Origin of the sequence: Mangrovibrevibacter kandeliae, from assembly GCF_024519155.1 — a bacterium.
Lineage (GTDB): Bacteria > Pseudomonadota > Alphaproteobacteria > Rhizobiales > Rhizobiaceae > Mangrovibrevibacter > Mangrovibrevibacter kandeliae.
Window position 1 is genome coordinate 56,681 of the sequence record NZ_JANIFJ010000006.1, and the last position, 56,471, is coordinate 113,151.

At 69.0% G+C, this 56,471-nt stretch carries 49 protein-coding genes and 1 tRNA gene (2 of these 50 running past the window's edge); 22 read left to right on the forward strand and 28 right to left on the reverse strand.

All coding sequences use genetic code 11. The features are described from left to right. From NPA30_RS15565 to NPA30_RS15610, 10 genes are all read right to left on the reverse strand, one after another. Positions 1-130: the 5' portion of an amidase gene (locus NPA30_RS15565; RefSeq protein WP_256803687.1), read on the reverse strand. It extends 1,208 nt beyond the left edge of the window; only the first 130 of its 1,338 coding nucleotides appear in the window; the start codon lies at positions 128-130; its stop codon lies beyond the left edge, outside the window. 1 nt (position 131) lies between these two features. Continuing rightward, complete coding sequence (locus NPA30_RS15570) at positions 132-1,418, reverse strand: MFS transporter (RefSeq protein WP_256803688.1); 1,287 nt, start codon at positions 1,416-1,418, stop codon at positions 132-134. 222 nt (positions 1,419-1,640) lie between these two features. Next, positions 1,641-2,411 (reverse strand): isochorismatase family protein, encoded by a 771-nt coding sequence (locus tag NPA30_RS15575; RefSeq protein ID WP_256803689.1) that lies wholly within the window; start codon positions 2,409-2,411, stop codon positions 1,641-1,643. Between the two features lie 78 nt (positions 2,412-2,489). Next, positions 2,490-3,485, reverse strand: coding sequence for an ABC transporter substrate-binding protein (locus tag NPA30_RS15580; protein ID WP_256803690.1), 996 nt, complete (start codon positions 3,483-3,485; stop codon positions 2,490-2,492). 122 nt (positions 3,486-3,607) lie between these two features. Continuing rightward, positions 3,608-4,453 (reverse strand): ABC transporter permease, encoded by an 846-nt coding sequence (locus NPA30_RS15585; RefSeq protein ID WP_256803691.1) that lies wholly within the window; start codon positions 4,451-4,453, stop codon positions 3,608-3,610. A gap of 22 nt (positions 4,454-4,475) precedes the next feature. Beyond that, entirely contained in the window at positions 4,476-5,270 is a 795-nt protein-coding gene (locus NPA30_RS15590) for an ABC transporter ATP-binding protein (protein WP_256803692.1), read from the reverse strand. Positions 5,271-6,069: 799 nt separating this feature from the next. Continuing rightward, positions 6,070-6,146 (reverse strand) — tRNA-Arg (locus tag NPA30_RS15595). A gap of 273 nt (positions 6,147-6,419) precedes the next feature. Then, a complete protein-coding gene (locus NPA30_RS15600) occupies positions 6,420-7,889 on the reverse strand; it encodes a HAMP domain-containing sensor histidine kinase (protein ID WP_256803693.1) in 1,470 nt (489 codons plus the stop codon). 109 nt (positions 7,890-7,998) lie between these two features. Then, positions 7,999-9,426: a dihydrolipoyl dehydrogenase family protein gene (locus tag NPA30_RS15605; RefSeq protein WP_256803694.1), complete on the reverse strand. Its 1,428-nt coding sequence runs from the start codon at positions 9,424-9,426 to the stop codon at positions 7,999-8,001. Then, on the reverse strand, positions 9,407-10,177 hold the full coding sequence (locus NPA30_RS15610; RefSeq protein ID WP_256803695.1) for a TVP38/TMEM64 family protein: 771 nt from the start codon (positions 10,175-10,177) through the stop codon (positions 9,407-9,409). The genes NPA30_RS15605 and NPA30_RS15610 overlap by 20 nt, the downstream gene beginning before the upstream one ends. Positions 10,178-10,518: 341 nt before the next feature. Between NPA30_RS15610 and rpmH the strand changes: the two genes are divergently transcribed. Genes rpmH through yihA form a run of 4 tightly spaced genes read left to right on the forward strand, consistent with a single transcriptional unit; the run spans position 10,519 to position 13,619 of the window. Next, on the forward strand, positions 10,519-10,653 hold the full coding sequence (gene rpmH, locus NPA30_RS15615; RefSeq protein WP_256803696.1) for a 50S ribosomal protein L34: 135 nt from the start codon (positions 10,519-10,521) through the stop codon (positions 10,651-10,653). Between the two features lie 8 nt (positions 10,654-10,661). After that, positions 10,662-11,069, forward strand: coding sequence for a ribonuclease P protein component (gene rnpA / locus NPA30_RS15620; protein WP_256803697.1), 408 nt, complete (start codon positions 10,662-10,664; stop codon positions 11,067-11,069). Then, entirely contained in the window at positions 11,069-12,913 is a 1,845-nt protein-coding gene (yidC, locus tag NPA30_RS15625; protein WP_256803698.1) for a membrane protein insertase YidC, read from the forward strand. Before rnpA ends, yidC begins: the two co-directional genes overlap by 1 nt. 25 nt (positions 12,914-12,938) lie before the next feature. Continuing rightward, positions 12,939-13,619 (forward strand): ribosome biogenesis GTP-binding protein YihA/YsxC, encoded by a 681-nt coding sequence (yihA, locus tag NPA30_RS15630; RefSeq protein WP_256803699.1) that lies wholly within the window; start codon positions 12,939-12,941, stop codon positions 13,617-13,619. Positions 13,620-13,661: 42 nt separating this feature from the next. Here yihA and NPA30_RS15635 read toward each other — a convergent pair whose 3' ends face one another. Beyond that, a complete protein-coding gene (locus tag NPA30_RS15635; RefSeq protein WP_256803700.1) occupies positions 13,662-14,351 on the reverse strand; it encodes a TetR/AcrR family transcriptional regulator in 690 nt (229 codons plus the stop codon). Positions 14,352-14,499: 148 nt separating this feature from the next. Here NPA30_RS15635 and NPA30_RS15640 point away from each other — a divergent pair, with 148 nt between their 5' ends. Next, positions 14,500-15,861 carry an HlyD family secretion protein gene (locus NPA30_RS15640; RefSeq protein ID WP_256803701.1) on the forward strand — a complete coding sequence of 454 codons (1,362 nt, stop codon included), beginning with the start codon at positions 14,500-14,502 and terminating at the stop codon, positions 15,859-15,861. A 34-nt stretch (positions 15,862-15,895) separates the two neighbouring features. Next, complete coding sequence (locus NPA30_RS15645; RefSeq protein ID WP_372338834.1) at positions 15,896-17,464, forward strand: DHA2 family efflux MFS transporter permease subunit; 1,569 nt, start codon at positions 15,896-15,898, stop codon at positions 17,462-17,464. Between the two features lie 48 nt (positions 17,465-17,512). Here NPA30_RS15645 and NPA30_RS15650 read toward each other — a convergent pair whose 3' ends face one another. From NPA30_RS15650 to NPA30_RS15665, 4 genes are all read right to left on the reverse strand, one after another. Further along, positions 17,513-17,992 (reverse strand): arsenate-mycothiol transferase ArsC, encoded by a 480-nt coding sequence (locus tag NPA30_RS15650; protein ID WP_256803703.1) that lies wholly within the window; start codon positions 17,990-17,992, stop codon positions 17,513-17,515. A 4-nt stretch (positions 17,993-17,996) separates the two neighbouring features. Further along, the gene (locus NPA30_RS15655; RefSeq protein ID WP_256803704.1) at positions 17,997-18,479 is read right to left on the reverse strand and encodes a UPF0262 family protein; all 483 of its coding nucleotides are present in this window, start codon (positions 18,477-18,479) and stop codon (positions 17,997-17,999) included. 7 nt (positions 18,480-18,486) lie between these two features. After that, on the reverse strand, positions 18,487-19,779 hold the full coding sequence (hisD, locus tag NPA30_RS15660; RefSeq protein WP_256803705.1) for a histidinol dehydrogenase: 1,293 nt from the start codon (positions 19,777-19,779) through the stop codon (positions 18,487-18,489). 85 nt (positions 19,780-19,864) lie between these two features. Beyond that, positions 19,865-20,332: a DUF2948 family protein gene (locus NPA30_RS15665; RefSeq protein WP_256803706.1), complete on the reverse strand. Its 468-nt coding sequence runs from the start codon at positions 20,330-20,332 to the stop codon at positions 19,865-19,867. Between the two features lie 215 nt (positions 20,333-20,547). Between NPA30_RS15665 and NPA30_RS15670 the strand changes: the two genes are divergently transcribed. Beyond that, complete coding sequence (locus NPA30_RS15670; RefSeq protein WP_256803707.1) at positions 20,548-21,735, forward strand: acyltransferase family protein; 1,188 nt, start codon at positions 20,548-20,550, stop codon at positions 21,733-21,735. Between the two features lie 48 nt (positions 21,736-21,783). On the opposite strand, the gene NPA30_RS15675 is transcribed toward NPA30_RS15670, so the two are convergent. Then, complete coding sequence (locus NPA30_RS15675; RefSeq protein ID WP_256803708.1) at positions 21,784-23,094, reverse strand: O-antigen ligase family protein; 1,311 nt, start codon at positions 23,092-23,094, stop codon at positions 21,784-21,786. Further along, positions 23,063-24,043, reverse strand: a complete 981-nt coding sequence (locus NPA30_RS15680) for a glycosyltransferase family 2 protein (protein WP_256803709.1) — start codon at positions 24,041-24,043, stop codon at positions 23,063-23,065. Before NPA30_RS15680 ends, NPA30_RS15675 begins: the two co-directional genes overlap by 32 nt. A gap of 158 nt (positions 24,044-24,201) precedes the next feature. Here NPA30_RS15680 and NPA30_RS15685 point away from each other — a divergent pair, with 158 nt between their 5' ends. The 3 genes from NPA30_RS15685 to NPA30_RS15695 are packed head-to-tail and all read left to right on the forward strand — an operon-like array spanning position 24,202 to position 27,106. Next, the gene (locus NPA30_RS15685) at positions 24,202-25,428 is read left to right on the forward strand and encodes a glycosyltransferase family 4 protein (RefSeq protein ID WP_256803710.1); all 1,227 of its coding nucleotides are present in this window, start codon (positions 24,202-24,204) and stop codon (positions 25,426-25,428) included. Continuing rightward, on the forward strand, positions 25,428-26,219 hold the full coding sequence (locus tag NPA30_RS15690; RefSeq protein WP_256803711.1) for a WecB/TagA/CpsF family glycosyltransferase: 792 nt from the start codon (positions 25,428-25,430) through the stop codon (positions 26,217-26,219). Before NPA30_RS15685 ends, NPA30_RS15690 begins: the two co-directional genes overlap by 1 nt. Continuing rightward, positions 26,216-27,106 carry a DUF6492 family protein gene (locus tag NPA30_RS15695; protein WP_256803712.1) on the forward strand — a complete coding sequence of 297 codons (891 nt, stop codon included), beginning with the start codon at positions 26,216-26,218 and terminating at the stop codon, positions 27,104-27,106. The genes NPA30_RS15690 and NPA30_RS15695 overlap by 4 nt, the downstream gene beginning before the upstream one ends. Here the strand turns inward: NPA30_RS15695 and NPA30_RS15700 are convergent. After that, positions 27,078-28,364: a lipopolysaccharide biosynthesis protein gene (locus NPA30_RS15700; protein ID WP_256803713.1), complete on the reverse strand. Its 1,287-nt coding sequence runs from the start codon at positions 28,362-28,364 to the stop codon at positions 27,078-27,080. The two genes, NPA30_RS15695 and NPA30_RS15700, sit on opposite strands and share 29 nt — an antisense overlap. A gap of 43 nt (positions 28,365-28,407) precedes the next feature. Between NPA30_RS15700 and NPA30_RS15705 the strand changes: the two genes are divergently transcribed. The 6 genes from NPA30_RS15705 (at position 28,408) to NPA30_RS15730 (ending at position 36,076) form a co-directional block, all read left to right on the forward strand. Beyond that, positions 28,408-29,547 (forward strand): endo-1,4-beta-xylanase, encoded by a 1,140-nt coding sequence (locus NPA30_RS15705; protein WP_372338836.1) that lies wholly within the window; start codon positions 28,408-28,410, stop codon positions 29,545-29,547. Positions 29,548-29,650: 103 nt separating this feature from the next. Further along, complete coding sequence (locus NPA30_RS15710) at positions 29,651-31,549, forward strand: GumC family protein (protein ID WP_256803714.1); 1,899 nt, start codon at positions 29,651-29,653, stop codon at positions 31,547-31,549. Between the two features lie 183 nt (positions 31,550-31,732). Further along, positions 31,733-32,998, forward strand: coding sequence for an ABC transporter substrate-binding protein (locus NPA30_RS15715; RefSeq protein WP_256803715.1), 1,266 nt, complete (start codon positions 31,733-31,735; stop codon positions 32,996-32,998). A 215-nt stretch (positions 32,999-33,213) separates the two neighbouring features. Further along, positions 33,214-34,086: a carbohydrate ABC transporter permease gene (locus NPA30_RS15720; RefSeq protein WP_256803854.1), complete on the forward strand. Its 873-nt coding sequence runs from the start codon at positions 33,214-33,216 to the stop codon at positions 34,084-34,086. A 1-nt stretch (position 34,087) separates the two neighbouring features. After that, positions 34,088-34,915 (forward strand): carbohydrate ABC transporter permease, encoded by an 828-nt coding sequence (locus NPA30_RS15725; RefSeq protein WP_256803716.1) that lies wholly within the window; start codon positions 34,088-34,090, stop codon positions 34,913-34,915. 54 nt (positions 34,916-34,969) lie between these two features. Further along, positions 34,970-36,076, forward strand: coding sequence for an ABC transporter ATP-binding protein (locus NPA30_RS15730; protein WP_256803717.1), 1,107 nt, complete (start codon positions 34,970-34,972; stop codon positions 36,074-36,076). Between the two features lie 50 nt (positions 36,077-36,126). Here the strand turns inward: NPA30_RS15730 and NPA30_RS15735 are convergent, their stop codons facing one another. From NPA30_RS15735 to NPA30_RS15765, 7 genes are all read right to left on the reverse strand, one after another. Continuing rightward, positions 36,127-36,573, reverse strand: a complete 447-nt coding sequence (locus NPA30_RS15735; protein ID WP_256803718.1) for a hypothetical protein — start codon at positions 36,571-36,573, stop codon at positions 36,127-36,129. 206 nt (positions 36,574-36,779) lie between these two features. Continuing rightward, complete coding sequence (locus NPA30_RS15740; protein ID WP_256803719.1) at positions 36,780-37,268, reverse strand: hypothetical protein; 489 nt, start codon at positions 37,266-37,268, stop codon at positions 36,780-36,782. Positions 37,269-37,628: 360 nt separating this feature from the next. Further along, the gene (gene edd, locus NPA30_RS15745; protein WP_256803721.1) at positions 37,629-39,449 is read right to left on the reverse strand and encodes a phosphogluconate dehydratase; all 1,821 of its coding nucleotides are present in this window, start codon (positions 39,447-39,449) and stop codon (positions 37,629-37,631) included. Between the two features lie 79 nt (positions 39,450-39,528). Beyond that, positions 39,529-40,230: a 6-phosphogluconolactonase gene (gene pgl / locus NPA30_RS15750; RefSeq protein ID WP_256803722.1), complete on the reverse strand. Its 702-nt coding sequence runs from the start codon at positions 40,228-40,230 to the stop codon at positions 39,529-39,531. After that, on the reverse strand, positions 40,230-41,708 hold the full coding sequence (gene zwf, locus NPA30_RS15755; protein WP_256803723.1) for a glucose-6-phosphate dehydrogenase: 1,479 nt from the start codon (positions 41,706-41,708) through the stop codon (positions 40,230-40,232). The genes pgl and zwf overlap by 1 nt, the downstream gene beginning before the upstream one ends. Positions 41,709-41,816: 108 nt before the next feature. Beyond that, the gene (locus NPA30_RS15760) at positions 41,817-44,423 is read right to left on the reverse strand and encodes an HWE histidine kinase domain-containing protein (protein ID WP_256803724.1); all 2,607 of its coding nucleotides are present in this window, start codon (positions 44,421-44,423) and stop codon (positions 41,817-41,819) included. Then, positions 44,420-45,304 (reverse strand): biliverdin-producing heme oxygenase, encoded by an 885-nt coding sequence (locus tag NPA30_RS15765; RefSeq protein ID WP_256803725.1) that lies wholly within the window; start codon positions 45,302-45,304, stop codon positions 44,420-44,422. Before NPA30_RS15765 ends, NPA30_RS15760 begins: the two co-directional genes overlap by 4 nt. A gap of 23 nt (positions 45,305-45,327) precedes the next feature. Here NPA30_RS15765 and NPA30_RS15770 point away from each other — a divergent pair, with 23 nt between their 5' ends. Next, entirely contained in the window at positions 45,328-47,916 is a 2,589-nt protein-coding gene (locus NPA30_RS15770) for a valine--tRNA ligase (protein ID WP_256803726.1), read from the forward strand. A gap of 293 nt (positions 47,917-48,209) precedes the next feature. On the opposite strand, the gene NPA30_RS15775 is transcribed toward NPA30_RS15770, so the two are convergent. Beyond that, positions 48,210-49,145, reverse strand: a complete 936-nt coding sequence (locus NPA30_RS15775; protein WP_256803727.1) for a LysR family transcriptional regulator — start codon at positions 49,143-49,145, stop codon at positions 48,210-48,212. A 143-nt stretch (positions 49,146-49,288) separates the two neighbouring features. Here NPA30_RS15775 and NPA30_RS15780 point away from each other — a divergent pair, with 143 nt between their 5' ends. Then, positions 49,289-50,140: an NmrA family NAD(P)-binding protein gene (locus tag NPA30_RS15780; RefSeq protein WP_256803855.1), complete on the forward strand. Its 852-nt coding sequence runs from the start codon at positions 49,289-49,291 to the stop codon at positions 50,138-50,140. Positions 50,141-50,160: 20 nt separating this feature from the next. Further along, positions 50,161-50,934 (forward strand): SDR family NAD(P)-dependent oxidoreductase, encoded by a 774-nt coding sequence (locus tag NPA30_RS15785; RefSeq protein ID WP_256803728.1) that lies wholly within the window; start codon positions 50,161-50,163, stop codon positions 50,932-50,934. 211 nt (positions 50,935-51,145) lie between these two features. Here NPA30_RS15785 and NPA30_RS15790 read toward each other — a convergent pair whose 3' ends face one another. Then, positions 51,146-52,036 (reverse strand): LysR substrate-binding domain-containing protein, encoded by an 891-nt coding sequence (locus NPA30_RS15790; protein WP_256803729.1) that lies wholly within the window; start codon positions 52,034-52,036, stop codon positions 51,146-51,148. 113 nt (positions 52,037-52,149) lie between these two features. Here NPA30_RS15790 and NPA30_RS15795 point away from each other — a divergent pair, with 113 nt between their 5' ends. The 3 genes from NPA30_RS15795 to betC all read left to right on the forward strand — a co-directional run bounded on the left by NPA30_RS15795 (position 52,150) and on the right by betC (position 55,301). Then, the gene (locus NPA30_RS15795; RefSeq protein WP_256803730.1) at positions 52,150-52,905 is read left to right on the forward strand and encodes an SDR family NAD(P)-dependent oxidoreductase; all 756 of its coding nucleotides are present in this window, start codon (positions 52,150-52,152) and stop codon (positions 52,903-52,905) included. Between the two features lie 255 nt (positions 52,906-53,160). Next, the gene (locus NPA30_RS15800) at positions 53,161-53,583 is read left to right on the forward strand and encodes an anthrone oxygenase family protein (protein ID WP_256803731.1); all 423 of its coding nucleotides are present in this window, start codon (positions 53,161-53,163) and stop codon (positions 53,581-53,583) included. A 203-nt stretch (positions 53,584-53,786) separates the two neighbouring features. After that, positions 53,787-55,301: a choline-sulfatase gene (betC, locus tag NPA30_RS15805; protein ID WP_256803732.1), complete on the forward strand. Its 1,515-nt coding sequence runs from the start codon at positions 53,787-53,789 to the stop codon at positions 55,299-55,301. Positions 55,302-55,329: 28 nt separating this feature from the next. Here the strand turns inward: betC and NPA30_RS15810 are convergent, their stop codons facing one another. Beyond that, positions 55,330-56,471 carry the 3' portion of a CaiB/BaiF CoA transferase family protein gene (locus tag NPA30_RS15810; RefSeq protein ID WP_256803733.1) on the reverse strand. 22 nt of this gene lie beyond the right edge of the window, so the window shows 1,142 of its 1,164 coding nt (coding positions 23-1,164); the start codon falls outside the window, past its right edge; it ends in the stop codon at positions 55,330-55,332.

Below are 56,471 nucleotides of genomic sequence, written 5' to 3' on the forward strand. Positions count from 1 at the left end.
CCTTGAAGGCCTTCACGACGGACTCGCGCTTGCCGATCTCCGCAAGGCAGGCTTCCAGAACGGCGACGGGCGAATCCTCGCCGGAACGGAAGGCCTCGGCCCTCGCGGTGTAGGAACCGATCTGCGTCATGTCATCCTCCGGCTTGCTGCATGCCGACCGTCTGGGGCCGGCCGTTGAAAGGCGTCGACTGAGGGTGGAGCGTCCGAGCCGCCGGGCGGCCGCCGCCCAGGAGCAGGGCAATGCCGGCTCCCGCCACCAGCAGGCTGTTTGCGACCAGCCCTCCGGTCGTGCCCATCGAGGCAAAATCGGCGAGTGACCCGACGAGGATGGGGCCGAGCACGAAGCCGGCGTCTCCCCAGGTGCGCATCAGGCCCATCGCGGGCCCGTAGCGGTCGGCCGGCGCGACGTCGGCGGCATAGGCCGCAACAGCAGGTGCGTTGAGGCCGCCGCCCAGCCCGAGGGCGATCATTCCCGCCCAGAGCCAGATTGCGCTCGTGCAGAAGGCGACGACCACGAGGCTCACGGCGATCAGGATGGCGGACGCAATGGTGACAGGTCGGGCTCCGAAGCGGTCGACCAGCATGCCGGTGACCGGCAAGACAGCGAAATTCGAAAGCGCCTGCACCGTCAACAGCAGGCCGATCGATCCGATCTGCATGTCGAAGCGCATCGTGGCGAGCAGCGGGATGAGCTGCCATTGCGCGGCGGTGCGGGTGAAGAACACGCCGAACGTCACCAGGCAAATCAAGACGAAGACGCGATCCGTAAAGAGGCCGCGACCGGAGTCTCGCGCGGCGGGCGGCGCAGTGGCGCGCCCTTCGGACGGCTCGCTCAAGCGCACGGGTTCGGTGATCTGGGTGGCCAGAAGGGTGGCGACGACGCAGACCGCCGCGTAGGCCCAGAACGGTGCGGCAAGCCCGAGCTGACCCGCGATGAACCCGCCGACTGCAGGCCCGATCGCAGTCCCGACAAGAATGGCGCCCTGGTGCAGCGCCATGGTGCGGCCGCGGTTCTGCGGCGTCGAGATCTCGGCAATCGTCGACTGGGCGATCGTCATGTAGATGCCTGAGCCCAGGCCCTGAATGAAGCGAAAGAGGATCAGCGTCGTCAGCGTGCCGGCGAGAGCCGCGCCGACCGCGCCGAACACCAGAATCACCGGACCCGCCATCAGCAGGATCCGCTTGCCGTGCCGCTGAAACAGGAAGCCGGCAGGCAGGTTCACGATCAGCCGCCCGACGCCGAACAGCGTGATGATCATGCCGGAGAGCGTAACGGAGGCGGAAAAGGTGCTGGCGTACAGCGACAGGATCGGTGCCACCAGACCCACGCCCGACATGACGAAGACGTTCATGGCGCAGATCAGGCCGAGTTGCGGCTGCCGGATGACGGGGAGGAGAAGTCGTGAAATCAAGCGCATGTCACTCGGGCCTTGCCGTCTGTCCGGATGTTCGTCCGCTCGCGCCGACGCCGACCACGCCGCGCGGCAGCGTGCGCCCGGCGGGGTATCGGTGGTGACGGATACAGGTTGAATCGCCGCGACGGCGCGGCACCGGGAGCGGCGGTCGGCCGACCGACTGCGGTCGGCACGAGGAGCCCGTCCTGCCGCACCGGCCGCTGCTACGCTGCTACGCCGCCTCGGTCAGGCGGCCGGGGCCAGCACCGGGGCCCGGTGGGATGTCCCCTTCGGCAGCGTGAACTGGTCCTTCTCGATCGTGTCGAAGAAGGCGAGGATCTCGTCCGTTTTGACGACGTCCGCATACTTGGCGTTCATGTCGCAGAGGTTGATCGCATGGCTCGCCTGGCTGCGGTCGAAGCAACCCTCTTCGGCCAGGGCCACCCGGTAGTTGAGGCTGAACGCATCGAGCACGGTGGCGCGCACGCATCCCGACGTCGTCGTGCCGGTGATGATCACGCTGTCGCAGCCGAGCAGCGTCAGATAGGAGGCCATGTTCGTGCCGAAGAAGCCGGAGGGCTTCTGCTTGTAGACGACGATGTCCTGCGGCGACGGGGCGATGTCGGAGACGATTTCGTTGCCGTCGAGGTTGGTCTCGACGGGCTTGCGGGAATCCTCGCCCGAGCGGCCGTTCTTCCAGGACCAGGAGCCGCTGTCCCAGTTGTCCTCCCTGCGCACGCCGGTCGTGTAGATCACGGGAATGCCCCGGTCATGCGCCTTGCCGATCAGCGCCTGCAGGTAGGGCATCGCCTCCCATGCGTCCTCGCCGCAGGAGTTGCGCCACTTCTTGATGGTGTCGAGGATGGGTTCGGGCTTCTCGCTGCAGAAGGCCCAGTTGACGTCCACCACGAGCAGCGCCGGCCGCTTGCCGAAGCCGCCGCGGGCGCCGTAGCCCGAGGCCGCGAAGACCGCCTTGTCCCGCTCGGTCAGAAACTTGTCCCACACACGTTCGCTCATCTGCTGTTCGTCCTCTTGGTCCGGTGGAGTTGCGACCGGGGGCGGCGGTGCCGCCCGCGGCCGCGGGTTGCCTCAAGATCAGTCTGCCGACCGCATCTTCTTCCAGAAGCTCATGTCGATGATGTCGCCGTAGGGCACGTCCTGCTTCAGGATGCCGGCGTCCATGACCACGGCCTTGCCCGTATCCCAGGCTTCCGGCTCGATGTTGCCGTCGGCGCTCCAGAGGTTGTCGGCAAAGGCGCGGTCGAGCGTCGCCTTCATCGCCTTCTTGTCCATGGTCGGAAATTCCTTGGCCGCGACCTTGGTCGCTTCCTCCGGATTGTCGTGGGTGAAGGCGAGGCCGCGCGAGATCGCCCGGACGAAGCCCTCCACCAGCTCCGGCTGGTTCTCGATCGACTCCTGCCGGACGTTGAGCGTCGAGTAGGTGTAGGGACCGAGCTCCTTGGGCACGTTGTAGAACGGCTCGTTCCACAGCCCCTCGTCGATGCCCTGGGTCAGCATCGGCTCGGAGAGGACGCCGATATCGGCCTGCTTGGTCTTCAGCGCCGCCATGATGCCGGCGGTCGCCAGCTCCTGCAGCACGACGTCGGTCTTCGGATCGAGATGATTGACGGTGAGGATGTACCGGGTGATCGAGTTCGGGGTGCCGCCGAAGGCACCGGTGGCGATCGTCTTGCCCTTCAGGTAGTCGGCCATGCTCTGGCCGTCCGCGGGCCCGGGCACGTCCTTGCGCGAGACGAGATAGACGTTGCCGCGGTTGACGACGTTGACGACGGCGCGCAGTTCCGCGCCTTTCGCCTTGGCGAAGGCGTCGTGCTCCGGCCCGCCGATGAAGGCGAAGGCCTGCTTGGTGAGGACCGCATTGGTATGAGCGCCGCCGCCATCGACGGTGAGCACCGAGGCGTCGATGCCTTCCTCGGCGAAGTAGCCCTTGTCGATGGCCACATACATCGGCAGGTAGCCGAGGCTGTGGACCGGTTCGGCGATCACCAGCTCTTCGGCAGCGCTGGCGCCCGACGCGAGGCCCCCAGTCAGCATGGCGGCCGCAAGGGCGGTCCTGAGAAGCACCTTCATGATTGTCTCCGGTTGTCGTTCGTGAGGCGTTGCGTTGCGTGCGCCACCGGGCCTCCGTCCTTCGCCGGGAAGGCGGCCGCGATGAGTGGGGGGTGAGTGCCGAGGTGTGGGTGGTGGAGCGCCTAGTGGACCACGCCCTTCCGCAGCCAGGTCTCGAGCCAGGACACGGCGACGTACATGGCGATCGAGAGCGCGGAGAGGACGGCGACGGCGACCCAGACGAGCGCGATCTCGTAGGTCTGCCCGGCATAGAGGATGGTGCGGCCGAGACCGTACTGGGACGAGATGAACTCGCCGACGATCGAGCCGGTCAGGGCGAGACCGATGTTGATCCGCAGCACCGAGATGATCCAGGGCAGGCAGGCTGGCACGACGAACTTGGTGAACACCTGCCAGCGGCTCGCACCGAGCGAGTAGAACAGCCGCTCGGAGTCGCGGTCGAGCGCCTTGACGCCGGCATAGGCCGTCAGCGTCGAGACGACGACGGTGAGCGCGATCGCGATCGCGACCTTCGAGGACAGACCCATGCCGAAGACCAGCACCACGAGGGGCGCCAGCGCCAGCTTGGGCAGGGATTCAAAGCAGATGATGAACGGCTGGACGACGGCCGCGTAGTTCTTCGACCACCAGAAGGACAGGCCCAGCGCCGAGCCGATCAGCGTGCCGAAGAAGAAGCCGAGCAGCGTCGAGCGGAAGGTGAAGGCGATGTCGGTGAAGGCCGAGCCGGTGGTGAAGAAGATCTTCGCGGTCGCCCAGATCGCCGAGGGCTGCGACCAGAAGAAGGCGTCGATGACGCCGAGCCGGGCGCCGATCTCCCAGAAGGCGACGATGCAGACGAGAATGCCGATCTGGATCGAGAGGATGACCGGGGCCGGCCAGACGGGCGTGGAAGGCAGCTTGCGATAGCCGCGCCGCGAGGCCGCGCCCGGCTGAAAGCGCGCGATGCTCTGTGAGATGGCATGGATCATGATCTTGACCTAACGGGAGGGTTCACGCGGCGGCGTCGAGGCGCTTGTCCTCGGTGCCGGGGTCGAGCAGGCCGAGGCAGTAGTGCTTGAGCTCGACGAAGGTCGGCTCGACCACCACCGAGCGCGGGCGGGGCCGGGCCAGCGGCGTCTCGATCCGCTCCACCACCCGCCCGGGCCTCGTCCCCATCACGCAGATCTCGTCGGAGAGGTAGATCGCCTCGTCGATGTCGTGGGTGACGAAGATGACGGTCTTGTTGAAGTCGGCCCAGATCTTCAGCAGCCATTCCTGCATCTGCGCCTTGGTCTGCGCGTCGAGCGCGCCGAAGGGCTCGTCCAAGAGGACGACGTCGTTCTTGAGCAGCAGCGTGCGCAGCAGCGCCGCGCGTTGCCGCATGCCGCCCGACAGGGCGCTCGGATACTGGTTCTCGAAGCCGCCGAGCCCGTAGCGCGCCAGATAGGGGCGCGCCCGGTCGCGGGCCTGGCCGGCCGGCATGCCCTGGATCTCCATGCCGAGGATGACGTTGTCGAGCACCGTGCGCCACGGCAGCAGCAGGTCCTTCTGCAGCATGTAGCCGACGCGTCCGATCTGGCCGGTCGCGTCCTCGCCGTCGATGAGCACCCGCCCGGTGGTCGGCGGCTGCAGGCCGGCGACGATGTTGAAGATCGTGCTCTTGCCGCAGCCGGACGGGCCGATCAGGCTGATGAACCGTCCCGCCTCGACGACGAGATCGACCGGCGCCAAAGCCTCGAAGGGGCCAGCCTTGGTCTGGAACGTCATCGACACGTTCTCGAGGCTGAGCTTGGAGGGTGGGTGCATTCGGATCTCCGTTCCTCACCAGCCGCTGCCATCAGCCATCCTATTGGCGCAGCGGCCTTCGATCTGGGAGAGATGCAATGCCCGTGCCAGTCTTTGAAAATCACGAGAATTCAGGGCTTTGGCGGAAAATCGCCTGGGCCGGAGCCTGCCTCGGCGGCACGCGGCCCGATCGGACCTCGATCGGCACGGATGGCCTGCGCAGCTCGGGCAGCCCGCCCGATCCATATCGCCGCCGATGCGCCGTGCCTCGGACGCCCGTTGCTCACCCCGCGAACAAGGGGTGCAGCGTGTCGAGTGCAGATCCCTTATAAAGATCAGCGGGTTGGCCAATCCATTAGATGATCTAATGGCCGATGGATGCGCCTGCATAAACAATGGGCGCCGTCCCATTAAGCACGATCGTTTGCGTCGTCGGCGACCATCGGGACGAGCACTCGATGTCGAAGCGGTGAGGGCTGCCGTGCGGCTGCCGGCGGCCCGGCCTGCGGCAGCCTCGATCCGCAACGTTCAGGCAGGAGGGATCCACACGCTCACGGCGAGCGGAAGCAGCCGGCGGCTGCGCCGGCTCGTGCGCATGCAAGGCATTGCGATGGTCCGATGCGGGCGGGGCAGGGGCGTCCGACGCGCCCGATGGTTTCGCGCGCCGATGAGATGATGATCACGGCGCCAGCGCGATCGCCGCCGGGCGCCTGAAGCCGCTGCACGCCTCCGCCGAGGGCGGCGTCCGGATCGCCGGCAGCTGCGCGGCTCGCATCCGGCCGAAGCGCGAGCGCCGGCGTTCAAGATCTTGATGTCGAAATGGCGCGCCCGAAAGGATTCGAACCTCTGACCCCCAGATTCGTAGTCTGGTGCTCTATCCAGCTGAGCTACGGGCGCTTCCACACGGATGCGAGTGACCTCGGCGATCCGGCGTGACGGCTACCTAAAGGCTCGGTCCGGCTTTGGCAAGAGCGCCGAAGGAGAAACTTGCGCCGCCCGCTGCGCGGAGCAAGGACGCACCGGTTTCGCGCCGGCACCGGCGACAACGGCGGATGGATCGCGCGGAGGACGCGGGAGGCTCCGGCGGCGCAGGCGCGCGGTGCAGGCGGCTCGCCGCAGGGCGGGCCGGCCGGCTCGACGGAAAGGACCGCGGCGCGATGCGGATTCGCGTCAGGCGGCGCGCTCCGAAAGGCGCGGCGCGGCGCCTTCGCGGGGCGGCAGCTCGATCTCGAAGCGGGCGCCGGGGCCGGCACGCTCGGCGAGGCGGATGCTGCCGCCATGCGCCTGCACGATCTCGGCCGCGATCGCGAGGCCGAGGCCGGTGCCGCCGGCCCGGGCCGAGCCGCGAAAGGCCTGGAAGAGGTTTTCGCGCGCCCGCGGCGGCAGGCCGGGGCCGGTGTCCTCGATGGCGACGAGCGCGCCGCCGTCCGCCTGCCGCTCGGCCTCCACCGTGATCCGCCGCAGCACCGCGCCGGCCCCCTCGCCCTCGAGGGCCTGGACGGCATTGCGCATCAGATTGGCGAGGGCGCGGTGGAACTGCTCCGGATCGACCTCGATCTCGAGGTTTTCCGGCACCGCATTGACCTGTTCGATCGTCGCCTCGTCGCCGGCGCAGACCTCGGCGAAGACCTCGGCCACCAGCATCTGGAGCCGCAGGCGGCGGCGCACCGGCGCGCTCTCGACCGCCCGCCCGTAGGCCAGCACCGACTGGGTGTAGGCGACCGCCCGGTCGAGGCTGCGCAGGAGCGTCGGGGCGAAGCGCTGCACCCGGGGATCGGCGACGTCGGCGAAACGGTCGGAGATCAGCTGGGCGGAGGCGAGGATGTTGCGCAGGTCGTGATTGATCTTCGAGACGGCGAGGCCGAGATCGGCGAGGTGGCGCTGCTCGCGCAAGGTCCTGGCGAGGCGCTGCTGCATGTCGCGCAGCTCCGCCTCGGCCAGACCGATCTCGTCGCGTCGCGGGCTCGGGGTGATGATCCGGTCGGCATCGTCCGGCCGCTCGGCAAAGCGCATCATCGAGCGGGTCATGCGGCGGATGGGGCGGATCAGCAGCAGGCTGATCGCCACGAAGACCAGCCCGGCCGCAAAGCCCGCGACCGCGAGCGACAGGAAGAAGATGTTGCGCGCGTAAAGCAGCATCGCGCGCCGGAGCCCGGCCTCCGGGATCACCACCTCCGCCCGCATCGCCCCGTCGCCGACGCCGCCGAGGATGCGCAGCATCCGGTCGCCGCCCTCGAACAGCGTGTCGAAGGCCGCCGCGATCATCCCGACCGGCCCATGCGCGTCGAGGTCGAACTCGCTGTCGACCATGCCGAGATCGTCGGACTTGGCGAGGAGGCGCGAGGCGCCGCCCATCTGCAGCGCCACCAGCCGGGCATCGAGCGCGCGCAGGAGGCCCACCTCCTGCTCGGGCCGCAGCACCGGCAGCCCGTCCGTGCCCCCGTTCTCGGCCGCGATGCCGGCGACCGCGGCCGTCTCGATCTTCTCGCGCAGCCACTGCTGGCGGAAATTGGCGACCGAGGGCACGAAGATCAGCACCTCGGCCAGCATCACGAAGAGCATGGTCAGCCAGAGCAGCTTGATCGACAGGCGGAAGGCGAGAGTGGGCCGGGCGTCTGAAGGGCTGGACGGCTGCTGCACGCTGGTCGGACTCGTCTTCTTCCCGTGGCCGAACGTCGGGCGGGTAATCCCGCCGTCGCGAGCTCGTGAGGAGCTCAGTGATGAACTCTTAAAGCCTTGTGCGGCGTGATCAACCGAAGCGTTGCAGCAGACGGATCGCCACGCGGACCGCGCGGTTTTGCGCATGGGGAGCATAATAGGCGGTGGCGGCGCGTTTCGCCACCTCGCCAAGCGTCGGGTAGGGCGCGACGAAACCCTGCAGGGCGGACAGCTTCAGGCGCCGGGAGAGGACGAGCGAAAAGAGGTTCGTCATCTCGCCGGCGCCCTCGCCGGCGATGCCGGCGCCGAGGATGCGGCCACCGCGCCCGACGATGAGCTTCAGAAGCCCGTCGATGCACCCGTCCGTGCGGGCGCGGTCGTTCTCGTCGAAGTGCGCGCGCAGGACGGTGACCTTCATGCCGCGCGCCCGCGCCTCCGCCTCGGTCAGCCCGACCTGGCCGAGCTCCGGCTCGCTGTAGGTGACGCGCGGCAGCGCCACCTTGCGCGCGTCGATGGGCAGCCGGAAGAGGATGGCCCGCACCGCCAGCCCCGCCTGGTGCGCCGCCGCGTGGGTGAACTGCGGGCCGCCAGCCGCATCGCCGATGGCATAGACGCGCCGGTTGGCGGTGCGCAGGTCCGGGCCGACCCGGATGCCCTTGCTGTCGGCCTCGATACCCGCCCGCTCCAGCCGGAGACCGTCCGTGACGACGCGCCGACCGGCGGCGACGAGGAGGTGGCTGCCGAGGACAACCCTCTCGCCGCCGGCCGGATCCTGCACCGTAAGGGCGACGCCACCCTCCGGGCCCGGTCCGATCCGCAGGACGGTCGCGCGCTCGAGGATCGTCACGCCTTCGGCCCGTAGGCGGCCCAGCACGACCTCCACGAGTTCCGGATCCTCCTTCGACAGCGCCGTGCCCGCCTCGACGATCGTGACCGCGGCGCCGAGCCGGCGGTGCGCCTGCGCCAGCTCGATGCCGATCGGTCCGCCGCCGACGACCAAGAGATGCTCGGGCAGCCGGTCCAGCTCGAAGATCGTCTCGTTGGTGAGAACCGGCACGGTGTCGATGCCGGGGATCGGCGGAACCACCGGCGCCGAGCCGGTGGCGAGCACGAAGCGGCGCGCCCGGATGCGCTGGCCGCCGGCAGAGAGCGTTTGCGCGTCCTCGAACGCCGCCTCGGCCCGGATCACCGTGACGCCGAGCCCGGTGAAGCGCTCCTGCGAATCGTGCGGCGCGATGCCGGCGATCACCGCCCGCACCCGGCGCTGCACGGCGGCATAGTCGACGTCCGGTTCGACGGAGCGGATGCCGAAGGCATCGGCGCCGCGCATGGCCTGTGCCCGCCGGCCGGCGGCGATCAGCGCCTTGGAGGGCACGCAGCCGGTGTTGAGGCAGTCGCCGCCCATGCGGCTGCGCTCGACCAGCACGACGTCGACGTCGAAGGCCGCCGCGGCCGCCGCCACCGTCAGTCCCGCCGAGCCGGCGCCGACGACGCAGATATCAGGCGTCAGAAGCGACATCGGCGCGACCCTCCACCCGGCGCGGCCGGTCGAGCACGCGCTTCTTCAGGACGAGCCCGAGGAGCGACAGAAGCGCCATGCCGGCGAGGGCGAGCGTCGTCTGCAGGCTGACGAGATCGGCGAGTTCCAGGTGGCGGCTGGTGCCGAAGGCCGCCAGCGTCGCGGCGAGGCCGCTGCCCAGCGAGGCGTAGATCATCGCGCCCGGCGCGATGCCGATCAGCGTCGCCAGCACGAAGGTGCGCAGCGGGATGTCGAAGAAGGCGGGGGCGATGTTGACCGCGGCGAAGGGGAACAGCGGCGACAGCCGCAGCACCAGGAGGTAGCCGAAGGCGTCGCGACGGAACCCGTCGGCGAAGCGGCGGATGAGGCCGTTGCCGACACGCTCGCGCAAGACGTCGCCGAAGGCGGTTCGCGCGGCCAGGAACAACGCCGTTGCGCCGGCCGTCGCGGCGAGGATGGTGAGGAGGCCGCCGGTGAACCAGCCGAACAGAAGGCCACCGGCAAGTGTCAGAAGGAGCGTCGCCGGGAACACCAGCGTCACCGCGGCGGCGTAGACGGCGACGAAGCCGAGACCCGCGAGCAGCAGGTGCTCCCGCGTGTAGGCCTGCAGCGCCGCGGAACGCTCCGCCAAGGCGTCCAGCGAGAGGTAACGGCCGGCGCCGGCCCAGCAGGCGATCGCGAGCGCGAGCGCGATGCCGGCGATCGGGGCATAGCGCAGCCAGGATCTGCCGTTCGTCCTCGCCTGCGTCATCGGCGTCGTTGCTCCCGCCCCGGTCGAACCCACTTGCGCGTTTACTCCTGCCGCGACCCCGCCGGCCGCGGCAGCCCCGCCGGTCCCGATGCCGGCAAGGGATCGCACACTTGGCGGTCGAGCGGGCGTCAAAGGATGGTGAGAGCGCCGGAGCGGGACATCACGAAGATGCGCCGGCGCTTCGGCTCCGGTGATTGACTTTGCGCCCCGATCCTTCTTATAAGCCCCCGCACGAGCGGACTTCGTCCGGTGCGGCATGAACCTGCACGCCCTTTCGTCTGCTCACCGGTATCCCGGAACCATTCGATCAAGAGGCCTGCGCCGGGCGCGGGAAAAAGAGCATGAAGCGCACCTATCAGCCCTCGCGGCTCGTTCGCAAGCGTCGCCACGGCTTCCGCGCCCGGATGTCCACCAAGGGCGGCCGCAAGGTCATCGCCGCCCGCCGCAACCGCGGCCGCAAGCGCCTCTCGGCCTGAGCCGTCCGGTGACGGCCGAGGCGCCGCGCCCGGCCGTCGAGCGGATCAGGAAGCGCGCCGACTTCCTGGCTGCGCGTGCGGGCCGTCGTCTGAACGGCCCGTTTTTCTTCGTCGAGACGCGCGACCGCGCGGATGGAGCCCCGCCCCGCGTCGGCTTCACCGTGACCAAGAAGGTCGGCAACGCCGTGGAACGCAATCGCATCCGGCGCCGGCTGCGTGAGGCGATCCGTCTCGGCTGCAGGGCTGACATGCTCTGCGGCTTCGATTATGTGATCGTCGCCCGTCGCGATCTCCTCCACTTGCCCTTCGCGACGCTCACGAGCGAACTGTCGCGGCGCTTCGGCCGGATGAGCGGCGCGGCGCAGCCCCGCCCGAAGCGCGAAGCGCCGGGCGAACCCTCACCGGGGACGACTTGATGCAGAACAACCGCAACTTCCTCATCGCGATGGTGCTGTCGGTGGCGGTGCTCGTCGCATGGCAGTTCCTGGTGATCGGCCCTCACACCGCGGCGCAACGCCAGCAGCAGGAGGCGGCCCAGCAGACGAGCGGCGAGGCGCAGAACCCGGGCTCGCTGCAGACGCCGACGACCCCGGCCGGCACGCCGCAGGCCGACAATGCCGCCCCCTCCGGCCGCGAGAGCGTCGTGCCGGGCCAGACGCCCGCCAACTCGCCCGCGACGCCGCAGACGCGCGAGGCCGCCCTTGCCGGCGGACCGCGCATCCGCATCGACACGCCCGCGGTGTCCGGCTCGATCAACCTGCGCGGCGCGCGGCTCGACGACCTCCGGCTGAAGAAGTACCACGAGACGGTGGACGACGGCTCCCCGGCCATCGTCCTCCTGTCGCCCGAGAGCACCAAGGACGCCTATTTCGCGGAATTCGGCTATTCCGGCCAGGACGTCGGCCAGCTGCCGGGACCCGGTGCGGTCTGGCAGGGCGACACCAGCCAGGTGCTGACGCCGGATCAGCCGGTGACGCTGACCTTCACCAATCCGCAGGGCATCACCTTCACGCGCAAGATCGCCATCGACGCGAACTACATGTTCACCGTCACCGACAGCGTGAGCAATGGCGGCTCGGCGCCGGTGTCGCTTTCGCCCTATGGCCGCGTCATCCGCTTCTCCAAGCCGGCGGTCGCGCCGAGCTACGTCCTGTTCGAGGGGCTGCTCGGCGTCTTCGGCGACGCCGGCCTGAGCGAGGTCAAGTACTCCTCGATCGAGAAGGACGGCGAGACCCATCCCGACAAGGCGAAGACGGGCTGGCTCGGCATCACCGACAAGTACTGGGCGACCACGGTCATTCCGACGGGCGAGCGGGCGTTCAAGCCGACCTTCCGCTATGCCGACCAGGGCCGACCCTACTACCAGTCCGACTACATCGAGGACCCCGTCGAGATCGCGCCGGGCGCCAGCGCCGACGTAACCACGCGAGTCTTCGCCGGCGCGAAGGTCGTCGACCTCATCGACGACTACGAGCACCAGCTGAACATCCCGCGCTTCGGCCAGCTGATCGACTGGGGCTGGTTCTATTTCATCACGCGGCCGATGTTCCACGCGATCGACTGGCTGTATCGCCTGTTCGGCAATTTCGGCCTGGCGATCCTGACCGTCACCGTCGTCCTGAAGCTCGTCTTCTTCCCGCTCGCCAGCAAGTCCTACAAGTCGATGGCGCGCATGAAGGCGATGCAGCCGAAGATCATGGAGATGCGCGAGCGCTACAAGGACGACAAGGTCAAGCAGCAGCAGGCGATGATGGAGATCTACAAGCAGGAGAAGATCAATCCTGCTGCGGGCTGCTGGCCGATGCTGGTGCAGATCCCGGTCTTCTTCGCGCTCTACAAGGTGCTCTACGTCACCATCGAGATGCGGCATGCGCCGTTCTTCGGCTGGATCCAGGATCTGGCCGCGCCCGATCCGACGAGCCTGTTCAACCTGTTCGGGCTGATCCCCATCACCCTGCCGCACGCGCTGATGATCGGCGTCTGGCCGCTCCTGATGGGCGTCACGATGTTCGTCCAGATGCGGCTGAATCCGACGCCGCCGGACCCGACGCAGCAGATGATCTTCACTTGGATGCCGGTGGTGTTCTGCTACATGATGGCGGCCTTCCCGGCGGGCCTCGTGATCTACTGGACCTGGAACAACACCCTGTCGATCATCCAGCAGACCGTGATCATGAAGCGCAACGGCGCCAAGATCGAGCTGTTCGACAACCTCAAGGGCACGTTCAGGCGAAAGCCGAAGGAGCAGGGGACGAGCTGAGGCTCGGCCCCGGCGCCCCGACCCGATGCCCGAAGACCGGTCCGATCCGCAGGTTCCCGACCCCGTCGCGCCCGACGCGCGCCTGTTCTTCGCGCGGCCCTGGGTGTTCATCCGCGGCGTGCCGCGCATGGATATCCTGCCGCCGGAGGGGCCGCCCGAGGTCGCCTTCGCCGGTCGATCGAACGTCGGCAAGTCGTCGCTGATCAACGCGCTGGTGAACCAGAAGGGGCTTGCCCGCACCTCCAACACGCCCGGCCGCACGCAGGAGCTGAACTACTTCGTTCCCGGCGGCTATTCCGGCGACGGGAGCGACCTGCCGCCGCTGGCGATGGTGGACATGCCGGGCTACGGCTACGCCAAGGCGCCGAAGGAGCAGGTGGACGCCTGGACAAAGCTCGTCTTCGACTATCTGCGCGGCCGCGCCACACTGAAGCGCGTCTTCGTCCTCATCGATGCCCGGCACGGGCTCAAGGCGAACGACGGCGAGGTGCTGTCGCTGCTCGACAAGGCGGCGGTGTCCTATCAGATCGTGCTGACCAAGATCGACAAGATCAGCGAGCGCGCCGTGCCCAAGCTCACCGAGGCGACGCTCGCGGCGATCCGCAAGCGGCCGGCGGCCTATCCGGCGCTGATCGCGACCTCTTCGGAAAAGGGGCTCGGCCTCGAAGAGCTGAAAGCCGAGATCGCCTGTTTCGCCGAAGTCTGAGCGAGGGCTCGGCTTTTGCCATCAGTGCAGGGTGCGTCGTTCTCAGGCGTCGAGCGCTGCCAACTCGGTCGGGTGCTCTTCGGCCTTCGTCTTCGGCCCGTAGGCGGCCATGAACACGCGCAGCGCCGAGCCGACCGTGTTGACGATCTCCTGATGGTCCGGCTCGGCCTCGATGTGTCCGAACAGCCGGCGGCGGAAGAGCCCCGCCATCGACAGCTCGATGAACTGCATGGCCGCCTGGCGCGGATCGTCGACCGCAAGCTTGCCGTCGGCCGTGGCCGTCTCGAGGTAGTTCGCCAGCATCCCGATCGCCCGCTCCGGGCCCTGCTCGTAGAACATCGCGCCCAGTTCCGGCATTCGCTCGGCGACGCCGATGACCGCCCGGTTGGCGCGCACGACGGCATTGGACGTCAGCTTCCTCGCCAGCCGTTCGCCATAGAGGCGCAGCGTCTCCACCGGGTGGTCGGTGTCGGCGAACATCTTCTCGATCTCTTCGAAATAGCGCTCGCGCTCCTCGCAGATCAGCGCATGGAACAGCTCGTCCTTGCTGCGGAAGTAGACGTAGAGCGTGCTCTTCGACACACCGGCGGCCCGGGTGACGTCGTTCATGCTGGCGGCGTCGAAGCCCATCTGGATGAAGACGTCGCGCGCGCCGTCGAGGATCTGCCGCCGCTTGGCGGGGTCCTCGCCCGCAAGGGAGCGCGCCTGTGTGATCGAAGCCGCGGTCGACACCAAAATCGGATCCTTCTCCGGATGCGTTCGCCGGCGCACAAGAAAGCGTAGACCACGATCCCGCAATGCAGCGCCACCCGCTTGAAATGGACGCTGTCTGCGGTTATGTCAACGTCGAACCGAACGGTTCGGTTCGACGAGGTTCCGAATGCTTGAAGATTCCCCAAAGTCCTCCGCCGAGGCAGAGAGCCGCGACCCGTCCGCCGCTCACACCGCCGTCGTCCGCGCTCCGTCCGCCGAGGTTGGGCCTCCGGGCGGTGAGCCCGCGCCCTCGTCGGGCGCGGTGGCGAAGGCAGAGGAGTCCGGCACGGCGCTGGCCCGTCCGCAGCCGGCACAGCCGCCGGCGCCCCCGGCCGCAGCGGTTGCTGCGCCGCCGAAGAAGAAGGGCAAGGGACGGATCGTCCTCCTCCTGGTCGCCGCTGCGGTGATCGGCGGCGGTGGTTTCTACGGTTATGACTGGTGGACCAACGGGCGCTTCCTGATCTCGACCGACGACGCCTATATCGGCGCCGACATGGCGGTGATCTCGCCCAAGGTCACCGGCTACGTCCTCAGCGTTCCCGTGGTCGAGAACCAGCACGTCAAGGCGGGCGATCCCATCGCCGTGATCGATCCCGGCGATTTCCAGCTCGCGGTGGACTCGGCCGAGGCGAAGATCGCCACGCAGCAGTCGACCGTCAGCCGCATCGAGGCCCAGCGCGCCGCCGCCGTCGAGCAGGTGCGCCAGTCCGAGGCGAGTCGCGAGTCCGCGAACGCGTCGCTGGATGCCGCCAATGCGACGCTGGCGCAGGCCGAGCAGGCGCTGCAGCGCGCCCAGGATCTCGTGCGCACCCATGTCGGCACGCAGGCCAATCTCGATCAGGCCAAGGCCGGCCGCGACACCGCCGCCGCGCAGGTGACGGGCGCCAAGGCCTCGATCTCCTCGGCCGAGGCTGCCATCGCGGCCGCGCAGGCCAATGTCGGCGTGCTCGATGCGCAGGAGAAGGAAGCCCAGAGCTCGATCCGCGAGCTCGAGATCGCGCGTGACAGCGCCAAGCGCGACCTGAGCTTCACCACGCTCACCGCGCCCTATGACGGCATCGTCGGCAACCTCTCGGTCCAGCAGGGCGACCTCGTATCGGCCGGCAAGCGGCTCGCCGCCATCGTTCCGGCCGACAAGCTCTACATCGACGCCAACTTCAAGGAGACCGATCTCGCCGACATCCATCTCGGCCAGAAGGTCGAGGTCGATGTCGACGCGATGCCTGGACGCAGCTTCGAGGGCCGGGTGTCGAGCATCGCCCCGGCCTCCGGCGCCGTGTTCTCGCTGATCCCGGCCGACAATGCGACCGGCAACTTCACCAAGGTGGTGCAGCGCGTGCCGGTGCGCATCGCGATCGACGACGCCGACGTGAAGGCGGGGCGGTTGCGGCCGGGCCTGTCGGTCGTCGTCGCCGTCGACACCCGCACCACTCCGACCGATGCCGTCGCGCAGAACGGCGTCTTCACGGTCAGCGACGCGAGCCGCTGACCGCGAGCCGCCCCCGCGTTTCGAGGCCATCACGATGTCTGCCGTAGCCGCAGCCCCCAGTGCGCCGGACACCATTCCGGCGCGAAAGATGTTCGCGTTCCTCGCGATGGTCTTCGGCATGTTCATGGCGATCCTGGACATCCAGATCGTCTCGGCGTCGCTGTCGGAGATCCAGGCCGGCCTCTCGGCGTCCTCGGACGAGATCGCATGGGTGCAGACCGCCTACCTGATCGCCGAGGTGATCATGATCCCGCTGTCCGGCTTCCTCGGCCGGATGCTGTCGACGCGGGTGCTGTTCACCATTGCGGCGGCCGGGTTCACCGCGTCTTCGGCGCTGTGCGCGACGGCCTCGAGCATCGATGAGATGATCGTCTTTCGCGCGATTCAGGGCTTCATCGGCGGCGGCATGATCCCGAGCGTCTTCGCGGCCGCCTTCACCATCTTCCCGCCGTCGAAGCGGGCGATCGTCTCGCCGATGATCGGTCTGGTCGCGACGCTCGCGCCGACGATCGGCCCGACGATCGGCGGCTATCTCAGCCATGCCTTCTCCTGGCACTGGCTGTTCCTCGTCAACGTCCCGCCGGGCATCCTCGTCGCCATCGCCGTGTGGAACCTCGTCGACTTCGACGAGCCGGACCTCTCGCTGTTCGACAAGTTCGACTGGTGGGGCCTCATCGGGCTCGCGGCCTTTCTCGGCTCGCTCGAATACGTGCTCGAGGAAGGGCCGCTGAACGACTGGTTCAGCGACGACGCGATCCTGACGATGGCGATCATCGCAACGGTCGGTGGGCTGCTGTTCTTCGCCCGCGCCTTTCTGGCGCGCGAGCCGATCGTCGACCTCACCGCCTTCACCGACCGGAATTTCACCTTCGGATCGTTGTTCTCCTTCGTGATGGGCGTCGGCCTCTACGGGCTCACCTATCTCTATCCGGTCTATCTCGGGCGCATCCGCGGCTACGACTCGCTGATGATCGGCGAGACGATGTTCGTGTCGGGCCTGACGATGTTCTTCATGGCGCCGATCTCCGGCATCCTGTCACGCAAGATGGACCTGCGGCTGATGATGGCCATCGGCTTCGTCGCGTTCGGGTCCGGCACCTACCTGATGTCGGGCATCACACACGACTGGGACTTCTGGGAGCTGTTCATCCCGCAGATCCTGCGCGGCGTCGGGCTGATGATGGCGATGATCCCGATCAACAACGTCGCGCTCGGCACCCTGCCGCCGCAGCGCATGAAGGGCGCGTCCGGCCTCTACAACCTCACCCGCAATCTCGGTGGCGCCGTCGGCCTGGCGGTGATCAACACCATCCTCAACGACCGGAGCGTCCTCCATTACGAGCGGCTGTCCGAGCAGGTGCGCTGGGGGCGGGACGTCGTCGAGGACCGGCTCTCCAACATGGCGGCCTCGCTGTCGGCTGCGGGCGTCGACGGTGACGTCGGTGCGCTGAAGCAGATGGCCGGCGTGCTGCATCGCGAAGCCTCGGTGATGTCGTTCGCCGACGTCTTCCTGTTCCTGACGGTGCTGTTCAGCGGGCTCGTCGTCCTCAGCATCTTCATCAAGAAGCCCGAAGCGCGCGCCGGAGGCGGCGGCGGCCACTGACGCCGGCGACCCGGCGCCGGTCCGGTCTCCACCGGCCGCGTCGGCACGTCAGGCCGCTGGCTGGTCCGGCAGCCCGAAGCGCTCGCGGATCTTGCGCTCGAGCCGGTCGCGCAGCTCGCGGTAGGCGCCGAGGATCTGCTCGCGCGTCCCCTCGGTCGCGGACGGGTCGGGCATCGGCCAGAACTCGATCCGCACGGCGTCCGCCCGGGTCGCGTCGAGCGCCACGTGATGGGCTTCGGGCGCCATCGTGACGATCAGCTCGAAGAAACCGTCCTCCAGTTCGTCGAAGCATCGCGGCAGGCGCGCGCCGAGCCCCAGGCCCTTTTCCGCGAGCACCGCGTCGACGAAGGGGTCGCGCTCGCCGCTCTTCACGCCGGCGGAGACGATGTAGACGTCGGCCGGCAGCAGCGCGCGCGCCAGCGCCTCGGCCATGGGCGACCGGATGGCGTTGAGACCGCACAGGAACAGGATCGAGGTCGCGGCCAGCGGCCCGGTCTCCTCTTCGGTCGTGCGATCGGGGCCGGTCATGCCTTCACAGCCTCCGATGCAGCACGCTGATCAGCGTGAACAGCCGCCGCGCGGTGTCGAAGTCCACCTCGATCTTGCCGGCGAGCCGCTCGCGCAGGATCTGCGAGCCCTCGTTGTGGACGCCGCGCCGGCCCATGTCGATCGCCTCGATCTGCGAGGGCGTCGCGCTGCGCATCGCCTCCCAGTAGCTGTCGCAGATCAGGAAGTAGTCCTTGATGACCCGCCGGAACGGGGTGAGGGACAGGACGTGGGTGACGACCGTCGTGCCGCTCGCCCCGCTGACATCGAAGACGAGCCGCTTCTCCACCATCGAAAGCTTCAGCCGGAACGCCTCGGCGGCGATGCCGGCCGGGGTGAAGCTGTTCTCCTCGATCAGATCGTGGATGGCGGCGGCCCGGTCGTGCTCGACCTCCGGCGGCGCGCGGCCGATCGTCTCGTCGAGTTCGACCTCGATCAGCCGGCCGGTGGGGGAGGCGTCGTCGCTCACCGCCGCCTCAGAGGTTCAGCCGGATGGCGACGGAGCGGCCGTGCGCGTCGAGCCCTTCGGCACGGGCGAGCGCGATGGCCGCAGGCCCGAGCGTTCTGAGGGCGTCCGGGCCGAGCTTCAGGATCGAGGTGCGCTTGACGAAATCGAGCACCGAGAGGCCGGAGGAGAAGCGGGCCGAGCGGGCCGTCGGCAGCACGTGGTTGGAGCCGCCGACATAGTCGCCGATCACCTCCGGCGTGTGGCGTCCGAGGAAGATGGCGCCGGCATTGCGGATGCGCGGCAGGAGCGCTTCAGGGTCGGCGACCGCAAGCTCCAGGTGCTCGGCCGCGATGCGGTCGGCGAGCGCCGGCGCCGCGTCCAGGGTGTCGACGAGGATGATGGCACCGAAGTCACGCCAGCTCGCCGCCGCGACGTCCCGGCGGGGCAGGAGGGTCAGCTGCGCCTCGACCGCGTCCTCGACCCGGCCCGCGAAGCCTTCGTCGTCGGTGATCAGGATCGACTGCGCCGCCGCGTCGTGTTCGGCCTGGGCGAGGAGATCGGCGGCGATCCAGTCCGGATCGTTGTCGCCGTCGGCGATGACGAGCACCTCCGACGGTCCGGCGATCATGTCGATGCCGACGGTGCCGAAGACCTGCCGCTTGGCGGCCGCGACATAGGCGTTGCCGGGCCCGACGATCTTGGCCACCGGGGCGATCGTCCCGGTGCCGAAGGCAAGCGCCGCAACGGCCTGCGCGCCGCCGACGCGGTAGATCTCGTCGACGCCGGCGATCGCCGCCGCGGCGAGCACCAGCGGGTTGAGCCGCCCGTCCGGTGTCGGCACCACCATGGCGATGCGCTCGACGCCGGCGACCTTCGCCGGCACGGCGTTCATCAGGACCGACGAGGGATAGCTCGCGGAGCCGCCCGGGACGTAAAGCCCGACCGATTCGACCGCCGTCCAGCGGCTGCCGAGCTCGACGCCGAGCGCGTCGGTGTAGCGGTCGTCGGCCGGCATCTGGCGGCGGTGATGGCTGGTGATGCGCTCGTGTGCGAGTTCGAGCGCATCGCGCGTCGCAGACTCGGCCGCCTCCAGCGCCGCCGCGATCTCGCCGGGGCCGACCCGCAGGGTGTCCGGCGTCAGGTGGACCCGGTCGAAGCGCGCGCTCAGCTCGATCAGCGCCGCGTCGCCCTCGGCGCGCACCCGCGCGAGAATGTCACGCACGGCGGCATCGACGTCGACCGACGCCTCGCGCTTGGCGGCCAGCAGCGCGCGGAACGCGGCCTCGAACCCTTGATCGGAAGCCTTGAGCCTCAGCGGCAACGACGTGGTCCCCTTGAGCCGGCGCGGCGTCTCTCGCCCCGCGCCTCAGTCCGTCTTCCCCGCGGCCAGAACGAGCCCGGCCGGATCAGCCGATCGTCGGCGGGCGGTCGTGGTCGGGCCGCGCATCCGTGCTCCAGGCGGCGCCGAGATCGCTCAGCTGCGCTTCGATGCACTCGACGTCGAGCCTTATCCCGGAGCCGCCGGCGAAGACAAGCTCGACGGTGCCGGACGGCGCCTGCGTCTCGGTGAAGCGGATCGCCAGCAGCGCCAGCACCTGCTCGGGCAGCGCCGCGTCGAGATGGGAACGTGAAACCGCGTTCACCCGGTCGAAATGCAGAAGCGACCGGCGCCGCTCGTAATGCGGCCGGCGCCAGAAGGCGAGGCGCGGGCGCGGCTCAGCAGCCTCCCAGGCGAAGCGGTTCATCTCCACGACGAACTGCCGGCGGCGCGGGTCGTAGAGGCAGGAGCCGAGCTTCAGGACGGCGTCCTGGCAGTAGGCGGACAGGACCTGGAGGTCGTCCTGATCGAGGGCGGCGAGACGCAGGCGGTCCATCGGGCGGCGCGCTTTCCTAGACGGCAAAGGTTCGGCTGGTGAAGTAGGTACCGGCCGCGCCGGCGCAAGCGCAAGTGCGAAGCGCAGCTGAACCCTCGGTCGTCACCTGGCATGACGATCCGGTGACCATTTAACCCGAGGTTCACGCCGTGGATGGCACAGTCCCGCTCTACGCGATCTGTATCCGGCGGGCTCTGCCGGCATCGGGAGGAGCGATGGCACACGCGCCCAAGGCGGACCAATCCAGCCGCCGGCAGTCCGAGGCCGGCCGTTTCGAGGCACTCGACGGCTGGCGCGGGATCTGCGCGCTGCTCGTCGTCTGCTTCCATGCCCCGGTCGGCGGCTACGTCCATGCCAGTGCCTTTTTCCAAGGCGCGTTCCTGTTCGTCGACTTCTTCTTCGTCCTGTCCGGCTTCGTCATCACGCACGCGTTCTACGACCGCCTGCGCAGCGGCCGCGACGCCCGGCGCTTCCTCCTGGCGCGGCTGTTCCGCGTCTATCCCCTGCATCTCTTCATGCTGGCGCTGTTCGTCGGCTACGAGGCGTTCCTCTATCTGACGCGCGGCTCGGAGGCGGCGTTCCAGGAGGGTGCCTCGCCGGTCGGGCTTCTGCACAACCTCCTGATGACGCACTCGCTCGGCGTCCTCGACGGGCTCACCTGGAACTATCCGAGCTGGAGCATCTCGGCCGAGCTCGTTGCCTACACGCTGTTCGCTCTCGCGATGATCGGCGCGCGCCGGCGTCTGGTGCCGCTGGCCGCCATGACGATCCCGGTCGCGCTCGCCGCGATCCTCTGGCTCGACGGCACCATCGACACGACCTTCCATCTCGGCTGGCTGCGCTGCCTCGCCGGCTTCTCCGTCGGCGTCCTGATCCGGCGCCTCCTTTGGGTCGATGCGCCCCTGCAGGCGCTGCCGGGCGACCGTGCGGTCTGGACGGCGGCCGAGATCGCCGTCGTCGGGCTGGTGATCGTCTTCGTGCACGGCTTCGCCCTCTCCGGCCTGTCGCTCGCCGCGCCGCTCGTCTTCGGCTTCGCGCTCTACGTCTTCTCGCATGAGGGCGGCTGGCTGAGCGTCGGCCTGAAGACCCGGCCGATCGCCTTTCTGGGCACCGTTTCCTACTCGATCTACATGACGCACGCCTTCGTCATCTCGCGGGCCGAGAACGTCGTGACGGTGCTCCTCGGCAAGACCGGCTGGACGATCGTCTCCTACGCGGCCGACGGAAAGCGGCTGATGGGCGCCAGTGAAGCACAGTCGCTCGCCGCGCTCGGCGCGATCGTCGCGGCGACGCTCGTCGCGAGCGCCCTGACCTTCCGCTTCGTGGAGATGCCGGGCATTGCCGCCGGCCGGGCGCTGCTGCGCGGGGCGTCGAGCCGCCGCCTCGTCAAGCGCCCGGTCTGACCGGCCAGAGCGTCGTCGCAACGGCGCTCTGTCGGACGCGACGCGGCGTCAGGCCGGTCGCACCCGGTTGGCCGACAGGAGCCGCAGCCCCGCCACCGCGAACCAGACCAGCATCCAGATCGGGTTCGCACGCTCGAACAGGAAGCTTTCGAGGAAGGCGTTGAGGAGGAGATAGGTCAGGATCATGAGGAAGAGGTCGGCGAGCCGCCGGCTCTCCAGGTCCCGGCCGGTCCGCACGTAGTCGACGAGCGGCATGATCACCAGCACCAGGACGGCGAGGGCGAGGCCCGGCCAGCCCATCGAGATGGCGATGTCGAGATAGCCGTTGTGCGCGTTCGGGCTGCCGCGCGGATCCCAGGACAGCTCGAAGTTCCGTTCGGTGTCGCCCACCGCTGGCGTCTGCCAGAAGCCGTTGAGGCCGAAGCCGGTCCACTCGTGCCCTTGGAAGACCTCGAGCGCGAAGCGCCACAGATCCATGCGGCCGGTGAAGGTCGTGTCGGGGGCGATGGCCTGCAGGATGTCGTTCAGCGCCGGCGACAGGACGGTGCCGAGCGTCAGGAGGCCCATGGCGATCAACGTCGCCAGGATGCCGAGCGCGAGCAGCGTGCGGCCGGCGAAGAGCCGCAGGACGACGACGATGCCGGCGACCATCGGCAGCAGCAGCGTCGCGGTCTTGGAGCCGGTCTTCAGCACGAAGACCACCGACAGGAGGGCGATAGCGATGCCGGTCAGGCGATGGCCGCAGCGCCAGAGATAGACCCCGCAGAAGAACAGGCTGCCGATCACCGCGCCGGCGACGTTCTTGTGCGAATAGACGCCGCGCCACAGGCCGGCATGCACGCCGCCTTCGTCCGATCCGTCGTCGATCGCGAGCCCCGGCAGCGCGAGAACCCCGAAATAGGACAGGAGCAGCGCGCCGAGCACCGCGAGCAGCAGGGCGATGCGGAAGGCGCGCGGGTCCTTCGGAAAGCAGAGGACCCCGGTGACGGAGAGCATCGCGAGGAGGGTGAAGAGCGCCGAGCGCAGCGCGTTGTCGGGCTCGGCGGCCCAGAAGGCGCTGGCGGCGAGCCAGGCGAACATCAGGAGCCAGGTCGGCCGGCAGAGCGAGGCGAGGACGTAGCGCTCGGTGAAGACGAGATGGCCGGCGATCACCGCCGCCGCGAGACCGGAATAGCCGAGCTGGTTGACCAGCGCGCCGCTGTCGATGTTGCCGCTGAAGGTGACGGCGAAGGGCGTGAGGGTGATGAGCAGCGCAAAGAGCACCGCTGCCGCGAGCAGCACCCGGGCGAGGTCGGCCCAGCCGGCGGCGTCGAGGCCGCCGACCCGCTCAATTCTGTTCGGGACGCCGATACTGCTCATTGATCTTCCCGAATTCGCCGAGGAAGCGGCCGAGCGCGACCTGCAGGTGGTAGAGGCCGGCGACCGGCGAACCGGTGCGCCAGCCGAGTGCGATGCCGCGGGGCGCGCTGGCGGCGAGCAGCGCGGCGCTCTTGGCGAGGCGTCGCAGCCGCGCGGTCGGGCCTGGGTTGCTGCGGGCCTCGATCATCGCCGAAAGCGAGCCGTTGCGCAGGCTGCGCGCGTTGATCCAGGAGAACTCCGTGCGCCGCGCCGGCACCGTCTCGTACACCGGCGCCTCGGCGCACCAGGCGAAGCGGAAGCCCTTCGCCCGGCAGCGCGTGTAGAAGTCGCTGTCGCCGCCGCCGACGAAGTTGAAGGCGGTGTCGAGAAAGGGCGGCCCCATCGCCTCCAGCACCCGCCGGCGAATGAGGACGTTGCCGGAGGAGTAGAGGATCGGCACCGGGCCGGTCGTGTCGTAGTGCGGCGTGAACACCGGATGGCGGCGGTAGCGGGCGCCGGAGGGGGTCTCGAAGTCCGGCAGCTGCGGGCCGCCGACGAGGTCCGCGCCGGTCGCCTCCGCCGCTGCGACGAGCCTGGCGATCCAGTCGGGCGGGGCGACCTCGTCGTCGTCGATGACGAGGAGGTGCTCCATCGCCGGGAACTCGGCAAGCGCCGTCGCCCAGCCGGCATTGTAGGCCGAGCAGTTGCCGCGCGCGTGTGCGACGAGGACGAGGCCGCGCGGCGTTGCCGCCTCGATCAGCGACCGCGCCGCGGCAAGACCTTCGCGCGCCTCGGCCTCGTTCTCCATCACGACGACGGCGAAGGGCCGATCGGTCGCCTGGACCGCGAGCGACTGCAGCGTGCGGCGCAGATGCTCCGGCCGCCGGAAGGTGGGAAGCGTCACGACGACGCGCGGCTCCGGCTCGCGCAGGCGCGGCGTGCGGACCTCGATCGTGATCGCTTCCTGCATGAAGGCGGGTTCCTGACGATGCCCGGCAGTGAAGCATTGCAAGCGTGAAGAAGCATTGAAGATCGACAGAGCTCGTGATCCTCTTTTGAGCGACCGGGTTAGGGCGATCGCAAGACAGACGTGCTAAACCCGCCGCATCGCCTGAGCGGAGTGGGCCGTTGCATCTCCTGTTCATCAGCTCGCTGCTGCCTGAAGAGGCGCCGTCGACGGGCTTCGAGATCGCCAACCGAGCGATCATCGAGGCGCTGCGGGCCAACGGCGTGCGGCTGAGCTTTGCCGGCTTCACCCGGCCGGGCGCCGAGGGCGGCGGGCCGGATCGCATCGACCTCGGCACCCTCGCCATCGAGAATGCCGCCGTCGGCCCGGCGCAGAAGCTGCGCTGGGTGGCGCGCGCCATGGCGAGCGATCTGCCGGTCGCCGCCGCCAAGCTCGCCGTTCTCTCGCCGGACGCGCTGCGGCGCCGCTTGAGGGAGGCGGGACCGGTGGACGGCTACGTCCTGAACTCGATCCAGATGCCGACCGCCTTCCCGTTCCTGGTGACCGAGAAGCCGTCGATCTTCGTCGCTCACAATGTCGAGCATCATTCCGCGGCCGAGAACGCCCGCAACGGGCGCAGCGCGATGGAGCGCCTGCTCTACGCACGCGAGGCCCGCCTGCTCGAGAAGGCCGAGGCACGGCTCTGCCGCGAGGCGGTGGTCGTGCACACGCTGAGCGAGGACGACCAGCACCAGCTCGGGCTCGGCGGGAACCGCAAATGCCTGCCGCTGACCCTGTCGATCGGCCGGCCGCCGCGCGAAGACGACGGACGGCGCGACCACGACGTCGGGTTGATCGGCACCTGGAGCTGGGCGCCGAACCGTGTCGGGCTCGACTGGTTCGTGCGCGAGGTGGCGCCGCTGCTGCCGGGCGATCTGCGTGTCGCAGTCGCCGGCCGCTTCGACGGGTCGCCGCCGGCCGCACCGGCCAACGTGTCCTATGTCGGCCGGGTGCCGGACGCGCAGGCGTTCGTGCGAGCCTCGCGAGTGATGGCGCTCGCGACCAGGGGCGGCACCGGCGTCCAGCTGAAGACCATCGAGACCTTCGAGGAGGGGATGCCGGCGGTCGCGACGTCCTCGGCGCTGCGTGGCGCCGACTACGTGCCCGGAAACGTGCGGGTCGCCGACAACCCGCGGAGCTTCGCGGAGGCGCTGGTCACGCTCGTGCGGGCCGAGCGGGAGGGAAGCGTCGGTCGGCTCGACGGCCGCGCCTTCGTGCGCCGGCAGGAGGCGGCGCTGCAGGCGGCGGTCGGAGAAGGCCTCGCGCGCTTCGAACGGGCGCTGTCCGGCACGGTCCCGGCGCAGGAGCTGCCGGCCGCGATCGTGCGCGACGCGCAGTTCCTCGGCTGATGTTGGCCGTCTCGCCCCCCGTCCCGGACATCGCGGCGCTCGCGCTGCCGCGGCGCGCGATCCTCGGCGTCGACGTGCTGGCGATCGACGGTGCTGCGGCGCGCGCGCTTCTCGCGCAGCGGCTCGAAGCCCGCGCGTTCACGCGCGTCGCCTTCCTCAACGCCCATTGCGCGAATCTGGCGGCCGAACGGGTGGACTACCGCGGCGCCCTTGCGCAGTTCGTGGTGCTGCCGGACGGAATTGGCGTCGACATCGCCGCGCAGATGCTGTTCGGCGCGCGGTTCCCCGAAAATCTCAACGGCACCGACTTCGTCCCCGCGCTGCTCGCCGGGATCGGCCGGCCGCTGCGGATCGGACTCCTCGGCGGCGAGCCCGGCATCGTGGAGCGGGCGGCGAGCAACTTCGCCGCGCGCCTGCCGCAGCATCGCTTTCTGCCGGTGGCCGACGGCTTCTTCGCGCCCGGCGAGGAGACCGACACGGTGCTCGCCGCGCTCGAGGCGGCCGAACTCGACGTCCTGCTCGTCGGGCTCGGCGTGCCGCGCCAGGAGCTCTTCGTCGCGCGTCATCTCGACCGGCGCCACGCCGCGCTGGTGCTGTCGATCGGCGCGCTTCTCGACTTCACCGCCGGCAAGGTCAGCCGCGCCCCGGAGATGGTGCGCCGCGCCCGGATGGAATGGGTCTGGCGACTCGGCATGGAGCCGAAGCGCATGTGGCGCCGCTACGTCCTCGGCAATCCCCGCTTCCTCGGCCGCGTCGCGGCCGAAAAGCTCCGCCGGACACGTCGCGCATGAGCGCTGCCGCCGCCGCGTCCCATCCGGCGACTGCGCTCGTCACCTCGAGCTATCGCGGCGACCTCGAGCGCTGCCGCCTCCTGTGCGCGAGCATCGATGCGCGCGTCACCGGCCACAGCTGCCACTACATTCTTGTCGAGCACGCCGACGTGCCGGTGTTCCGCGCGCTCGAAGGGCCGAAGCGGCGGGTGATCGACGAGCGCGAGCTGCTGCCCTCCTGGCTGCGGGTGTTTCCCGATCCGCTGACCTTCGGGCGCCGACGGCTCTGGCTGTCGCCCTTCGGGCCGCCGCTGCGCGGCTGGCACGTCCAGCAGCTGCGGCGCATCGCGATGGCGCGCGTCATGGACGAGGCCGCGATGGTCTCCTGCGACTCCGACGTGGTGTTCGTCAAAGGCTTCGACGTCGGCACGATGTGGCACGGCGAGGCGCTGGAGTTCTTCCGCGACCCCGGTGCTATCACCGGCGGCATGGCCGACCACCAGGCCTGGGCGGCCAAGGCAGGGGAGCTGCTCGGGCTTCGAAGGCAGGGTGGGGACGTCGACTACATCGCCACCGTGATCGGCTGGCGGCGCGACACCGTGCGCGACATGCTGAACCGGATCGAGGCGGCCACCGGCGCCTCGGCTCTGCGGGCGCTCGCGGGCACGCGGGCGCTGTCGGAGTGCCTGATCTACGGCCGCTTCGTCGACGAGGCGGAGGCCACGCCCGAGCGGCATCGGCCGACCGCGCGCCGCCTGTGTCACGTCTACTGGAAGGGCGAGGCGCTGAGTGCCGAGGGACTGAAGGCCTTCACCGACATGATCGGCGAGGCGCAGGTCGCGGTCGGCATCCAGTCCTTCACCGACACCGACCCGCGCCTCATTCGGCAGGCTGCCGGATTGGCCTGAAGCGGCCGGCATGGCTGAAGCCGGTCCAGTCGAGCAGCGTGTAGGTCATCGCCGCCGAGGCGAGCCAGAGCGCGAAGAACAGGCCGTTCAGCCCGAGGATCCATTCCGTCTCGTCCGGAAAGCGGCGGAACAGCAGGATCAGAAGCGCCGCCTTGATCAGCCCGACCACGGCCAGCACGGCCGCGCGCGAGGTGGTCTTGCCCTGCGCATAGAGGAGCTCGCTCTGATATTCGACGAGGTTGCGGAAGGCCGGCACCAGGAGGGCGATGAGCACCAGCGGCGCAGCCTCGGCGACGTTGTGGCCGAGCGCGTCCGGGTAGACATGCAGGAGGCCGCCGAGCGCGGCGAGGCCGAGCACCGAGACGGCGGCGACGAGCCCCTCGAGGCCGCAGCGGATGCGCCAGCCGTCGAGCCAGCGCGGCGTCTTCATCAGCTTCTGCACCACCATCGTGTTGAACGAGCGGACCGGCAGTGCGGTCAGATCGACGAGGCGCATCACGAGCGCGTAGATGCCGGCGATGTGCGGCCCGCCGAAGGAGAGGACGAGCAGCTTGTCGAGCTCGGACTGCAGGTAGAAGACAATTTCCGCGCCGGCGACCGACAGGCTGTCGCGCCAGCGCGAGGCGTAGAGGCGCGGGGCGAGGCGCAGCCGCCATGTCGGATAGAAGCCGAGGACGGCGATCGCCATCGCCACGCCGTTCGCGGCCATGTAGACGAGCGACCAGGCAAGGAGCCCGGCGTGGCCGAAGGTGGCGAAGCCGACCGCGGCGGCGGCGCGCACCGCCGAGCCGACGATGACGATCGCCGCGCCGCGCGCGAAGCGGCCGATGCCGTTGTTGACGATCACCACGATTTCGAGGACGCGCCAGAAGGCGACCTCGGCGACGACGATCGCCGCGAAGGCGGCGGGATGCATCTCGCCGGCAAAGAACAGCGCGTAGAAGGCCCACGCCGCGAGGGCGACGAGCGGCACCGAGAGGCCGAAGGCGACGAGCAGGCCCGTCGTGTAGGTGCCGATCAGCCGCGGCTTGACCGTGGCGATGCGGTAGAGCGGCGAGACGAAGCCGAGCCCGGCGATGCGCGACAGGACGATGCCCGTCGCCGAGGCCGTGGCGAACAGGCCGAACTCGGCGATCGTCAGCGCATTGGCGACCGAAACGAAATAAGCGAGCGACAGCACCAGACGGCCGGCCGAGCCGGCCAGCAGCGACACGTAGTCGACCACGACGCCGAAGTGTCGCTTAATGAGCCTGTACATGCCCTCAGGGGCGATCATTCGAACCCTCCGCAGGGGCGACCACATGGCAATATTGCACCGAGACGTCCACCTCGATGGCGCGCCGCCATCGGCGCCGGCCTTTCCGTCGGATCACTCTAGCGCATCGGCCTTAACGCGCCGTTCGCTGCTGCGCGGCGGGGCGGCCCTCGCTGCGGCGACTCTCTCAAGCCTCCCTCCGGTCGCCCGGGCGGCGGGGCGGGTGCCCTTTGGGGCGGCGATGCAGTCGGACCTGATGCAGTCGGACCCGGCCTACCGGCAGGCCTTCCTCGACCACTGCGACCTCATCCTGCCGATGAACGAGCTGAAATGGGACGCGCTCCGGCCCTCGCGCGAGGAGTTCAGCTTCTGGGGGGCCGATCAGATCATCGACCTCGCGCGCGCCAACGGCCGCCGCTCGCGCGGACACTGCTTCGTCTGGTGGAACGCGCTGCCGGACTGGGTGGAGGCGATCGACACCGGCCTCGAGGCCGAGCGCGTGCTCGTCGACCACATCGAGCAGGTTGCCGGGCGCTACGCCGGGACGCTGACGAGCTGGGACGTCGCCAACGAGGTGATCGCCAACGATCCGACCGGCGAGCCGATGCGCGACACCTTCTGGATGCGGCGGCTCGGCATCGACCACATCGCCATCGCCTTTCGAGCGGCGGCCGCGGCCGATCCCCATGCCCGGCTCGTCCTCAACGACTACGATCTGGAGTTCACCGGGCCGGAGCACGACGCCAAGCGGGCGGTGATGATGGATCTCGTGCGCCGCCTGCAGGACCACAACCTGCGCGTCGACGCGGTCGGTCTTCAGGGGCACCTCTATGCCGAGCAGCGGGTGGACGTCGACGCCGTGGCAGCGTTCGGTCGCGAATTGCAGCGGCTCGGCGTCGGCCTCCTCGTCACCGAGCTCGACGTAATCGACTGGAAGATCCGCGGCGGCCCGGCCGAGCAGGATGCCGCGGCCGGGCGCGTCATCGGCGACCTGATGGACGCGGTCTTCGCGGCGCAGCGGCCGGAGGCGGTGATCACCTGGGGCATCACCGACCGCTACACCTGGATCCCGGACGCCATGCCACGGCCCGACGGCACTCCCTCCCGGCCGTTGCCGCTCGACGCCCGACTGCGGCCGAAGCCGTGGTTCGAGCGGCTGCAGCGCCGTCTGCGCACCGCGCTCTGACCGCTCGATCTACAGGCGGGTTTACCTTTTATTTTCCATGACGGCGCATTCTCGTGAACACCGGGCCCCATGGATGGCCCCAACAGCAGGCCGAGACGCGCCCATGTTCACGACAGCCGTCCCCACGTCCCAGCATGCCTCGCCGGAGGCGGACCGCCGTCGGAGCGTCGACTGGACAGGCGAGAGCGTCACCGAAACGCGTCCGGCCGACCATGCGGTGTTCGACCCGCTCTTCTTCGCGCGGGCCGTGTGGCGACTGAAGCCCCTGATCCTGGCGATGGCCGTCCTCGGCTTCGCCTTCGCCGCCGTCTATGCCTTCACCACGCCCAAAAGCTACACCGCGATCGTGCAGATCCTGATGGATCCGCGCGACCTGAAGGTCGTGCAGAACGAGATCACGCCGAACGGCCTGCCGAGCGAGGCGACGCTGGCGCTGATCGAGAGCCAGAGCGCTGTGATCACCTCCAACACCGTGCTCGAGCGGGTGATGGACCAGGAGGACCTGACGCACGATCCGGAGTTCAACGGCACCCTGCGGACGGGGATCGCCCCGCTCGTCGAGGAGCTTGTGCCGTTCCTCGCCTCGTCCTCGGCGCCGAAGGGCGACGTGCGGCTCGTGACGATGGCCAACCTGCGCGAGCACCTCCTGGTGGTGCGCGAGCCGAAGAGCTTCGTCATCAACCTCGCGGTGAAGAGCAGCGATCCGGCCAAGGCCGCCCGCCTCGCCAATCAGGTGGCCGCGGTGTTCCTCGACGAGCAGGGCCGCATCCAGGCCGACACCGCCCGCCGCGCGACCTCGTCCCTCTCCTCGCGCCTGCAGGAGCTGCGCGAGCGCGTGGTCGACGCCGAGCGGGCCGTCGAGGACTACAAGGCCAAGAACCAGCTGATCGGCGTCAACGGCCGGCTGGTGGACGACGAGTACATCACCCGCGTCAACACCCAGCTCGCCAACATCCGCGGCGACATGGCGGCGCTGAAGGTGAAGGCGGACTCGATGAAGAAGGCGAGCGTCGAGGACGTCGTGCGGGGCACGTTGCCCGAGGAGCTGAAGTCGGAGGCGCTGGTGCGCCTGCGCCAGACCTACTCCGACCTCGCCCAGCAGAACGCGGTGATCGCGAGCAAGCTCGGCAGCCGTCATCCGCAGCGGATCGCCAGCGAGCAGGCGCTCGCCTCGGCGCGTCGCGCCATCGAGGCCGAGCTCGACCGGATCGTCGCGGCGGCGCAGACCGAGCTTGCCCGCGCCCAGGCGACGGAGAAGAGCCTCGCCGGCCAGATCGACGACCTCAAGGCCAAGCAGGTCGAGACCAGCGGCGCCTTCGTCCGGCTGCGGGAGCTCGAGCGCGAGCGCGACGCCTCCCGCTCGGTCTACGAGGCCTTCCTCCTGCGCGCTCGCGAGACCGGCGAGCAGGAGAGCCTCAACACCGCCAACATCCGCATCATCTCGGATGCGACCCAGCCGCTGAAGCCCTCCAGCCTGTCGCGCAAGGTCATCGCGACGGTGGGCGCGGCGGCGGGCCTCGTCGTGGGCCTCGCCCTCGCGGCCCTCATCGCGGGTGTTTCGCTCCTGCGCGGCGCGCCCGTGCCGGCGCCGGTTGCGGTGCGGCGCCGCGAGACGGTGCGGGAGCGGGTCGAGGAGGCATCGGTGGAAACGCCGGAGGAGCCCGTGCCCGCCGAGATCGCCCCTGCCGAAGCCGAGTTCGCAGCGCCGGCTCCCCGCCAGCACATCGAGGTGGCGCCGGCGATGGATGCGGCGGACGAGGCGCAGCTCGACCTGGAGGCCGAGCATCCCGATACGCCGATTCCGCCCGGCGGAGACGATCGCGAGCGCTTGCGCGAGCGGGTGCGGGCCCTGTCTGCGGAGCGCGCCGCTCCCTATGCCTCCGAGCCGTCGCAGCCCGCGCGGGTCGAGAAGGAGGTCGACGAGATCAAGCGCGACATCAAGACGGTCCGCAGCGCGATCGCCGAGATCCGCCGCCGGCGCGACGCCGAAAGCGCGCAGTAGCGTCCGGCAGCTGCCGAGCGGCGGACCGCGTGTCCGGCGCTTGTCTCAGGCCTCTTTGCAATTCCACTCGATGCGCTAAGCTACCCAGACAAGGAGGAGCCTGTGCGGCCGCCCGTCGGCCGTTCGGCCAACAACGACGCATCGCGTCTCCTCGGCGACGGTGCGGATCTGGGAGGATCGATCATGCGCCGCAAAGACGCCACCCTTGCTCTCGCCCTGACGTCACTGCTCGCCGCGATGCCGGCGCTTGCGGTGGAGCTGTCGGTCGTGTCCGGCTCGGTCGGCAAGGACATCACCGAGCTGCGCGACGCGCTCGACCGCTTCGAGAAGCAGAGCGGCAACACCGTGCGGATCGTCGAGATGCCGGCCTCGACAACCGACCAGTTCGGGCAGTACCGGCTGTGGCTGTCGGCCGGCAATCCCGACATCGACGTCTACCGGACGGACGTCATCTGGGCGCCGCAGCTCGCCAACCACTTCGTCGACCTCACCGAGGCGGCGAAGGACCAGATTCCCAAGCACTTTCCCTCGATCATCCAGTCGCAGACGGTGGGCGGCAAGCTCGTCGCCCTGCCGATGTACACCGACGCGCCGGCCCTCTACTACCGCAAGGACCTTCTCGACAAATACGGCAAGCAGCCGCCCAAGACCTGGGAGGAGCTGAAGGCGACGGCGCAGGAGGTGCTCGACAAGGAGCACGCGGCCGGCAACGGCCAGCTCGTCGGCTTCGTCTTCCAGGGCGCGCCCTACGAGGGACTGACCTGCGACGGGCTCGAGTGGGTCTCGAGCTACGGCGGCGGCCAGATCGTCGATCCCAAGGGCAACATCACCATCAACAACCCCAAGGCCGAGGCGGCCCTGGCCGAGGCGCGCTCCTGGATCGGCACGGTCTCCCCGACCGGCGTGCTTGCCTACAAGGAGGAGGAGGCGCGCGGCGTCTGGCAGACCGGCAATGCGATCTTCATGCGCAACTGGCCCTACGCCTATGCGCTGTCGAACGGCTCGGACTCCGCCGTCGCCGGCAAGTTCGGCGTGGTGCCGCTGCCGGCCGCCGAGGGCGAGACGTCGGCGGCCTGCCTCGGCGGCTGGAATCTCGCGGTGTCGAAATATTCCAGGCACCAGAAGGAGGCGATCGACCTCGTGACCTTCCTCGCCGACGAGCCGCAGCAGAAGCAGCGGGCGGTGAACCAGGCCCGCCTGCCGACGATGCCCGAGCTCTACGGCGATCCCGACATCAAGGCCGCGCAGCCGATCGTGCCGCAGTGGCAGTCGGTGCTGGAAGCCGCCGTGCCGCGCCCCTCGGCGCCGACGCAGGGGCAATACAACGAGGTATCGAAGGAGTTCTGGACCGCCGTCAACGAGACGCTGGCCGGGCGCATCGAGCCGGCGGCGGCGCTGAAGCAGCTCGAGGGGCGCCTGCGCCGGCTGAAGCGCAGCGCCTGGGATTGAGGACAGGGAAGCGAACGGCTCCGGATCGGGTGACGCGTGCGGAGGAGGCGCGCGGGGTGACGTGAGGACGTAGCGGGCTCTGGGAGGAGGCCATGGCACAGGTGCATTCGAGTGCGCCGCCGACCCGTCATGCTCTGCAGGCGGTGGCGCGGCCGGCCCTGAAGTCGGAGCTGTCGCGTCAGCGGCGGCGCTCGGCCTGGCTTTTCCTCGCGCCGATGCTGGTCGTGCTCGCCCTCGTCGCAGCCTGGCCGCTTGCGCGCACGATCTGGTTCTCCTTCACCGACGCCAGCCTCGACGACCTCTCCGGCGCCCACTTCGTCGGCCTGCGCAACTATCTCGAATATGTCGACTACGGCGACGGCACCGGCGAGTATTTCGGTCTCCTGGCCGATGGCGAGTGGTGGGGCGCGGTCTGGAACACGGTCCGCTACACCGTCATCTCGGTCGCCATCGAGACGGTGCTCGGCCTCGTCTTCGCGCTCGTCCTCAACGCGCCGTTCCCCGGCCGAGGCCTCGTCCGCGCCGCGGTGCTGATCCCCTGGGCGATCCCGACCATCGTCTCGGCCAAGATGTGGGCCTGGATGATGAACGACCAGTTCGGCATCCTCAACGACATGCTCCAGTCGATCGGCGTGATCGCCCATCCGATCGCCTGGACCGCATCGCCCGAGACCGCGATCTGGGCGGTGATCATCGTCGACGTGTGGAAGACGACGCCGTTCATGGCGCTGCTCATCCTCGCCGGGCTGCAGATGGTGCCGGGCGACATCTATGAGGCGGCGAAGATCGACGGCGTCCACCCGGTGAAGGTGTTCTGGCGGGTGACGCTGCCGCTGATCCGTCCGGCGATCCTCGTCGCGGTGATCTTCCGGGCCCTCGACGCGCTGCGGGTGTTCGACCTCATCTACGTGCTGACGCCGAACAACTCGCAGACCAAGTCGATGTCGGTCTTCGCTCAGGAGAACCTCTTCCAGTTCGACAAGTTCGCCTATGGCTCGGCCGCCTCGACCTTCCTGTTCCTGGTCATCGCGATGATCACGCTCGTCTACATCAAGGCAGCGCGGCTCGAGCTCGGGGGAGGGCGCTGAGATGCCGGCCGTCCTCCGCCAGACGGGCTTCTGGGCGCTTGTCGCGTTCATCGTGCTCTTCTCGGTCTTCCCCTTCTACTATGCGATCCTGACGAGCCTGAAGTCGGGCACGGCGCTGTTCCGGGTCGACTACCTGCCGACGAGCGTCTCGTTCGCCAACTATGCCGGCGTGTTGTCGAACGGGGTCTTCCCGCTCAACGTCCTGAACTCGGTGATCGTCGCGAGCGTGGTGGTGGCGATCTCGCTGTTCCTGGCGGTGACGGCGGCCTATGCGCTGTCGCGGGTGAACTTCGCCGGACGCTCGCTGCTGCTCCTGACGATCCTGGCAGTCTCGATGTTCCCGCAGATCGCGGTGTTGGCGGGCCTGTTCGAGATTGTCCGGGCCGCCGGGGCCTACAACTCGCTCCTGTCGCTGATCTTCGCCTACATGATCTTCACTCTGCCCTTCACGGTCTGGGTGCTGACCACCTTCATGCGCGACCTGCCGGTGGAGATCGAGGAGGCCGCCATCGTCGACGGCGCCTCGCCCTTCACGATCGTCACCCGGGTGTTCCTGCCGCTGATGTGGCCGGCGCTGGTGACGACGGGCCTCCTCGCCTTCATCGCCGCGTGGAACGAGTTTCTCTTCGCGCTGACCTTCGTGTCGAACAACGACACACGGACCGTGCCGGTGGCGATCGCGCTCCTCTCGGGCGCCTCGGAGCAGGAGGTGCCCTGGGGCACGATCATGGCGGCCTCGGTGATCGTCACCGTGCCGCTGATCGCCCTCGTCCTGATCTTCCAGCGCAAGATCATCTCGGGGCTGACGGCCGGCGGTGTGAAGGGATGAGGCGGTCGAGCGGGCCGGGCCCGAGGGCGGAAAGCAAGGATTGAGGAGGCGAGGATGGCGACCCTGAAGCTGACCGGCGTGCGCAAGGCCTACGGCGCGGTCGAGGTGCTGCACGGCATCGATCTCGACATCCGCTCGGGCGAGTTCGTGGTCTTCGTCGGCCCGTCCGGCTGCGGCAAGTCCACGCTGCTGCGGGTCATTGCCGGGCTCGAGGACATCACCGGCGGCACGCTGGAGATCGACGGCGAGGTGGTCAACGCCATGTCGCCGAAGCGGCGCGGCATCGCGATGGTGTTCCAGTCCTACGCGCTCTATCCGCACATGAGCGTCTACGACAACATGGCCTTCGGCCTGACCCTCGAGAAGGCCGGCAAGGCGGAGATCGACCGGCGGGTGCGCGAGGCGGCGCGGCTCCTCCAGATCGAGCCCTATCTCGACCGGCTGCCCAAGCAGCTCTCCGGCGGCCAGCGCCAGCGCGTCGCCATCGGCCGGGCGATCACCCGCGACCCGCGCGTCTTCCTGTTCGACGAGCCGCTCTCCAATCTCGACGCGGCCCTGCGCGTGCAGACGCGCATCGAGATCGCCCGGCTGCACGAGGGCATGGAGGGGACGACGATGATCTACGTCACCCACGATCAGGTGGAGGCGATGACGCTCGCCGACCGGATCGTGGTGCTCAACAAGGGCCATGTCGAGCAGGTGGGCTCGCCGATGGAGCTCTATGCGCGCCCGGACAACCTCTTCGTCGCCCAGTTCATCGGCTCGCCGGCGATGAACGTGCTGCCCGCGACGATCGAGGCGACCGGCGAGACGACGCGCGTGAAGCCGCAGGGTGGCGCGCTCGTCTCTGTGCCGGTGTCGACGCCGACTGCGGCAATCCGGCAGGCCGTCCATCTCGGCGTCCGGCCGGAAGATCTGACGCTCGCCCCGGCCGGAGGGGATGGCCTCTTCCGGGGCGTCGTCACGCTCGTCGAGAAGCTCGGCGAGGTCACGCTCGTCTACCTCGACACCGGCGGGGAGAAGCCGCTGACGGCCAAGCTCGCCGGCGACGTGCCGCTGGAGCGAGGCACCACGATCGCGCTCTCGGCCCGGCCGGAGGCGCTGCATCTCTTCGGCAGCGACGGGCGGGCGATCCGGCAGCGGATGCGGCTGGCCGCCTGACAGCAGCGGCGCGGTCCTGACGCCCGCCGGGTGCTGGTGGTGGCGGGCGGTCAGCCGGGCCGTCGGCCGAAGCTCGGGCGGCCCGGGCCTGCGGCCGGCCGTGGGCGTGACTTCGGCGCCACACGAGCCGCCGCGCTGGAGACCGGCGGCTCGAAGCGAGCACGGGCGCGCGCGGCCGCCGCGCGCAGCGCCGCATCGTCGCGCAGATCGATCGCTTCGCTCGGGGAGGATCGGGTGTCATGGTTCGCTGGCCCCGCGGTCGCCGCCGCCGTCCGGGAGAGCCCGGCCTTGCGCAGATCGACCCAGCCGCGCCAGGCGGACAGGGCCGTAGAGATCGTGAGGAGCGCGAACATCGGCGGATTGCCGTCGAGGAGCGCCTGCGCCGCGCCCCAGCCGCTGCTGACCGCGAAGACGCAGCCGAGCCCGCCGAAGAGCAGCCGGACGCTCGACCGGACCGTCCGGGCGCTGCCTTTAATGCCGTCGACCACGCCGGTCATGCGCCTCGCCTCGGTTCGACGCACAGATCATCTGCCACGCGCGTGTCGGTTCGCTTAACGGGCGTGCGAGAATGTGAGGGAGTGCCCGTTCAGGCGCCTGCGAGCCGTTCCACCTTGATGTCCGACTCCCTGAGTCGAACCTGTGCGAGATCGAATGACGCCTGCATACGCAGCAGGATGCCGAAATTTGCCTAGAGATTCGTATACTAATCTATGACAGCGGGAAAAATACCACGCAGTTTCTCTGCAGACGCTCGAACATGTTGGACGTGATCATTGATGTCGTGTGCTTTGATTGGCTTTCGGCGTCGACCAGAACTTTCCGGTGCTCGCAGGTGGAACGTCACGATCTCTCCTGTTCGGTTTGATTGGCACCAGATGCCGTGTACCCAGTCGTTCCTAGTCTTCGACAACCGTTTTAAATTTTCGATGAGCTTGACTGCCTGATCTTTCTTCTCTGGTTTATCAGGTGTCCATTCTTGGGAAAAAGCGAGCAAGGTGTTGGTGCGGGCTTCAAACGTCGGTATGCGATAGAATCCCGCTAAGGCCATATTGATCGGCATGCCTGCAATACTCGCGAAGGCAAACGAAAGGGCCGCTTCAGCGTAGGCCCAAACGATCATTACGTTACCAAGGGCTTCAGCAATATCAGGGTTGTTCGGCAAAGCGTCCAAGTCATTGTAGGTGTCATCCATCAGATACGAACCCTCCGATGATCGAAAGCGAGACGTTGTTCTAAAGCGGCCGCTGGAAACGCCGTCGCAGCTGGATGGGCGGCGATAAAATGCGAAGGATCCGCTGACTTTCGGCACTCGGAAGCGCACGCCTAAATGTAGGTATCGATCCGCATGGCGGACGAGAATTACGCAGTTAGGAGCGACGGAAGAACTATAGAGTCTTAGACAGAGAAATCACCTTGATGGATGCCTTCAGACTTTGGGAGTGGCGCTATTTGCGGAAAATGAGCAGAAATCATTGGCTGGTCCCGTCGAATTCCACGATTCCAGACTAATCTGCCCCGCAGGCTCCTACGGCCATCCCGTGTCGGTGACACCTCAGCCGAAGATGCTCGCCCCTTCCGTCGCCGGGCCGACCGCGGCGCGGAACGGCGCGAAGAGCTCGCGGCCGATGCCGTAGTCGTTGCCCGACAGGTCGGCCTCGGCCAGCGGCCGCGTGCCGAACTCGGCTTCGTCGACCAGGATCTCGAGCCGTCCGGCGTCGCCGTCGACGCGCACCATGTCGCCGTCGCGCAGCCGGGCGATGGCGCCGCCGTCCTTGGCCTCGGGCGTCACGTGGATCGCCGCCGGCACCTTGCCGGAGGCCCCGGACATCCGCCCATCGGTGACGAGCGCGACCTTCTGGCCGCGATCGAGGAGGACGCCGAGCATCGGGGTCAGCTTGTGCAGCTCCGGCATGCCGTTCGCCTTGGGCCCCTGGAAGCGCACCACCGCGACGAAGTCGCCGGTCAGTTCGCCGGCGTCGAAGGCGGTCTTCAGCTCGTTCTGGTCGTGGAAGATCTTCGCCGGCGCCTCGACCACGCGCTTCTCCGGCTTCACCGCCGAGACCTTGATGACGGCCTCGCCCATGTTGCCCTTGAGAACGCGCAGTCCGCCATTGGCGCTGAAGGGCGCGGATGCCTTCGCCAGCACCTTGGCGTCGCCGCTTTCGGCCGGCGCCGGCGCCCGCATCACCGTGGTGCCGTCGAAGCCGAGCTTGGCCTCCACCGTGTAGGCGCGCAGGCCGGTGCCCCAGACGGTGCGCACGTCGTCGTGCAGGAAGCCGTCGTCGAGCAGCTCGCGGATCAGGAAGCCCATGCCGCCGGCCGCCTGGAAGTGGTTCACGTCGGCGAGCCCGTTCGGGTAGACGCGGGCGAGGAGCGGCGTCACGTCGGAGAGATCCGAGATGTCCTGCCAGGTCAGCTTGATGCCGGCCGCGGCGGCGATCGCGACGAGATGCAGCGTGTGATTGGTCGAGCCGCCGGTCGCATGCAGGCCGACGACGCCATTCACCACCGCCCGCTCGTCGACGATCTCACCGGCGGGCGTGAACTCGTTGCCGAGCGCGGTGATGGCGAGCGCCCGCTTCGTCGCCTCGCGGGTCAGGGCGTCGCGCAGCGGCGTGTTCGGGTTGACGAAGGACGAGCCCGGCGTGTGCAGGCCCATGATCTCCATCAGCATCTGGTTCGAGTTCGCCGTGCCGTAGAAGGTGCAGGTGCCCGGGCCGTGGTAGCTCTTCATCTCGGACTCGAGCAGCGCGTCCCGCCCCACCTTGCCCTCGGCGTAGAGCTGGCGGACCTTGGCCTTTTCGTCGTTCGGCAGGCCGGAGGTCATCGGCCCGGCCGGCACGAAGATCGCCGGCAGGTGGCCGAAGGTGAGCGCGGCGATGGCGAGCCCCGGCACGATCTTGTCGCACACCCCGAGATAGACGGCGGCGTCGTACATGTCATGGCTGAGCCCGACGGCGGCCGCCATCGCGATCACGTCGCGCGAGAACAGGGACAGCTCCATCCCGGCCTGCCCCTGCGTGACGCCGTCGCACATCGCCGGCACGCCGGAGGCGACCTGCGCGGTCCCGCCGACCTCGCGCGCCGCGGCCCGGATCAGCTCCGGATAGCGCTCGAAGGGCTGATGCGCCGAAAGCATGTCGTTGTAGGAGGTGATGATGCCGAGGTTCGGTGTCGCGTCGCCGGCGAGGCGTGCCTTGTCGTCCGGGCCGCAGGCGGCGAAGCCGTGCGCGAGGTTGCCGCAGGCGAGGGCGCTGCGCTTCGGACCTTCCGCACTCTTCTTGCGGATGCGGGCAAGATAGGCCTCGCGCGTCGGGGCGGAGCGCTTACGGATGCGGTCGGTGATCGCTTCGATGCGCCGGTCGGCACTCATGTCGTAACCCTCCCTTCGTTGCGCCGGGCCGGGCTCGCGTCGTCTCCCACGATCGGATCGCAAGCCCGGCGCCGATCCCTCACGGTGCCCAGAACACCTCGAGCGGGCGCACACGCTCGGCGTGCAGGACCGCCCGCACAGGATACTCAGGAATGGGGCCGTCTTGAAGCGCCGCGTCGAGCGTCGCCTTCTTGTCGGCGCCCTCGATGTGCAGCGCGAGGAACCGCGCCTCGGCGAGGATCGGCAGCGTCAGGGTGATGCGCGGTTCGCCGGCATTGGCGGCCCGCACGGCCGCGACGACCGTCTTCGCCGCGGGGTCGATGGCTGCGGCGAGCGTGTCGGCGCCCGGAAAGAACGAGGCCGTGTGACCGTCGGCGCCCATGCCGAGGATCACCACGTCGAGCGGGCGGCTGAGGAGCCCGATTTCATGCGCGACCTCGTCCAGCGCCTCGTCCGGACTGTCGGCATCGCGGTAGAGCGGCTCGAACTGGGCGGCCGCAGCGGGCCCCTGCAGGAGGTGGCGCCGCACGAGCCCGGCATTGGAGCGGGCATCGGTGTCCGGCACCCAGCGCTCGTCGACCAGCGTCACCGTGACGCGGTCCCACTCGATGGCCGCGCCTGACAGCACCTCGAAGAAGCGCTTTGGCGTCGAGCCGCCGGACACCGCGAGCGTCGCCGAGCCCCGCGTCGCGATCCCGCCGGCCAGCACGGCGGCAACGCCGGTCGCAAGCGCCTCGGCCAGCGCCTCGCGGTTCGTGTAGGTATGACGGGCCGGTGCCATCAATCCGGCTCGTGCCACGTGCGTCCGTCGCGTTCGATCAGCGCGATGGCCGCGGACGGGCCCCAGGTGCCGGCGGTGTAGCCTTGGGCGCGCACACCCTTCTCCTCCCAGGCCTTGAGGATGGGATCGACCCATTCCCAGGCGGCCTCGACCTCGTCGCGGCGCATGAACAGCGTCTGGTTGCCGCGGATCACGTCCATCAGCAGGCGCTCGTAGGCGTCCGGATTGCGCACGTGGAAGGACTGGGCGAAGTACATGTCGAGGGGCACGTGCTTCAGCCGCATGCCGCCGGGACCCGGATCCTTGATCATCAGCCACTGCTTCACGCCCTCGTCGGGCTGCAGCCGCAGCACCAGCTGGTTCTGCGTGACGTTGCCGGCGGAGCTGTCGAAGATGTTGTGCGGGATCGGCTTGAAGGTGACGACGATCTCCGAGACCCGCTGCGCGAGCCGCTTGCCGGTGCGCAGGTAGAAGGGCACGCCGGCCCAGCGCCAGTTGGCGATCTCGGCCTTGATCGCGACGAAGGTCTCGATGTCGCTCTCGCCGTTGCCCAGATCCTCGATGTAGCCCTTCACCGCCTGGCCGCCCGAGGCGCCGGCGCGATACTGGCCGCGCACCGTCACCTGCTCGACATTGGCGGTGGTGATCGGCTTCAGCGCCCGCAGCACCTTGAGCTTCTCGTCGCGCAGCGCGCCGGCGTCGAAGGAGGCCGGCGGCTCGAGTGCCACGAGGCACATCAGCTGGACCAGGTGGTTCTGGATCATGTCGCGCAGCGCGCCGGCCTTGTCGTAGTAGCCGGCCCGACCCTCGAGACCGACCGATTCGGCCACCGTGATCTGCACGTGGTCGATGTGGCCGGCGTTCCAGAGCGGCTCGTACAGGGCATTGGCGAAGCGCAGCGCCATCAGGTTCTGCACCGTCTCCTTGCCGAGATAGTGATCGATGCGGAACACCTGGTCTTCGCGGAAGTGCTCGCCGATCGTTACGTTCAACGCGCGCGCCGAGGCGAGATCGCGGCCGACCGGCTTCTCCACCACGAGGCGGGAGCGGTCGTTGGACAGGCCCTTCTCGCTGATCCTGGACGCGATGTCGCCGAACAGCGACGGGCTGACGGCGAGGTAGAAGGCCCTGATCCGGTTCGGCTCGGCTTCGTCGAGCATGGCGCGCAACTCGTCCCAGCCGCCGTCGGCGCGTGCATCGATGGTGCAGTAGTACAGGCGCGACAGGAAGCGCTCGATCGACTGGGGATGCAGGTCCTCCGCCGCGACGTGCTGCTCGAGCGCACCGCGGGCGAAGTGCCGGTACTCCTCGTGCGACATCGTGGTGCGCGACGCGCCGATGATCCGCGCCTGCTCGGGGATCTGGTTGTCGCGGTCGCGGTGGTAGAGCGCCGGCAGGAGCTTGCGGTCGGCGAGGTCGCCGTTGCCACCGAAAACCACGTAGTCGAAGGGTTCGACGGGGATGATCTGACTGGACATCGAAGGCTCTCTCGCGGGAAGCGGGCGTCGCCAGACGCCCTAAGCTAATCGATTGAAGATTTCCACCCTCGCAGGCAATGCCGACGGCGCATCGCCCTTAGGGACCGGTCATGCACCGGGTTCTGCATCCGGGCCGCGCTGCTGGACCTGATAGATCGCCGACAGGAGCTGGTCCTTGTTGAACGGCTTCTTGATCCGCGATGCGTGCTCGGCTTCCGGCGGCAGATCGAGGGAGTCGCCGTACCCGCTGACGAAGATGAAGGGGATCGACTTCGCCAGGAGGTTCGGCACCAGCGGGAAGCTGGTTTCGGCGCCGAGGTTCACGTCGAGCAGGGCGAGGTCGATCGCCTCGTCGGCGATGATCTTGCGGGCTTCGGTGACGCTGGACGCGATGAAGACGGCCGCCATGCCCTGCTCGATCATCAGCTGCTCGGCGTCGAGCGCGATGATCATGTTGTCCTCGACGATGAGCGCCGACATGCCGGACAGGGACAGGTGGCGGTTCACCTCCGCCATGCGGGCCTCCCGAAGGTCGGATGCGGCGCGCCCGGTCGCTGCATCGCCGGCGGTCCGCAGCTTGAAGACGTTGGGCGGTAGAACGAAGGTCGCCTGCAGCCCTGCCAGCAGGTAGCGCAGTTCGGCCTCGCCGCCGAGATCGTGCGGGATCGCCCGCTCGATGATGGTCGACCCGAAGCCGCGGCGCCTGGGCGGCGTCACGGCCGGGCCGCCGCGCTCGCGCCATTCGATCCGGCAGCCGCCGTTGTCGTCGATCGTCCAGTCGACGGCGATTTCGCCGGTGGAGTCGGACAGCGCACCGTACTTGGCGGAGTTCGTCACCAGCTCGTGGAAGACCAGCGCCAGCGTCGAGAAGGCGCTGGGCTCGATCAGGACATCCGGTCCCTTGAGGTGCACCCGGCTCGCCTTCTGACCGATATAGGCCGAGACCTCGGTCTGTACGATGTCCGGCAGCGACACGCGCGAGAAGTCCTCGCTGGTGATCTGGTCGTGCGCCCGCGCGAGCGCCTGGATGCGGCCGCCGATGATCCGCGCGAACTCGTCGACGCTCTCCACACCGGGCTTGCTCTGCGCGATCAGCGCCCGGATCAGGCTGAGGATGTTGCGCACGCGATGATTGAGCTCGGCGATCAACAGCTCCTGGCGCTCGTTCGCCTGGCTGCGCGCGCGCTCCGCCTCCTCGCTGAAGCGCAGCAGCACCTCGAGGATGGTCACCCGCAGCGCCTCGGCGGCCTTGATCTCCGAATCGGTCCAGCCGAGGGCCTGGCCGTGGACGGTTTCCTTCCAGGTCTCGAAGCTCTTGCGCGGCGACAGGCGCGGACCGTTCGGTCCCCAGGCGACCGGCTTCTCCGGGTTGCCCGCCCAGCTGACGGTCTGGACGATCTCCTTGCGGAAGAAGAGGAGGTAGTCGCGCGGCGTGCGCGACACCGGGATCGCGAGGACGCCGGCGGCGCGGCTGGTGAAATCCTCGGCCGGCGGATAGACCTCGGTCAGCCGGTCGCTCGTATAGATGCGGCTCGCCGCTGCACGGTTGAGGAAGCGCGTGAGCGCCGAGATCTCCTCCACCGTCGGGCACTGGCCGAACAGGCGCATCTCCCCCTTCAGCCACACCGCGAAGCCGTCGCAGGCGATGATGTCGCGCAGCTCGTCGGAGAAGTCGGCCAGCGCCTCGATGTTCGCCGTGGTCGCCATCACGCGGGCGAGGAACCGGTCGTGCAGCTGGCGCGCGGCATCCTCGAGCTGCCGCCGCTCCTTGTAGAGCCGGCCTTCGATGATCAGCGACACCATCTGGCCGAACAGCTCGGTCGCGCTGCGCAGCTCGAGCGGCAGGTGGCGGGCGGTGTAGTGATGCAGCGCGAACAGGCCCCAGAGCTGGCCGTCGATCACGATCGAGATCGAGAGCGAGGCGCCGACGCCCATGTTCTTGAGGTACTCGATGTGGATCGGCGAGACGCTGCGCAGCACCGACAGCGACAGGTCGAGCACCCCGCCGTCCGGGTTCAGCGCCGGCAGCACCGGCACCGCCTCGGCATTCACGTCGGCGATGATGCGGATCTGGTTCCGCACGTAAAGCTGGCGAGCCTGGCGCGGAATGTCGGTCGCCGGGTAGCGGAGCCCGTTGAAGCTGTCGATACCGCTGCGCACCGACTCGGCGACCACCTCGCCGGAGCCGTCGCCCGCGAAGCGGTAGAGCATCACCCGGTCGAAGCCCGTCACCGCCCGCAGCTGGCGGACGCACTCGCGAAAGAGTCCTTCGAGGCTCTCCGTCTTCTGGACGCGCGCGGTCATCGACTTGACGAGAGCGCCGGGATTGAGCGCCTCCTTCGACGCATATTCGGCCTCGACGATGACCGAGGCGCCGGACACGTGGATGGCGATGTCGAAGCGCGGCTTTCCGGGCACCAGCTGAAAGTCGTAGAGCCGCTCGGTGCTGTCGCTGGAGGTCAGAAGCTGCAACCGGCCGCGCAGGGCGTGGATGGCGTTCGGCGGCAGGAATGCCGTCAGCGGCTCCCCCGGCATCGTCTCGGGATCGACGTCCAGGAACTCGCCGACATTGCTGGAGACGTGCTGGACCAGCCAGTCCATCGAGACGGCGATGAGGAACCCGAAGCGCTGCACGTGGCCGAGCAGGTGGATCGGCTCGCGGTCGCAGTTCGTCAGGTCGACATGGAAGTTCAGCGGATTGTCGGTGCTGCTCACGTCGCTACGCCCTCGTCGCGTGCCCGAACGGCATCGGCGGTCCGCGTGAAGTAGCCGAAGACCGATGCGGCGGCTTCAACACACGCGTTCGACTGGGTTGGCGACATGGTCAGCGAATCGATCCTCGTCATGAAGGCTCTGAAGAAGTCCGGTTCCTCGCCGAGAGCCAGAAAGCGCTGCGAAAGTCCGGTCCAGACTTCCGATAGGCGCAGTTGCTTGAACCTTCGATGAATGAAGCGACCGCCGAGGCGCGAACCTTCGAGCACATATGCGGCGCCGATCGCGTGCGGCAAGTCTGGAGGCAGCGCGAAGGCGAGCGGCTCGAGCGGCGTCAGCCGCATGGCCGCAAGATCCTCCGACAGGGCGCCGCGGCGGGCCCGCGCGGCGATCTCAGGCAGGAATGTCGCGAGCTCGGACTGCTCGAGCATCGGCTCCAGCCGCCAGTGGCAGGCGTGGTTCATCACGAGGAACCGCTCATAGGTCGCTCGACCCGCCGGGTCGTCCATGCCGACGAAACAGCCGTCGAGCGCCTCGTGCGCCGGACGCGTCTCGTCGCGCAGGCGGTGCCGCAGCGAGGTCGCCAGAGTCGGATCTGCCCCGGTCGATCGAGGAGCGGTGACAGTCATGGAGCGAGTGAGCTTGACAAGATAAGTCGGACTTAGCGCTTCGGCCTGCATCTGCAAAGCCTCTATCTGACGACCCGGTGCCTCGCTGAAAAGACCCTGCCGCATTTTTGCTGGAACGTGCGTGGCTCCGGCGTTATCAAGCGGCCTTCTCGATCCGCCCCGCCGGAGCCGGCAGATGCTCGGCTCATGCCGCCAGGGGGCCGGGTGCGACGGATGCGGACGGACGCCGGCCGATCCGCACCGCTCGCACCGCATCTATTGGAAAGCAGACGTCGGACATGAAGGACTTCCCGAGCAAATACGATCAGGCCGCCGTCGAGACCGGCTGGCGCAAGGCCTGGGCGTCGGACGACGCCTTCCGCTGGGACGCGAGCCTGCCGGCCGAGCTCGACTACGTCATCGATACCCCGCCGCCGACCGTCTCCGGCACGCTGCATGTCGGCCATGTCTACTCCTACACGCAAGCCGACATCATGGCGCGCTTCATGCGCATGAGCGGGCGCAACGTGCTCTATCCGATCGGCTGGGACGACAATGGCCTGCCGACCGAGCGCCTGGTCGAGAAGGTCAAGAAGGTGCGCGGCGGCACGATGAGCCGCGAAGAGTTCGTCGCGCTCTGCCGCGAGGTGATCCCGCAATACGAGGACCAGTTCCGCGACCTGTTCGGGCGCCTTGCGCTCAGCGTCGACTGGAGCCGCGAGTACCAGACGATCTCCGACGAGAGCCGGACGATCTCGCAGATGTCCTTCCTCGACCTCTACAAGAAGGGCCTCCTGGAGCGGCGCCTCGAGCCGACGCTGTGGGATCCGGCCGACCGCACCGCGATCGCCCAGGCCGAGGTCGACGAGATCGAGCGCGAGGGCACGCTGAACGAGGTCGCCTTCGCGATCGAGGGCGGCGGCGAGGCGATCATCGCGACGACCCGGCCGGAGCTGATCGGCGGCTGCGGCGCGCTGATGATCCACCCGGACCACCCGCGCGCCGGCGAGCTCGTCGGCAAGCGCGCGATCAGCCCGCTCTACGGCGTGCCGGTGCCGATCATCGCCGACGCGAAGGTCGACCCGGAGAAGGGCACCGGCATCGTCATGTGCTGCACCTTCGGCGACGTGACCGACATCCACTGGTGGCGCACCCACGGGCTGCCGCTGCGCCTCGTCATCGACCAGGCCGGCAAGATGAAGGAGTCACTGCCGCTCGGCAGCGCCGAGTGGCCGAGCGTCGATGCCGAGGCCGCTCACGCCGTGGTCGAGGCGCTGCAGGGCCTGAAGGTGGAGAAGGCGCGCGAGGCGGTGCTCGCGATGCTCGCCGAGCGCGGCGTCCTGCGCGAGCGGCACAAGACCAGGCAGGTCGTCCCGGTGGCGGAGCGCTCCGGCGCGCCGCTGGAGATCATCGTCACGCCGCAGTGGTTCATCCGCACCCTCGACTTCAAGGACCAGCTGATCGAGAAGGGCCGCGAGCTCGTCTGGCGACCGGACTACATGCGCCAGCGCTACGAGTCCTGGGTCGAGGGCCTCAAGTGGGACTGGTCGATCTCGCGCCAGCGCCACTTCGGCGTGCCGCTGCCGGTCTGGTACTCCCGCCGGCCGGGCGAGGAGGGCACGATCATCGTCCCGACCGCCGCCGAGCTGCCCGTCGACCCGTCGCGCGACCTGCCGGCCGGCTACACGGCCGACGAGGTGATCCCGGAGATGGACGTGATGGACACTTGGGCGACCTCCTCGGTGACGCCCCAGTTCGTCTCGCGCACCATCAGCGACGAGTTCAGCCTCGACGAGGGGGCGCACAAGCGCCTGTTCCCGATGGCGATGCGTCCGCAGGCGCACGAGATCATCCGCACCTGGGCCTTCTACACCATCGTCAAGGCGCTGCATCACCAGGGCGAATTGCCCTGGAAGTCGATCTCGATCTCCGGCTGGTGCCTTGCCAGCGACGGCGCCAAGATGTCGAAGTCGAAGGGCAACGTGATCGACCCGATCAAGCTGCTCGACGAGTACGGCACCGACGCGGTGCGCTACTGGACCGGCACCTCGCGCCTCGGCAACGACACGGTGCTCGCGCCGAACACGCTGAAGCAGGGCAAGCGCCTCGTCACCAAGCTCTGGAACGCGGCGCGCCTCGCGCATCTGCCGCTCGCCGCGAACCCGATCACGCCCTCGACCGCCAGGGCCGACATCGAGGCCGGCGTCATCGCCCATCCGCTCGACCGCTGGCTGCTGGGCGAGCTCGCCGCCACCATCGAGGCGGCGACGGTGGCCTTCGAAGCCTACGAGTACGCGCAGGCGCTGCGCGAGATCGAGGGCTTCTTCTGGAAGACCTATTGCGACAACTACCTGGAGCTGGTGAAGCGGCGCACCCGCTTCGAGGGCGCGCCGGACGCCGAGCAGGTGTCGGCGCTCCATACGCTTCACCACGCGACGACGACGCTGATCCGGCTGTTCTCGCCCTTCCTGCCTTACGTCTGCGAGACGCTCGCCGACCTCTTCCGCGGCGAAGGCGACGGCTTCGCCACCGTCCACGCGCGGGGCAACTGGCCGCTGGCCGCCGACTATCCGGAAGCCGGGCTCGACGGCGAGACCGGCGCGCTGGTGCTGGAGATCGTCGGCGGCGTGCGCAAGGCGAAGTCCGACCTCGGCGTGTCGCTGGTCGCGCCGGTCGAGCGGCTGGTGGTCTCGCCGGCGGGGGAGGGCACCTCGCTGGGCGCGCTGCGCGACGCGGTCGAGGCGGCCCGCGCCGACATCGAGGAGCTCGCCAAGGCGCCGGGTGTCACCGTCGAGGAGAGCGCCCCGGCGGACCTTGCGAGCGCGCTCTCGCCCGACGAGCGCGTGCGCGTCAGCCTGACGCTTGGGCCGGCGCCGGTCCAGGCCTAAGCGGGGAGGCGCGGCGGCGCCGCTTCCGCCGGAAAGGCGGCGAGGCGACGGGGGCCGCCGGCGAAGGCTGTGACGGTGCTCCTGCGGCGTGGGCGCCAGATCGAAGCGGAAATGCTTGCGCCGTGCCGAGGATCGCTCGGCGTTCGGCGATGGTGGCTCCATCGCACCGCGCCACCTGAGGCAGTCGTTCTAACGCCGGTGACGTCGTGTCGACACCGTGCCATGCACCGCACGCGTCGCTCGCTCGCCACCCGGGATCGTCCGCAGCCGGGCCGCCGCTGCCAACGCCGCACTCACCGGGCCGATATCTGCTGTGAGGAACGCCGGGGCGGTTCGGCGATCTCGGCGCAGAAGTCGATGAAGGTCGTGACCCTGGCGGGCGCGAGCCGGCGGGCGGGGCGCACGGCGAAGAGCGGGTAGGTCTCGCCGGGCCAATCCGGAAAGAGGTCCACCAACGCGCCGCTCGCCAGGTGCCGCTCGACGCCGAGCGCGAGGACCTGCGCGACGCCGGCGCCCGCAAGACACGCCGCGACCATCGTATCGACGTCACCCAGCGTGAGCGCGCCGGCGATCGGCACCGGGACAGTCTCCGTCGCACGACGGAACTCCCATTCGAACGGCCGCCCGGTGCGCGGGTCGACGAACTGCAGGCATTCATGCCCGGCAAGCTCCGCTGGCGCCTCCGGGCGGCCGCGGCGTGCGAGATAGGCGGGCGAGGCGACCGTGAGCACTCGGGTCTCCAGGAGGAGCCGAACCGACAGGCCGGGCTGGATCTGCGGCCCGAAGCGGATTGCAACGTCGACACCCTCCGCGACAAGATCGCCGACGTCCGGTTGCTGGACGAGCGTCAATCGGAGCGACGGATGGCGCGTGGCGAATTCGCCCAGCCGCCCCGCGAGGATATGTCGTGCGAAGATCGGATTGACGCTTGCGCGCAGGTGGCCGCGCACGTCCTGCGCTGCTTCCGACGCGGCGTCGGCCGCCGCCTCGAGCCCTGCAAGATGCGGCGCGGCGAGGTCGTAGAGCCGCGCGCCCTCGCTCGTCAGGCGCAGCGAGCGGGTCGTGCGGTCGAGCAGGCGGACGCCGACGCGGCTCTCCAGCCGAGCCACGGCACGGCTGACGCCGGACGCTGAAAGACCCAACGTCTCACCGGCCCGCGTGAAGCTGCCGCGCTCCACCGCAGCGGCAAGAACGGCGATGCCGGACAACACCCGACCATCGAAGGGCATGCGCTCACCTTTGCATTTTCGCACGAATGTTATGCCGGAGGGCGCACTAATGCAAAGGCGCGGCATGCGCCATCCTACGAAACAGACCGGTCGACAGAGCCGGCTGGAGCGTTCGAAGGGCGAGGTGACACATGTTTGTCGTGATGGGCATTACGGGAAAGGTCGGCGGCGCCGTGGCCGCGTGCTTGCTGGCGTCGGGGGAGCCGGTGCGGGCGCTGGTGCGCGCTGCTGACAGGGGCAGAGCGTGGCAGGCACGGGGGTGCGAGGTCGCAGTGGTGCCCGATGCGGCTGACGATCGGGCGCTGACGGACGCCTTCGAGGGAGCGGCCGGCGTCTTCGTGATGAACCCGCCGAACTACGATTCCGCGCCGGACTTCGCGGACACGCGCCTGCGGGCGGCGGCGGCCGCGCGGGCACTTCATCGGACACGCCCTGGGCGGGTGGTGCTCCTATCGACCGTCGGCGCCCAGGCCTCCGAGTTCAATCTTCTGAATTGGGCAAGCTTCTTCGAGACGGCGCTCGCCGGAACGGGCGTCCCCTTCGCCAGCCTCCGCGCCGCATGGTTCATGGAGAACGTGGCCTGGGACATCGCCGCGGCGCGCGAAGGCCGGATCGAGAGCTACCTGCAACCGCTTGACCGCCCGATCGACATGGTCAGCGCCCGCGACATCGGCCGCACCGCGGCCGAACTCCTGCGCGAGACGTGGGACGGCCCTCGCACCATCGAGCTGGCAGGCCCGCGCCGCTACAGCCCGAACGACGTCGCCCAAGGTCTTGCCACCGTGCTCGGGCATCCGGTCGAGGCCGTCGCGGTGCCGCGCGAGACGTGGGAGCCCCGCTTCCGCGCCGAGGGCATGCGGCACCCGGAAGCGCGCATCCGGATGCTGGACGGCTTCAACGAAGGCTGGATCGGCTTTGCACGGGACGGCACCGAGTCGCGCACCGGCACGACGGACCTCGTGGCCGTCTTGCGCGAACTTGCGGCGAAGGGTTGAGCGAGAACAGGGAGGCTAGGATGGCGCGCATCTTCATCACCGGATCGTCGGAAGGTCTCGGCCTTATGGCGGGCCAACTGCTGGCGAGCCAAGGGCACGCGGTGGTCCTGCACGCCCGCAACGCCGGCCGGGCCGCTGACGCCCGACGGGCGTTGCCTGAGGCGCAGGCGATCGTCGAAGGCGATGTCGTCACCCTCGCCGGCGCCCGGCAGGTCGCCGACGGGGCCAACAGCCTCGGGCGGTTCGACGCCGTGATCCACAACGTCGGCATCGGCTACCGCGAGCCGCGCCGGATCGAGACGGAGGACGGGCTGCCGCATGTCTTCGCGGTGAACGTGCTGGCTCCCTACGTCCTGACCGCCCTGATGGAGCGCCCGAAGCGGCTCGTCTATCTGTCCTCCGGCATGCACCGCCAGGCGAGCGCCAATCTCGACGACATGCTGTGGACGAAGCGCCGCTGGAACGGCTCGACCGCCTATGCCGAATCCAAGCTGTACGACGTCGCGCTCGCCTTGGCGGTGGCACGCCGCTGGCCGGACGTCCTGTCGAATGCGCTTGAGCCCGGTTGGGTGCCGACGCGGATGGGCGGACCCGGTGCACCCGACGACATGGAGAAGGCGCACCGGACGCAGGCCTGGCTGGCGGCAGGCGACGATCCGCAAGCGCGCGTAACGGGTGGCTATTTCCACCACATGCGCCACCGCTCGCCGAACCCCGAAGCCGGGAACGTCGCGGTTCAGGACCGCCTCCTCGACCTCTGCGCTGCATGCTCGGGGATCAGCATGCCGGGTTGAGCGCGCCACCGCTCGAACCGCCCACAGGCAAGCCTGTCGCGACCGACACGGTGCGCCTGCCGACGATCCCTCTCCTCCGCCTCCACCCGCCGTGGCCGGAAAAGCGGAGGGGAGCTCCACTCGCAAGGACGTGGTCGGCGACGTCGCTGCGGAGACGTCGAGCCCTCGTCCGGCCGGCATCAAGGAGATGAAGTCTGCGACTCCCGGACGCTCAGAGCTCCGGAAACTCCCGGGCCATATGGTCGATCAGCGCCCGGACCGCAGGCGGCAGGCCACGACGCGTGGTGAAGACCAGGTGGACGATGCCGTCCTTGCTGCGCCACTTCCGAAAGACCCGAACGAGCTTGCCCGACGCGAGATAGGCGGCGCAGGCGTGGTCGGGCAGGAAGGCGACGCCCAGTCCGTCCGCCGCAGCGTCGCACAGGACGGCATAGTCCGGGCAGGTCATGCGTGGCGCATGTCGCACGACATGCGACGCCCCGTCGTCGCTCTGAAGCATCCACGTGGCCTCTCCCGCGTCATCGCTCGTGCCGAGCGTCGGCAGAGCCGCGAGGTCTGCGACGTCGCCGTCGAAGTCGGCGGCCCTCTCGGGGCTTGCGACCAGGATCCAGCGCGAGCGCCCGAGCGAGCGCATGGTCAGGGAGGCGTCGCTCGTCAGCTCGTGGCGAACGCGCAGCGCAAGGTCGATCCGCTCGTCGATGAGGTCGACGGCGCGATCGGTGACGAGAAGCTGAAGCCGGACCTTGGGGAAGCGATCGAGGAACCCCCGCGCGATGACCGATACGAGCTTCACCAGGTTGCGCGGACAGCTCATCCGGATGAGCCCATGCGGCTCAGCCTGCGCCTCGGCGACCAGGGCCTCGGCCCGCTCGGCCTCGAGCATCATGGCGCGGCATCGTTCGTAGAAGCTCTGTCCGACCTCGGTGACGCGGAAGCGGCGGCTCGATCGTTCGATGAGCCGTACACCAAGCCGGGCCTCCAGCGCCGCGATCCGGCGGCTCAGCTTCGACTTCGGCTCCCGGAGCGCCCGGCCGGCCGCCGTGTATCCGCCATGCGCGACGACCTCCGCGAAGTAGACGTAGTCATTGAGATCCTGCCGCATCAGCGTTCCTCCAGCAGAACGCTACGTGCCATGTTTGACAGCTTTGCGCATCATCGTTCCAGGCGCATCTCGTCCGCAGCGGCGAATGGATCGCCGAGCGAAGGAGAGCGACGATGACGAACCGATTTCAGAACAAGGTCGTTGTGGTGACGGGGGCAACGAGCGGCATCGGTCTCGCGGCAGCCACGTTGTTTTCGCAGGAGGGGGCGTCCGTGTTCATCACCGGCCGCCGCCAAGAGATGCTTGACGCGGCGGTGAAGACGATCGGCGGCCGAGTGACGGGCGTGCGCGGCGACATGGCGAACCTCGCCGATATCGACCGTCTTTATGATGCCGTCCAGCAGCAGCATGGCCAGATCGACGTCGTCTTCGCCAATGCGGGCGGCGGCGAATTCGCGCCATTCGGTGCGATCACGGAGGAGCACTTCGATACGACCTTCGACACCAACGTGAAGGGCACCCTCTTCACCGTCCAGAAGGCGCTGCCGCTCCTGAAGGATGGCGGCGCGGTGGTGCTGACGGGGTCGACCGCCGGCAGCGAGGGAACGCCGGCCTTCAGCGTCTACTCCGCCAGCAAGGCAGCGGTGCGCAACTTCGCCCGCAACTGGATCCTCGACCTGAAGGACCGTCGTATCCGGGTGAACGTCGTCAGTCCCGGCGCGACCCGCACGCCGGGCCTCGTCGGCCTGGCGGGAGACGAGGCCGAGAAGCAGCAGGCTCTTCTCGACGTCCTGAGCACGCGCATCCCCCTCGGCCGGGTCGGCGAGGCGCGGGAGATCGCCAACGCGATCCTCTTCCTTGCTTCGGAGGAGGCAAGCTTCGTCAACGGCGTCGAGTTCTTCGTCGATGGCGGTCAGGCGCAGACCTGACCGAGCGGCAACGCAGGATTTTGCCCCGGAAGCGACGGCGGCGCCCTCGTCGCGTCCGCGCGACCGACGTCCTCGCCTCTGGCAACGAGCCACGATCGGCTCGGCGAGGATGGTGGGAGCAACGCGTACAGCTGCGCTCATCACCTCTCCTCGCGATCTCGCGACCGGTCCTGCGCGACACAGCCCATTGCGGCGGATCTCCGGCGCGCTGATAGTAAGCCCAACCGCGGCACAGAGGATGCGATCGAACCGGCCATGCTGACCTTGTCCGTCTTTCTCGAGGGCGTTCTGGCCGGCGTATTCCTGTGTTCCGCCATGGTGGAACAGGCCGAGCGCGCGCTCCCGGCACCGGAGTGGATCGCCTACAAGCAGGCCAAGGAGCGGCTGTTCGGACCGGTCATGCCGGCGTTCTTCGGCGTGACGCTGGTGGTCGCGATCATCGCGGGTCTCGTGCCGCATGTGCGGATGGGGCAGGGCGCTTCCGTGCTTCTGCTCGCCATTGCCCTGGCGATCACCGTCGTGGTCCACCTGCCGCTCAACAAGGAGTTCCAGACGTGGTCCGCCCGGTCGTTTCCGGCGCATTGGAGCGACCGGCGGAGCCGCTGGCGCAACTGGAACTGGCTCCGCTGCGTCTGTGCCGTCGGCGCGTTCGCGGTGTCGCTGAGCCTGATCGGCTGAGCCTGCCGTCGCGCGGCAGGCAGACAACCGTCCGAACCAACGGGCCTCCGGGCGCGTCTGCGACGCTTCAGGTGCATCGAAGCGGCGCTCGAAGTCTTCAACCCCCGCGTTGATTGTCCGGTCAATCAGCGTTAGGCTCGGTGTGCCTTTCCCCTCCCTGTCGCGGCCTCTCCGTCAGCGGTCGCGCGTCTTCGCGAGCCCGCATGCGCCGCCCCAACATCCTGATCCTGATGGTCGACCAGCTGAACGGGACCTTCTTCCCCGACGGCCCGGCGCCCTTCCTGCAGACGCCGCATCTGGATGCGCTCGCCGCGCGCTCGGTGCGCTTCGTCAACAGCTATACGGCAAGCCCGCTCTGCGCCCCGGCGCGCGCCTCCTTCATGTCCGGCCAGATGCCCTCGCGCACCGGCGTCTACGACAACGCGGCCGAGTTCGTCTCGGCGATCCCGACCTATGCGCATCACCTGCGCCGCGCCGGCTATCATACGGCGCTGTCGGGCAAGATGCACTTCGTCGGGCCGGACCAGCTGCACGGCTTCGAGGAGCGGCTGACGACCGACATCTACCCCGCCGATTTCGGCTGGACGCCGGACTATCGCCGGCCGGGCGAGCGGATCGACTGGTGGTATCACAATCTCGGCTCGGTCACGAATGCCGGTGTCGCCGAGATCACCAACCAGATGGAGTATGACGACGAGGTCGCCTACCACGCCGAGCGCAAGCTCTACGACCTGTCGCGCGGGCTCGACGACCGGCCCTGGTGCCTGACCGTCAGCTTCACCCATCCGCACGATCCCTATGTGGCGCGCCGCCGCTTCTGGGATCTCTACGAGGGCTGCGAGGCGCTGCACCCGTCAGTGCCGCCGATCCCCTTCGCCGAACAGGACGCGCATTCCAAGCGCCTGATGCTCGCCTGCGACTACGAGACGTTCGACGTCACGGCCCGCGACGTCGAGCGGTCGCGCCGCGCCTACTTCGCCAACATCACCTATATCGACGAGAAGATCGGCGCGCTCCTCGACCTCCTGAAGCGCTGCCGGATGGAGGAGGACACCGCGATCCTCTTCGTCTCCGACCATGGCGACATGCTCGGCGAGCGCGGCATGTGGTTCAAGATGAGCTTCTTCGAGGGCTCCGCCCGCGTGCCGCTGATGCTCGCTGCGCCGGGCCTCGCGCCGAAGAGCGTCACCGCGCCGGTCTCCACCGTCGACGTCACGCCGACGCTCGCCGATCTCGCCGGCATCGACCTCTCCGAGATCCAGCCCTGGACCGACGGGCTGTCGCTGCTGCCGGTGATCGAGCGGGGCGAGCGCGCGGCGCCGGTGCGGATCGAATACGCGGCCGAGGGCTCGGCGGCGCCGATGGTGTCGCTGCGCGACGGGCGCTTCAAGTACAATCACTGCGAGCTCGACCCGCCGCAGCTGTTCGATGTCGAGGCCGATCCGCAGGAGCTCACCAACCTCGCGGACGATCCGGCACATGCCGCGACGCTCGGCCGGCTCCAGGCGCTGGTGCGGCAGACCTGGGACCTCGAGGCCTTCGACCGGGCGGTGCGGGCGAGCCAGGCGATGCGCCACGTCACCTACGCGGCGCTGCGCAACGGCGCCTATTATCCCTGGGACCACCAGCCGCTGCAGAAGGCCTCCGAGCGCTACATGCGCAACCACATGGACCTGAACGTCCTGGAGGACTCGCAGCGCTTTCCGCGCGGCGAGTGAGCCCCGTCCGCCTCGGCCGTGGGGCGGCTCAGTCCGCGCGCGCCGGCCAGCCGCCGGCGGCGAGCGCGGCGGTTACCGCCGCGGTGTGCTCGCCGAGCTTCGGCGCGGGATGGGCGAGCGCCAGGCTCGCGTCGGAGAAGCTCATCGGGCTGCGCAGGCCCGGCACGCCCTGCGGCTCGATCCGCATCCGGCGGTGGCGCACCTGCGGGTCGTCGAAGACATCGGCGACGGTGTTGATCGGCCCGGCCGGCACGCTCGCCGCTTCCAGCGCGGCGAGAAGCTCGTCCTGGGTCCAGGGCCGGATCGCCGCCTCCAGCCGCTGGACGAGCTCCGCGCGGTGCGCGACGCGCCCCTCATTGGTCTGGTAGCGCGGGTCGCGGTCGAGGTCCGAGGCCGCCAGCACCCGGCAGAGCCGGGTGAACTGGCCGTCATTGCCGCAGGCGACGATCAGGTGGCCGTCGGCGACCGCGAAGGTCTGGTAGGGCACGATGTTGGGATGGGCGTTGCCGAGCCGGGTCGGCGCGACGCCGGAGGCGAAGTAGTTCAGCGCCTGATTGGCGAGGACACCGGTCATCGCGTCGAGAAGGGCCATGTCGATGTGCTGGCCCTTGCCGGTCACGCTGCGCTGGGCGAGCGCCGCCTGGATCGCGACGACGCCGTAGAGGCCGGTGAAGATGTCGGCGAAGGCGACGCCGATCTTCTGCGGCTCGCCGCCGGCCTCGCCGGTGAGATCCATGACGCCGGCCATGCCCTGGATCATGAAGTCGTAGCCGGCGCGGTGGGCATAGGGGCCGCTCTGGCCGAAGCCGGTGACCGAGCAGTAGACGAGCCGCGGATTGATCGCCCGCAGGCTCTGCGCGTCGAGCCCGTAGCGCTCGAGCCCGCGCAGCTTGAAGTTCTCGACGAGGACGTCGGCCTCGGCGGCGAGCGTCCGGATCAGCCGCTGGCCCTCCTCGGTGCCGAAGTCGGCGACGACCGAGCGCTTGCCGCGATTGCAGGAATGGAAATAGGCGGCCGAGCGGTCATCGCCGCGCTCAATGAAGGGCGGGCCCCAGTGGCGCGTGTCGTCGCCGCGCGGGGACTCGATCTTGATGACGTCGGCGCCGAGATCGGCCAGCGTCTGGCCGATCCAGGGGCCGGCCAGCACCCGCGCCAGCTCCAGAACCTTCA

What these genes read in the sequence shown, in the direction of transcription:
- NPA30_RS15570 (WP_256803688.1), bottom strand. Translation starts at nt 1,418, where the DNA reads ATGCGCTTGATTTCACGACTTCTCCTCCCCGTCATCCGGCAGCCGCAA.
- NPA30_RS15575 (WP_256803689.1), bottom strand. Translation starts at nt 2,411, where the DNA reads ATGAGCGAACGTGTGTGGGACAAGTTTCTGACCGAGCGGGACAAGGCG.
- NPA30_RS15580 (WP_256803690.1), bottom strand. Translation starts at nt 3,485, where the DNA reads ATGAAGGTGCTTCTCAGGACCGCCCTTGCGGCCGCCATGCTGACTGGG.
- NPA30_RS15585 (WP_256803691.1), bottom strand. Translation starts at nt 4,453, where the DNA reads ATGATCCATGCCATCTCACAGAGCATCGCGCGCTTTCAGCCGGGCGCG.
- NPA30_RS15590 (WP_256803692.1), bottom strand. Translation starts at nt 5,270, where the DNA reads ATGCACCCACCCTCCAAGCTCAGCCTCGAGAACGTGTCGATGACGTTC.
- NPA30_RS15605 (WP_256803694.1), bottom strand. Translation starts at nt 9,426, where the DNA reads ATGTCGCTTCTGACGCCTGATATCTGCGTCGTCGGCGCCGGCTCGGCG.
- NPA30_RS15610 (WP_256803695.1), bottom strand. Translation starts at nt 10,177, where the DNA reads ATGACGCAGGCGAGGACGAACGGCAGATCCTGGCTGCGCTATGCCCCG.
- rpmH (WP_256803696.1), top strand. Translation starts at nt 10,519, where the DNA reads ATGAAGCGCACCTATCAGCCCTCGCGGCTCGTTCGCAAGCGTCGCCAC.
- yidC (WP_256803698.1), top strand. Translation starts at nt 11,069, where the DNA reads ATGCAGAACAACCGCAACTTCCTCATCGCGATGGTGCTGTCGGTGGCG.
- yihA (WP_256803699.1), top strand. Translation starts at nt 12,939, where the DNA reads ATGCCCGAAGACCGGTCCGATCCGCAGGTTCCCGACCCCGTCGCGCCC.
- NPA30_RS15640 (WP_256803701.1), top strand. Translation starts at nt 14,500, where the DNA reads ATGCTTGAAGATTCCCCAAAGTCCTCCGCCGAGGCAGAGAGCCGCGAC.
- NPA30_RS15645 (WP_372338834.1), top strand. Translation starts at nt 15,896, where the DNA reads ATGTCTGCCGTAGCCGCAGCCCCCAGTGCGCCGGACACCATTCCGGCG.
- NPA30_RS15650 (WP_256803703.1), bottom strand. Translation starts at nt 17,992, where the DNA reads ATGACCGGCCCCGATCGCACGACCGAAGAGGAGACCGGGCCGCTGGCC.
- NPA30_RS15665 (WP_256803706.1), bottom strand. Translation starts at nt 20,332, where the DNA reads ATGGACCGCCTGCGTCTCGCCGCCCTCGATCAGGACGACCTCCAGGTC.
- NPA30_RS15670 (WP_256803707.1), top strand. Translation starts at nt 20,548, where the DNA reads ATGGCACACGCGCCCAAGGCGGACCAATCCAGCCGCCGGCAGTCCGAG.
- NPA30_RS15675 (WP_256803708.1), bottom strand. Translation starts at nt 23,094, where the DNA reads ATGAGCAGTATCGGCGTCCCGAACAGAATTGAGCGGGTCGGCGGCCTC.
- NPA30_RS15680 (WP_256803709.1), bottom strand. Translation starts at nt 24,043, where the DNA reads ATGCAGGAAGCGATCACGATCGAGGTCCGCACGCCGCGCCTGCGCGAG.
- NPA30_RS15690 (WP_256803711.1), top strand. Translation starts at nt 25,428, where the DNA reads ATGTTGGCCGTCTCGCCCCCCGTCCCGGACATCGCGGCGCTCGCGCTG.
- NPA30_RS15695 (WP_256803712.1), top strand. Translation starts at nt 26,216, where the DNA reads ATGAGCGCTGCCGCCGCCGCGTCCCATCCGGCGACTGCGCTCGTCACC.
- NPA30_RS15700 (WP_256803713.1), bottom strand. Translation starts at nt 28,364, where the DNA reads ATGTACAGGCTCATTAAGCGACACTTCGGCGTCGTGGTCGACTACGTG.
- NPA30_RS15705 (WP_372338836.1), top strand. Translation starts at nt 28,408, where the DNA reads ATGGCAATATTGCACCGAGACGTCCACCTCGATGGCGCGCCGCCATCG.
- NPA30_RS15710 (WP_256803714.1), top strand. Translation starts at nt 29,651, where the DNA reads ATGTTCACGACAGCCGTCCCCACGTCCCAGCATGCCTCGCCGGAGGCG.
- NPA30_RS15715 (WP_256803715.1), top strand. Translation starts at nt 31,733, where the DNA reads ATGCGCCGCAAAGACGCCACCCTTGCTCTCGCCCTGACGTCACTGCTC.
- NPA30_RS15720 (WP_256803854.1), top strand. Translation starts at nt 33,214, where the DNA reads ATGCTGGTCGTGCTCGCCCTCGTCGCAGCCTGGCCGCTTGCGCGCACG.
- NPA30_RS15725 (WP_256803716.1), top strand. Translation starts at nt 34,088, where the DNA reads ATGCCGGCCGTCCTCCGCCAGACGGGCTTCTGGGCGCTTGTCGCGTTC.
- NPA30_RS15730 (WP_256803717.1), top strand. Translation starts at nt 34,970, where the DNA reads ATGGCGACCCTGAAGCTGACCGGCGTGCGCAAGGCCTACGGCGCGGTC.
- NPA30_RS15735 (WP_256803718.1), bottom strand. Translation starts at nt 36,573, where the DNA reads ATGACCGGCGTGGTCGACGGCATTAAAGGCAGCGCCCGGACGGTCCGG.
- NPA30_RS15740 (WP_256803719.1), bottom strand. Translation starts at nt 37,268, where the DNA reads ATGGATGACACCTACAATGACTTGGACGCTTTGCCGAACAACCCTGAT.
- edd (WP_256803721.1), bottom strand. Translation starts at nt 39,449, where the DNA reads ATGAGTGCCGACCGGCGCATCGAAGCGATCACCGACCGCATCCGTAAG.
- pgl (WP_256803722.1), bottom strand. Translation starts at nt 40,230, where the DNA reads ATGGCACCGGCCCGTCATACCTACACGAACCGCGAGGCGCTGGCCGAG.
- zwf (WP_256803723.1), bottom strand. Translation starts at nt 41,708, where the DNA reads ATGTCCAGTCAGATCATCCCCGTCGAACCCTTCGACTACGTGGTTTTC.
- NPA30_RS15765 (WP_256803725.1), bottom strand. Translation starts at nt 45,304, where the DNA reads ATGCGGTGCGAGCGGTGCGGATCGGCCGGCGTCCGTCCGCATCCGTCG.
- NPA30_RS15770 (WP_256803726.1), top strand. Translation starts at nt 45,328, where the DNA reads ATGAAGGACTTCCCGAGCAAATACGATCAGGCCGCCGTCGAGACCGGC.
- NPA30_RS15775 (WP_256803727.1), bottom strand. Translation starts at nt 49,145, where the DNA reads ATGCCCTTCGATGGTCGGGTGTTGTCCGGCATCGCCGTTCTTGCCGCT.
- NPA30_RS15780 (WP_256803855.1), top strand. Translation starts at nt 49,289, where the DNA reads ATGGGCATTACGGGAAAGGTCGGCGGCGCCGTGGCCGCGTGCTTGCTG.
- NPA30_RS15785 (WP_256803728.1), top strand. Translation starts at nt 50,161, where the DNA reads ATGGCGCGCATCTTCATCACCGGATCGTCGGAAGGTCTCGGCCTTATG.
- NPA30_RS15790 (WP_256803729.1), bottom strand. Translation starts at nt 52,036, where the DNA reads ATGCGGCAGGATCTCAATGACTACGTCTACTTCGCGGAGGTCGTCGCG.
- NPA30_RS15795 (WP_256803730.1), top strand. Translation starts at nt 52,150, where the DNA reads ATGACGAACCGATTTCAGAACAAGGTCGTTGTGGTGACGGGGGCAACG.
- NPA30_RS15800 (WP_256803731.1), top strand. Translation starts at nt 53,161, where the DNA reads ATGCTGACCTTGTCCGTCTTTCTCGAGGGCGTTCTGGCCGGCGTATTC.
- betC (WP_256803732.1), top strand. Translation starts at nt 53,787, where the DNA reads ATGCGCCGCCCCAACATCCTGATCCTGATGGTCGACCAGCTGAACGGG.